This is a genomic window from Cupriavidus sp. 05T313 (assembly GCF_056396665.1).
Window position 1 is genome coordinate 54,912 of record NZ_JBFTLX010000011.1, and the last position, 44,090, is coordinate 99,001.

The 44,090-nt window shown below is 67.6% G+C and carries 32 protein-coding genes (1 of these 32 only partly in view); 19 read left to right on the top strand and 13 right to left on the bottom strand.

The genetic code is table 11. The features are described from left to right. A protein-coding gene (locus AC1DKD_RS04535) for a DEAD/DEAH box helicase (protein WP_276286664.1) crosses the window boundary here: on the top strand, positions 1–486 show its end. The gene continues 1,458 nt to the left of window position 1, outside the view; only the last 486 of its 1,944 coding nucleotides appear in the window; its start codon lies off the left edge, out of view; the stop codon is at positions 484–486. Between the two features lie 122 nt (positions 487–608). Here the strand turns inward: AC1DKD_RS04535 and AC1DKD_RS04540 are convergent, their stop codons facing one another. Further along, the gene (locus AC1DKD_RS04540) at positions 609–1,868 is read right to left on the bottom strand and encodes an SUMF1/EgtB/PvdO family nonheme iron enzyme (protein WP_441626886.1); all 1,260 of its coding nucleotides are present in this window, start codon (positions 1,866–1,868) and stop codon (positions 609–611) included. A gap of 141 nt (positions 1,869–2,009) precedes the next feature. Next, a complete protein-coding gene (gene egtD, locus AC1DKD_RS04545; RefSeq protein WP_477143024.1) occupies positions 2,010–2,993 on the bottom strand; it encodes an L-histidine N(alpha)-methyltransferase in 984 nt (327 codons plus the stop codon). 510 nt (positions 2,994–3,503) lie between these two features. Between egtD and AC1DKD_RS04550 the strand changes: the two genes are divergently transcribed. The 3 genes from AC1DKD_RS04550 to AC1DKD_RS04560 all read left to right on the top strand — a co-directional run bounded on the left by AC1DKD_RS04550 (position 3,504) and on the right by AC1DKD_RS04560 (position 5,668). Then, positions 3,504–4,202: a TerC family protein gene (locus AC1DKD_RS04550; protein WP_045239580.1), complete on the top strand. Its 699-nt coding sequence runs from the start codon at positions 3,504–3,506 to the stop codon at positions 4,200–4,202. Between the two features lie 174 nt (positions 4,203–4,376). Further along, positions 4,377–5,171, top strand: a complete 795-nt coding sequence (locus tag AC1DKD_RS04555) for a thymidylate synthase (RefSeq protein WP_441626890.1) — start codon at positions 4,377–4,379, stop codon at positions 5,169–5,171. Beyond that, positions 5,168–5,668, top strand: a complete 501-nt coding sequence (locus AC1DKD_RS04560) for a dihydrofolate reductase (protein ID WP_441626892.1) — start codon at positions 5,168–5,170, stop codon at positions 5,666–5,668. The genes AC1DKD_RS04555 and AC1DKD_RS04560 overlap by 4 nt, the downstream gene beginning before the upstream one ends. Before the next feature lie 55 nt (positions 5,669–5,723). Here AC1DKD_RS04560 and pmbA read toward each other — a convergent pair whose 3' ends face one another. Further along, complete coding sequence (gene pmbA / locus AC1DKD_RS04565) at positions 5,724–7,091, bottom strand: metalloprotease PmbA (RefSeq protein WP_441626942.1); 1,368 nt, start codon at positions 7,089–7,091, stop codon at positions 5,724–5,726. A 57-nt stretch (positions 7,092–7,148) separates the two neighbouring features. On the opposite strand from pmbA, the gene yjgA reads away from it, so the two are divergent. Continuing rightward, the gene (yjgA, locus tag AC1DKD_RS04570; RefSeq protein WP_414629473.1) at positions 7,149–7,766 is read left to right on the top strand and encodes a ribosome biogenesis factor YjgA; all 618 of its coding nucleotides are present in this window, start codon (positions 7,149–7,151) and stop codon (positions 7,764–7,766) included. Positions 7,767–7,794: 28 nt separating this feature from the next. Further along, positions 7,795–8,448, top strand: a complete 654-nt coding sequence (mog, locus tag AC1DKD_RS04575) for a molybdopterin adenylyltransferase (protein WP_441626894.1) — start codon at positions 7,795–7,797, stop codon at positions 8,446–8,448. A gap of 18 nt (positions 8,449–8,466) precedes the next feature. Here mog and AC1DKD_RS04580 read toward each other — a convergent pair whose 3' ends face one another. Both AC1DKD_RS04580 and orn read right to left on the bottom strand, forming a co-directional pair. Beyond that, positions 8,467–9,348: an AEC family transporter gene (locus AC1DKD_RS04580; protein WP_477102271.1), complete on the bottom strand. Its 882-nt coding sequence runs from the start codon at positions 9,346–9,348 to the stop codon at positions 8,467–8,469. 66 nt (positions 9,349–9,414) lie between these two features. Next, complete coding sequence (gene orn / locus AC1DKD_RS04585; protein WP_441626898.1) at positions 9,415–10,068, bottom strand: oligoribonuclease; 654 nt, start codon at positions 10,066–10,068, stop codon at positions 9,415–9,417. A gap of 196 nt (positions 10,069–10,264) precedes the next feature. Here orn and AC1DKD_RS04590 point away from each other — a divergent pair, with 196 nt between their 5' ends. Genes AC1DKD_RS04590 through AC1DKD_RS04600 form a run of 3 tightly spaced genes read left to right on the top strand, consistent with a single transcriptional unit; the run spans position 10,265 to position 12,875 of the window. After that, positions 10,265–11,512 carry a M48 family metallopeptidase gene (locus AC1DKD_RS04590; RefSeq protein ID WP_441626900.1) on the top strand — a complete coding sequence of 416 codons (1,248 nt, stop codon included), beginning with the start codon at positions 10,265–10,267 and terminating at the stop codon, positions 11,510–11,512. Further along, the gene (gene rsgA, locus AC1DKD_RS04595; RefSeq protein WP_441626902.1) at positions 11,509–12,528 is read left to right on the top strand and encodes a ribosome small subunit-dependent GTPase A; all 1,020 of its coding nucleotides are present in this window, start codon (positions 11,509–11,511) and stop codon (positions 12,526–12,528) included. The genes AC1DKD_RS04590 and rsgA overlap by 4 nt, the downstream gene beginning before the upstream one ends. Before the next feature lie 38 nt (positions 12,529–12,566). After that, a complete protein-coding gene (locus AC1DKD_RS04600) occupies positions 12,567–12,875 on the top strand; it encodes a putative signal transducing protein (RefSeq protein WP_441626904.1) in 309 nt (102 codons plus the stop codon). 94 nt (positions 12,876–12,969) lie between these two features. Here AC1DKD_RS04600 and AC1DKD_RS04605 read toward each other — a convergent pair whose 3' ends face one another. Together AC1DKD_RS04605 and AC1DKD_RS04610 are read right to left on the bottom strand one after the other, a co-directional pair. Then, complete coding sequence (locus AC1DKD_RS04605) at positions 12,970–13,962, bottom strand: CobD/CbiB family protein (RefSeq protein ID WP_441626906.1); 993 nt, start codon at positions 13,960–13,962, stop codon at positions 12,970–12,972. A 159-nt stretch (positions 13,963–14,121) separates the two neighbouring features. After that, positions 14,122–14,820, bottom strand: coding sequence for a pirin family protein (locus AC1DKD_RS04610; protein ID WP_477111514.1), 699 nt, complete (start codon positions 14,818–14,820; stop codon positions 14,122–14,124). A 151-nt stretch (positions 14,821–14,971) separates the two neighbouring features. On the opposite strand from AC1DKD_RS04610, the gene AC1DKD_RS04615 reads away from it, so the two are divergent. Together AC1DKD_RS04615 and gluQRS are read left to right on the top strand one after the other, a co-directional pair. Next, positions 14,972–15,895 carry a LysR family transcriptional regulator gene (locus AC1DKD_RS04615; protein ID WP_035869784.1) on the top strand — a complete coding sequence of 308 codons (924 nt, stop codon included), beginning with the start codon at positions 14,972–14,974 and terminating at the stop codon, positions 15,893–15,895. A 12-nt stretch (positions 15,896–15,907) separates the two neighbouring features. Further along, a complete protein-coding gene (gluQRS, locus tag AC1DKD_RS04620; protein ID WP_441626910.1) occupies positions 15,908–16,840 on the top strand; it encodes a tRNA glutamyl-Q(34) synthetase GluQRS in 933 nt (310 codons plus the stop codon). Between the two features lie 166 nt (positions 16,841–17,006). On the opposite strand, the gene AC1DKD_RS04625 is transcribed toward gluQRS, so the two are convergent. Then, positions 17,007–18,500: a DEAD/DEAH box helicase gene (locus AC1DKD_RS04625; RefSeq protein WP_441626912.1), complete on the bottom strand. Its 1,494-nt coding sequence runs from the start codon at positions 18,498–18,500 to the stop codon at positions 17,007–17,009. 545 nt (positions 18,501–19,045) lie between these two features. Here AC1DKD_RS04625 and AC1DKD_RS04630 point away from each other — a divergent pair. The 4 genes from AC1DKD_RS04630 to AC1DKD_RS04645 all read left to right on the top strand — a co-directional run bounded on the left by AC1DKD_RS04630 (position 19,046) and on the right by AC1DKD_RS04645 (position 22,856). Continuing rightward, the gene (locus tag AC1DKD_RS04630; RefSeq protein WP_441626914.1) at positions 19,046–19,540 is read left to right on the top strand and encodes a hypothetical protein; all 495 of its coding nucleotides are present in this window, start codon (positions 19,046–19,048) and stop codon (positions 19,538–19,540) included. Positions 19,541–19,604: 64 nt separating this feature from the next. Continuing rightward, positions 19,605–20,297, top strand: coding sequence for a PspA/IM30 family protein (locus tag AC1DKD_RS04635; RefSeq protein ID WP_477111515.1), 693 nt, complete (start codon positions 19,605–19,607; stop codon positions 20,295–20,297). Positions 20,298–20,349: 52 nt separating this feature from the next. Then, positions 20,350–21,009 carry an OB-fold-containig protein gene (locus AC1DKD_RS04640; protein WP_441626918.1) on the top strand — a complete coding sequence of 220 codons (660 nt, stop codon included), beginning with the start codon at positions 20,350–20,352 and terminating at the stop codon, positions 21,007–21,009. An 80-nt stretch (positions 21,010–21,089) separates the two neighbouring features. Then, a complete protein-coding gene (locus AC1DKD_RS04645; RefSeq protein ID WP_477111516.1) occupies positions 21,090–22,856 on the top strand; it encodes a flotillin family protein in 1,767 nt (588 codons plus the stop codon). A gap of 76 nt (positions 22,857–22,932) precedes the next feature. Here AC1DKD_RS04645 and AC1DKD_RS04650 read toward each other — a convergent pair whose 3' ends face one another. Next, positions 22,933–23,910, bottom strand: a complete 978-nt coding sequence (locus tag AC1DKD_RS04650) for a Bug family tripartite tricarboxylate transporter substrate binding protein (protein WP_477102277.1) — start codon at positions 23,908–23,910, stop codon at positions 22,933–22,935. Positions 23,911–24,017: 107 nt separating this feature from the next. Between AC1DKD_RS04650 and AC1DKD_RS04655 the strand changes: the two genes are divergently transcribed. Continuing rightward, on the top strand, positions 24,018–24,986 hold the full coding sequence (locus AC1DKD_RS04655; RefSeq protein WP_441626924.1) for a LysR family transcriptional regulator: 969 nt from the start codon (positions 24,018–24,020) through the stop codon (positions 24,984–24,986). Positions 24,987–25,080: 94 nt separating this feature from the next. Here the strand turns inward: AC1DKD_RS04655 and AC1DKD_RS04660 are convergent, their stop codons facing one another. Next, positions 25,081–26,079, bottom strand: a complete 999-nt coding sequence (locus AC1DKD_RS04660; RefSeq protein WP_441626926.1) for a Bug family tripartite tricarboxylate transporter substrate binding protein — start codon at positions 26,077–26,079, stop codon at positions 25,081–25,083. 165 nt (positions 26,080–26,244) lie between these two features. After that, complete coding sequence (locus AC1DKD_RS04665) at positions 26,245–27,873, bottom strand: acyl CoA:acetate/3-ketoacid CoA transferase (RefSeq protein WP_441626928.1); 1,629 nt, start codon at positions 27,871–27,873, stop codon at positions 26,245–26,247. Between the two features lie 161 nt (positions 27,874–28,034). Here AC1DKD_RS04665 and AC1DKD_RS04670 point away from each other — a divergent pair, with 161 nt between their 5' ends. From AC1DKD_RS04670 to AC1DKD_RS04680, 3 genes are all read left to right on the top strand, one after another. Continuing rightward, the gene (locus AC1DKD_RS04670; RefSeq protein WP_441626930.1) at positions 28,035–28,829 is read left to right on the top strand and encodes an IclR family transcriptional regulator domain-containing protein; all 795 of its coding nucleotides are present in this window, start codon (positions 28,035–28,037) and stop codon (positions 28,827–28,829) included. A gap of 128 nt (positions 28,830–28,957) precedes the next feature. After that, positions 28,958–29,107, top strand: coding sequence for a hypothetical protein (locus tag AC1DKD_RS04675; RefSeq protein ID WP_160172222.1), 150 nt, complete (start codon positions 28,958–28,960; stop codon positions 29,105–29,107). A 70-nt stretch (positions 29,108–29,177) separates the two neighbouring features. Further along, positions 29,178–29,723, top strand: a complete 546-nt coding sequence (locus AC1DKD_RS04680; protein WP_441626932.1) for a GNAT family N-acetyltransferase — start codon at positions 29,178–29,180, stop codon at positions 29,721–29,723. Here AC1DKD_RS04680 and AC1DKD_RS04685 read toward each other — a convergent pair. Both AC1DKD_RS04685 and AC1DKD_RS04690 read right to left on the bottom strand, forming a co-directional pair. Next, positions 29,720–30,151 (bottom strand): hypothetical protein, encoded by a 432-nt coding sequence (locus AC1DKD_RS04685; protein ID WP_441626934.1) that lies wholly within the window; start codon positions 30,149–30,151, stop codon positions 29,720–29,722. The genes AC1DKD_RS04680 and AC1DKD_RS04685 overlap by 4 nt on opposite strands. 163 nt (positions 30,152–30,314) lie before the next feature. Further along, positions 30,315–43,955: a filamentous haemagglutinin family protein gene (locus AC1DKD_RS04690; RefSeq protein ID WP_477111517.1), complete on the bottom strand. Its 13,641-nt coding sequence runs from the start codon at positions 43,953–43,955 to the stop codon at positions 30,315–30,317. Positions 43,956–44,090: the final 135 nt, after the last annotated feature.

A 44,090-nucleotide genomic window follows, 5' to 3' on the forward strand; every position in this document is an offset into this window, starting at 1 on the left:
CGCGGCGGTGAGAACCGCAGCTTTGGCGACCGCAAGTTCGGCGGCGGCGAAAGCCGCGGCTTCGGCAGCCGTGACGGGGCCCCGCGTCCCGCAGGCGACCGCCCGTTCGGCGATCGCGACGGCAACCGTGGTTTTGGCGACCGTGGCGGCTTCGGCAACGCCAATGGCAACAGCACCGGCTATCGCGGCCAGGGCGCGACCGGCGGCCAGCGCAGCTTCGGCAACGAAGGCGGCTACCGCGGCGGCGACAACCGTGGCTTCGGCAACCGTGATGGCGCGGCTCCCCGCAGCTTCGCCGACGGCAACCGTGGCGCAGGCAACGGCGGCAACGGTGGCTACCGCGGCGGCGAAGGCCGCAGCTTTGGCAACCGCGATGGCAACCGCGACGGCGCGCCCCGCAGCTTCGGCGACGGCAACCGCGGCGGCTTCGGCGGCCAGCGCAACGGCAACGGCAACACCGGTGGCCGCTCGCGTTTCGAGCGTTAATTCGCGCGGTTGAATGGATGCGTCGCCTATGCGGCGCTCCATCGCAACAAATGAAAAAAGCACCTTCGGGTGCTTTTTTCATTTGGCGTGAGACGTCAGACGAAGGGGCCAGCCGGCCCTCTCTATATGGAACAGCTGCGAAAGCCCACGAACGCGAAATCGTCCTCCGGCAGCAGCGCCATGCGCGCGCGCGCATGGCGCTGGCGCGCCACGCCGGCGAAAGAGGCACCGCGCACCACCTGGTGCGTGGCGAAGCAGTCAACGAACTCCACATCGGCCGGGCCAGCGACAAAACCGGCATAGGGCTCATAGGGCGTCGCCGTCCACTCGCGAACCATGCCCCAGCGCAAGCCGCCGCGCGCCTGCACCGCCGCCAGCTCCCATTCCGCTTCCGTAGGCAGGCGCCGGTCCGCCCAGGCGCACCAGGCCTGCGCCTCGAACAGGCTGACGTGGCGTACCGCCTCGTCAGGATTCAAGGTGCGCAGGCTGCCGAAGCGCAACGCCATCCACGCCCGGGACTCCGGATGCCTGGCCCAGTAACGCGGCGCGGAACGGTCCTGCATCATCAGCCACTGGTGCCCCGCCACCGTCCACCATGCCGCGCGCTCATAACCACCGTCCTCGACGAAATCGAGAAACTGCGCATTGCTGACCGGCGCGGCATCCATCTCGAAGGCTGGCACATAGGTCGGCTGCGGCGGCAGTTCGTCGGGCAGCGCGAAGCCATCCGGCTCATTCCAGCCCTGGATGAACCGCCCACCGGGAAACTGCAAGGTGCCGGCGTGCGGTACCGACACGGAAGGCAGCGCCACGGCCGGCTCCACCGGCGCCATGCCCACGGCCTGCAGCAGCGCAGCCAGGGCCTCGCCCTGGCTGTCTTCGTGAAACAGCGCGCGACGCCATGCGTAGAGCGCCGCATCGCTATCGTCCGGTTGCGCCGCCAGCCGGCGCAAGGTGGCTTCGAGCACCTCGGCGGCATAGCGTTTGACCACCGCTACGTCGGGCAGCGTGGCCTCCCAGCGGGCATCGGGATCGATGCGTTCGGGATCGAACCATTCGTCCGCGCCGGCCAGCAACGAAGGAACCCCGGCGGCCCGCAACGGCAGGCCATCGCGCTCCAGCGTGCGCACATCGCGCAGGCACCACCATTCGGCATGCCAGGCGACATGGCCCAGCGTCCAGAGCGGCGGGTTCGCAAAATCCTGCCGCGGCACCTCCCAGCCGCGCCGCGTCTGGCCGAACGCGGCAAGCCAGGCCAGGGTGCGGTTGCGCGCTTCCACCAGCGCCTGCGCCAGGCCCTCGCGGGGCAGCCTCCGGGCGTCCGTCCAGACGGTCTTGCCACCATTGAAATGAAGGTCGGGAAGCATGGAAAAGCCGCTCATCAAGAACCCTGACGGTGAATGGGATGGCCCACGGTTGGTTTGCCCGGCGGGCGGCGCGCCTCATGCGCCGCGCCCCCAAGGAGGGATGCGGGCATTATGACACCAGCACCATCCCCGCCCGCGCAGCGCCTGCCGCCCTGCTCAGGCGCGCGCATGGAACACTGCGAACCAGCCGCGCGGATCGGTCCACCAGACCGGATCGTCGAAGCCCGCAGCCGCAAGGAGTGTGGCGAAATCGGCCGGCCGGTACTTATAGGAATCCTCGGTGTGAATCCGCTCGCCGGCGCGAAAGGCGCGGCTGCCTTCCGGCCAGCGCACGGTGACGTCCCGCCCGGCCCGCAGGTGCATCTGGATGCGCGAGTTCTCGAGGTCGAAGCTGGCCGCGTGCCGCCAGTCGTCGAGCTGGAAATCGCTGCCGACGATGCGGTTCAGGTTACGCAGCACATTGCGGTTGAAGGCGGCGGTAACGCCTAGCGGGTCGTCATAGGCGGCCACCAGCGCCTGCTCGTCCTTGAGCAGGTCGACGCCGATCAGCACGCCATCCCCCCTCCCCGCGGCCGCCCGCAGACGCTGCAGCAAGGCCCGCGCCTGCTCCGGCGCGAAGTTGCCGATGCTGGATCCCGGATAGAAGAACAGCCGGCGCCCGCGCCTGACTTCCGGCGGCAGGTCGAGCGGCACGCACAAGTCGGCGCCAAGGCCGAGCATGGGAATCTGCGGATGCTGCTGCTGCAGGCAGAACAAGGTGCCGCGCAGGAACTCCACCGAAATGTCGAGTGCGACGTATTGCGCCGGCTGCAGGCTGCCGAAGAGCCGCGCCGCTTTCTGGCAATTGCCCGCGCCAAGGTCGATCAGCACGCAGCCGCTGCCGGCACGCGCGGCCATAGCGGGCGCGAACGCGGAGAAGACCGCGGCCTCCGTACGCGTGGGGTAATACTCGGGCAGATCGGTGATGGCCTCGAACAGGCGGGAGCCAAGTACATCATAGAAGAACTTGGGGCTGATGCTGGCGGCGGGGGCCAGCAGGCCGCGCGTGATCTCGCCGCGCAGGGCACCGCTGTCCTCATGGTACTGCTGGATGAAATCCAGCCGCGGTACCGGATTCGGCAGCGCGTGTCCGTTGGCGATGACCTCAGAATAGCTGGCGCGCGCGGAGTGTGCTTACCGCAATGCACAAACCCTTCCGGGCGCCGTAATCTTCACTAAGAATGACACGGAAAGCGCCATCGGTTCCGTATATCGTCCTGCCGGCGCCCAGGGAAGAGTCTCTGCCCGTCGATGGCATCGCGATATCCGACGTAAAGTGCGCCTTATCAAACATTCACAACAGCACAAAGCATGTGGCTTCGTTTATAATCCGCCTCAGCGCTTCCGCTTCGGCCTGATCCGAACGGATTCGTCCCTCAAAGGGGAGTAGCTCCGGGGCCCTGCCCTTAGCACAATCGTCATTCCGAGGCTGATCACAAATAGCCTCCGGTTGTGCTGACCGCGCCAACAACCATATGGCGGTCGAGCAAGACCTTTGCAACCTGGTTTCATGGTTTGCAAAGGCGCCCCCACAGCTCCCAACCAACATGTCTCCAGGCTAACCCGGTGTTTGCGCACGGCTTTTGGCTATCGTTGTTTCGAGGAGATTTTATGGAATGGTTTACCGATCTGTTCACGATGCAGTTCCTGACGGCACTGCTGTCCATCGTCGTCATTGACCTGGTGCTTGCCGGCGACAATGCCATCGTGATCGCGCTTGCCGCGCGCAACCTGCCGCCCCACCTGCAGAAGAAGGCCATCGTCTGGGGTACGGTCGGCGCAGTCGTGGTCCGTTCGGCCATGACGATCGGTGTGGTCTGGCTGCTCAAGATTCCTGGCCTGCTGCTGGTCGGCGGCGTGGCCCTGGTGTGGATCGCCTACAAGCTGCTGTCCGACGACGGCAATGGCGACGAACATGGCGCGGGCGCGACCACCCTGGTGGGCGCGATGAAGACCATCATCATCGCCGACGCGGTGATGGGCGTGGACAACGTGCTGGCAGTGGCAGGCGCGGCGCACGGCAGCTTCCTGCTGGTGGTGCTCGGCCTGCTGATCAGCATCCCCATCGTGGTGTGGGGCTCGAGCCTGGTGCTCAAGCTGATGTCGCGCTTCCCGTCGGTCATCTTCGTGGGCGCCGGCGTGCTGGCCTTCACGGCAGTCAAGATGATCGTCAGCGAGCCGCTGGTGAAGGAGTTCTTCAACACCAACGCCCTGGCTTACTACGGCTTGTTCGTGCTGGTCATCGGCGGCGTGCTGGGCGGTGGCTACCTGGTGCAGAAGCGCCGGGCTCCGACCACGGCGGCGCAGTAATGCACGATGGCGCCGGCACCTGAGGACGCCGGACCATGAAAGGAGGGCCGCCGCGAGGCGGCCCTTTTTGCTTTGCGATAAAATGCTAGGCCTTTAGCAATTTGCCGACCTCCGGGCAGATTGCCCCATTACGCGCACAACGCTGTCGCGTCACTTTCCCCAACACCCGCGCCGATGAAACAGTACCTCGACTTCATGCGCCATGTGCAAGAGCATGGCACCGAAAAGGCCGACCGCACCGGCACCGGCACGCGCTCGGTGTTCGGCTACCAGATGCGCTTCGACCTGCGCGAAGGCTTCCCGGTGGTGACCACCAAGAAGCTGCACATGAAGTCGATCATTCACGAACTGCTGTGGTTCCTGCAAGGCTCGACCAACATCAGGTACCTGAAGGACAACGGCGTCAGCATCTGGGACGAATGGGCAGATGAAAACGGTGAACTGGGACCTGTCTACGGCTCGCAGTGGCGCGCCTGGCCGACGCCGGACGGCCGGCACATCGACCAGATCAGCGAACTGGTGGCGCAGATCCGCAGCAACCCGGACTCCCGCCGGCTGATCGTGTCGGCCTGGAACGTGGGCGAGATTCCGCAGATGAAGCTGCCGCCCTGCCACGCCTTCTTCCAGTTCTATGTGGCCGAAGGCCGCCTGTCCTGCCAGTTGTACCAGCGCAGCGCCGATATCTTCCTGGGCGTGCCGTTCAATATCGCCAGCTACGCGCTGCTGACGCACATGATCGCCCAACAGACCGGACTGGAAGTGGGCGACTTTATCTGGACCGGCGGTGATTGCCATATCTACAGCAATCACGCCGGACAGGTGGCAACGCAACTGGCGCGCGAGCCGATGGCGCTGCCGCAACTGAAGATACTGCGCAAGCCGGACAGCCTCTTCGACTACAAGTACGAAGACTTCGAACTGGTGGGTTACGAGTCGCATCCGGCCATCAAGGCACCGGTGGCCGTATGACGCTGTTGACCCTGATCGTGGCGAAGGCCCGCAACGGCGTGATCGGCCGCGACAACACCCTGCCCTGGCGCTTGCCCGAGGACCTGGCGCACTTCAAGCGCACCACGATGGGCGCGCCCATCGTGATGGGCCGCAAGACCTGGGAATCGATCGGCCGGCCGCTGCCGGGCCGGCGCAATATCGTGGTGAGCCGCAACCGCGGCCTGCGCATCGAAGGCTGCGACGTGGCGAACTCGCTCGAGGAAGCGCAGCGGCTATGCGTCGGCGTCGAGCAGATCTTCCTGATCGGCGGTGCGCAACTGTATGCCGAGGCGCTGCCCAGCGCGGACCGGCTGGTGGTGACGGAGATCGATGCGGATGTCGAAGGCGATGCGGTGTTTCCCCCCATCGACCCGCAGCAGTGGATCACCACCGCGCGCGAATCGCATCACTCGGAAGCGAATGGCTTCGACTACGCCTTCGTTACCTACGAGCGCCCGCCGTCCGGCGAGGAATAAGACATTGCCGGCGTGAAACGCGCGGCGGCCCGGGAACCAGGCCGCCGCCGTGGCTTTAGTTGCCCGCGATCGTCATCTGCTCGATCAGGATCGAGCCGGTTTCCTTGGTGCCGCGTACCAGCGAATCGGCGCCAATCGCCACGATCTGGCGGAACATCTCCACCATATTGCCGGCAATGGTGATCTCTTCCACCGGAAACTGGATCACGCCGTTCTCGACCCAGTAGCCCGAGGCGCCGCGCGAGTAATCGCCCGTCACGTAGTTCACGCCCTGCCCCATCAGTTCCGTCACCAGCAGGCCGGTGCCGAGCTTGCGCAACATGCCGGCGAAGTCGTCGTCCGGCGCGGTCAGCGAGCTGGACAACGTCAGGTTATGCGAGCCGCCGGCATTGCCGGTGGTTTTCATGCCCAGCTTGCGGGCCGAGTAGGTGGAGAGGAAATAGCCTTCCACCACGCCGGCGCGAACCACGTCGCGCGCGTGGGTCTTCACGCCTTCTTCGTCGAAGGGGGCGCTGCCCATGGCGCCCGGCAGGTGGGGCTGTTCGTGGATGTGGATGTGCGGCGCGAACACCGCCTTGCCCAGCGTGTCGTACAGGAACGTCGACTTGCGGTACAGCGCGCCGCCGGACACGGCCTGCACGAAGGCGCCGAGCAAGCCCGCCGCCAGCGGTGCCTCAAACAGCACCGGGCAACGGCGCGTGGACAGCTTGCGCGAGTTCAGGCGGGCCAGCGAGCGTTCGGCGGCATAGCGGCCGATGTCCTCGGGCGCGGCCAGTGCGTCGGGCGCGCGCTTGGACGAGTACCAGTCGTCGCGCTGCATGCCGCTGCCGGTGCCGGCGATCGGCGCGCAGGAAATAAAGTGGCGGGAGTACGGATAACCGCCCGTGAAGCCGCGCGAGGTGGCCAGCACGAACTGCGAATGCTGGGCCGACACGCTGGCGCCGTCGCTGTTGCGAATGCGCGGCGAGACCGCGAAGGCGGCGGCTTCGGCGCGGCGCGCGATCTCGATGGCCTGTTCGGCGTCGATATTCCACGGGTGGAACAGGTCGAGATCCTGCGGGTTGCGTTCAAGCAACTCCTCTTCGGCCAGACCCGCGCAATCGTCTTCGGCGGTAAAGCGGGCAATGTTGTAGGCCGCCTCCGCCGTGGCCCGCAGCGCCGCGGGCGAGAAATCCGAGGTGCTGGCGTTGCCGCGCCGCTTGCCGATCATGACCGTGACGCCCACCACCTTGTCGCGGTTCTGCTCGATGGTTTCCACCTGGCCCTTGCGCACCGAGACCGACAGGCCGCTGCCCTCGGAAATCTCGGTTGCCGCGTCGGTGGCGCCCAGTTCGCGTGCCACCCGCAGCACATCGGCGGCCATCTCGCTAAGCTGGGCCTGGGTATAAGTGAAATGGGCGGTCTGGTCGGCGGATTGATCCATTGTGGGCGCGGTCATCAAAAGTCCAAACAAGAATCATAGCAAGATAAAATGCCACCCATGACGCGAAACTCCCGCACCTCCCCCCGGAACGCCTCCGGCTTCCCCGGCCAGTTCGCCCCCGAACCGGCCGACGACGACGACCTGCCCAAGAGCAAGTCCCAGAAAAAACGCGATATGCTCGCCCTGCAGGACCTGGGCGTGGAACTCGAAGCGCTGCCCAAGGACCGGCTGGCGCGCGTGCCCATGCCCGAAGCGCTGGCCGACGCCATCCGCGACGCGCGGCGCATCACCAACCACGAAGGAAAACGCCGCCAGATGCAGTTCGTGGGCAAGGTCATGCGCAAGCTGGACGACGACGAGGTCGAAGCCATCCAGCGCGTACTGGAAGGCTTCAAGGGCGCCAGCAAGGCCGAGACGGCCAAGCTGCACCTGGTGGAGCGCTGGCGCGAACTGTTGCTGGCGGACGACGCCGCCCTGACCAAGTTCCTGGCCGAACACCCGGCCATCGATGTGCAGGCGCTGCGCAACATCATCCGCAATGCGCGCAAAGAGCACGAGATGAACAAGCCGCCGCGCTATTTCCGCGAACTGTTCCAGGCCATCAAGAATGCGCTGGAGAGCAAGAAGGCGGCGGCATCCGACGAGCCGCAAGCCGAGCCGGACGCCGAAGAATAACCAGGACGCCAAACCCATTGGGGACAAGATGACGCAAACCACGACGCACGCGATGGTTCATCCCATTGCCCGCAACCATCCGGACGAATTGCTGGTCGGCTTTGTCTCGATCTCCGACCGCGCCTCGGCCGGCACCTACCAGGACGAAGGGATCCCGGCCCTGCGCGAGTGGTTCGGGCACGCCCTGACCTCGCCCTGGCAGGGCGTGGAACGCCTTATCCCCGACGAACAGGCAGTCATCTCCCGCACGCTGATCGAACTGGTCGACGTGGCCGGCTGCGACCTGGTGCTGACCACCGGCGGCACCGGCCCGGCGCGGCGCGACGTCACGCCCGAGGCCACGCTTGCGGTGGGCACCAAGGAAATGCCCGGCTTCGGCGAGCAGATGCGCCAAGTCAGCCTGCACTTCGTGCCCACGGCCATCCTGTCGCGGCAGGTGGCGGTGATCCGCGAAACCGCCAGCCGCGCCGCCCTGATCATCAACCTGCCGGGCCAGCCGCGCGCCATCCGCGAAACCCTGGAAGGCCTGCGCGGCGAAGACGGCAAAGCCATCGTGCAAGGCATCTTTGCCGCCGTGCCCTACTGCGTCGACCTGATCGGCGGCCCTTACATCGAGACCGACGATGCCGTGGCCAAGGCGTGGCGTCCCAAGCACGCAATTCGCACCCGGCCGGCGGCCTGAATCACCGGCGGGGCTGCCTCAGCGCAGCCCCAGATACAGCCCCAGCGGCACGAACACCACTGCGGCGACATTGCCCAGCAGCACGATCGAAGCCACCTGATCCGGCTCCTGCCGGAAATGATCGGCCACGAGAAAGTTGAGCACGGCCGGCGGCAGCGACGCGAACACAAACAGCAGCCCGCGCTGGAGCTGGGTCAGCGGCACCAGTTGCGCCAGCAGCAAGGCGCAGGCGATGCCGGTCAGCGGACAGGCCACGGCGCCGATCGCGCCCATGCCCCAGTTGCGCAGGCTCACGTCCTTCATGCGCACGCCCAGCGCGAACAGCATCAAGGGCACGGTCGCATCGCCCAGCAGCTTGATCGACTGGAACACCGGCTCAGGCAGCGCGAACCACGGCCGCGCCAGCGACAAGGCCACCCCCAGCACCGTCGCCAGCACCATCGGATTGCGCGCGATCTGCGTGACCGACGCATGCCGGTTGACGATCTTCATGCCGATGGTGAAGTGCATCAGGTTGGACGCGGCGAACAACGCCACCGCCGGCGCCAGGCCGACCGGGCCGAAGGCGAACACCGATAGCGGCAAGCCCATATTGCCGCAGTTGTTGAACATCATCGGCGGCACGAAGGTACGCGGATCCACCCGCAGCAGCCGCGCGGCCAGCCAGGCCAGCAGCCCGGAACCCAGCACCACGGCCACCGCGCAACCCAGCAGCACAAGCTGGTCGGCCAGCACGAATTCCTTGCTGACAAAGGCCGACACCACCAGCAGCGGCGCGATCACGTCGAGCGTGGCCCGGTTGATGCCCGACATGTCCGGATGCGCGCGGCGCCCGTAAAGCCAGCCCACCAGGATGATCAGGATGACCGGCGTGATAATCGAGACGATGCGCGCGAGCATGGGAGGGCGGCAGTTGGACCGAGGCGCCCCTCGGGGCGCCTCGGAAGTGACGTTGGATGGTGCGGATCAGGCGGCCGGAGCGGCCGGAGCCTCGGGCGCGGCGGGCGCTTCGCCCGCTGCCGCTGCCGCCGGCGCGGAATGGCGGATAAAGTGGGTGCGGTAGTAACGCAGCTCTTCCACCGACTCCAGGATATCGGCCAGCGCGGTGTGCAGTTGGCGCTTGACGAAACCCTTGTGGATGGCCGGCTCCCAGCGCTTGCACAGTTCCTTCAGCGTGGACACGTCGAGGTTGCGGTAGTGGAAGAACGCCTCCAGCTTGGGCATGTAGCGCGCCATGAAGCGGCGGTCCTGGCAGATCGAGTTGCCGCACATGGGCGACTTGCCGGCCGGCACCCAGCGCTTGAGGAAGGCCAGCAGCTCGGCCTCGGCCTGGGCTTCGGTCAGGGTCGAGGCCTTGACCTTGTCGATCAGGCCCGAGCGGCCATGGGTGCCCTTGTTCCAGTTGTCCATGCCGTCGAGCACGGCATCTTCCTGGTGGATCACCAGCACCGGGCCTTCGGCCAGGATATTGAGCTCGGAGTCGGTCACGACGATGGCAATCTCGATGATGCGGTCCGTGTCCGGCATCAGGCCGGTCATCTCCATGTCCAGCCAGATCAGGTTGTTTTCGCTCTTGACGGATTTGGCGCCGCTGGGCACGTGGGTATTTTGGCTGGTCATCTGGACTGCAATCGAAGGAGAGGCAAAGAAGAAGGCGCGCCCGAGTTCCCGATGACAAACACGGTCGGAGGGCGCGAACAACTTATAATTCTCGCATATCCGCTGCCGCTCCCGGTTCCAAAGCGGTCCGGCACCCGCTCCGGCGATCCGGCCGCCCCCGCGTACGCGACGGCTTTACACGACAAGGCTCTGCCCGATGTTCACGTTTCTGTTCCTAGCCGCCCTGATGCTGATGGTGCTGACCAAGCTCTGGCTGGCAGCCCGCCAGGTGCGCCATGTGGCGCAACACCGTCATGCGGTACCCAGCCGCTTTGCCGACAGCATCACGCTGTCCTCGCACCAGAAGGCGGCCGACTACACCATCGCCCGCACCCGGCTGTCGATGCTGGAAGTGCTGGCCGGCGCCGGCCTGCTGATCGTCCTGACCATGCTGGGCGGGCTGCAGTGGATCAACCAGTTCTGGCTCGGCACCTTCGGCCCGGGCTATGCCTACAGCGTGGCGCTGGTCGGCAGCGTGGCCGTGATCGGCGGGCTGGTCGACCTGCCCTTCTCGCTCTATGGCCAGTTCGGCATCGAGCAGCGCTTTGGCTTCAACCGCATGAGCTGGAAGCTCTACCTGGCCGACCTGGCCAAGATGGCCGTCGTCGGCTGCGCGCTGGGCCTGCCGCTGTTGCTTGCCGTCCTGTGGCTCATGGAACATATGGGGCAATACTGGTGGGTATGGACGTGGCTGACGTGGATCGCCTTCACGATCTTCGTGCAGATGATTGCGCCCTCGGTGATCATGCCCATGTTCAACCGCTTCGAGCCGCTCGCCAACGCCACGCTGGAAGCGCGCATCAAGCGCCTGCTGGAAAAATGCGGCTTCCGCAGCCGTGGCCTGTTTGTGATGGACGGCAGCAAGCGCAGCGCGCACGGTAACGCGTACTTCACCGGTTTCGGCGCCGCCAAGCGCATCGTCTTCTTCGACACCCTGATGGAGCGCCTGGCCGACGACGAGATCGAAGCCGTGCTCGCGCACGAGCTCGGCCACTTCAAGCGCCGCCATATCCTCAAGGGCATGCTGGTGAGCTTCGCGCTGAGCCTGGCCTTCCTGGCCGCGCTGGGCTGGCTGGCCAGCCGTACCTGGTTCTACACGGGCCTGGGCGTGCTGCCCAATCTCGGCACCACCAACCATGCGCTTGCCCTGGTGCTGTTCTTCCTGACGCTGCCTGTTTTCACCTTCCTGCTGGGGCCGCTGGCCAGCCAGACCTCGCGCCGCCACGAGTTCGAGGCCGATGCCTTCGCCGCCGGCCAGACCGATGCCGGCCACCTGGTCTCGGCACTGGTCAAGCTCTACAAGGACAACGCCTCCACCTTGACGCCCGACCCGATCTACAGCGCGTTCTACTACTCGCACCCACCAGCGGCACAGCGGATCGACCGCCTGCTGGCGCAGGCATGAGCCGCGCCGCCCGGGGAGGCCCGCAGCGCGCCGCAAGCGCTGCCAAAGCCAACGCCAATGGCGCCGCCGCCGAAGAGGCGCTGATCGTCGCCGCGCACGGCCGCCACTATGTGATCGAGCTGGACGACGGCAGCCGCCTGCACGGCTTCCCGCGCGGCAAGCGCAGCGAGTGCGCGGTGGGCGACCGCGTCACCATCGAGCGCGCCGCCTCCGACCAGTGCGTGATCACCGGCTTCAAGCCGCGCAAGAACCTGCTGCACCGCTCCGACCAGTTCAAGTCCAAGCTGCTGGCGGCCAATATCGACCAGGTGGTCATCGTGCTGGCGACCGAGCCGGGCTTCTCGGAAGACCTGCTCGGGCGTGCGCTGGTGTCGGCCGAGGCGCTCGGCATCCGGCCGCTGATCATCCTCAACAAGATCGACCTGACCGAGCGGCTGGAAGAAGCCCGCGGCCGGCTGGCGCTATACCAGGAGCTGGGCTACGAGACGCTGTTCCTGTCCGTGCACGGCTCGCCGGAAGATACGCTGGCGCAACTGCGCCCGCAACTGGCGCACCGCGCCAGCATCCTGATCGGCCAGTCGGGCATGGGCAAGTCCTCGCTGCTGAACCTGCTGATCCCCGGCGTGGAAGCGCAGACGCGGGAAATCTCGGCCAAGCTGGATTCGGGCAAGCACACCACCACCTTTACCCGCCTCTACCACCTGCCGGCCAGCGTGGATGGCGACGCAACCATGGATGGCGAAAGCAATGATCCCCAGGCCCGCCAGCGTGGCTGCCTGATCGATTCGCCGGGCTTCCAGGAATTCGGCCTGCATCACCTGAGCGAAGGCATGCTGGAGCGTGCCTTCCCGGAATTCCGTCCGCGCCTGACCGAGTGCCGCTTCTACAACTGCCATCACATCAACGAGCCCGGCTGCGGCGTGCTGGAATCGATGAAGGCGGGCGAGATCTCCGGACGGCGCCACCAGCTCTACACGCAACTGCTGCACGAATCCCGCCAGCAAAAGCCGTGGTAAGGTGATCGGGCGTGCCTGCAACGGCATGCCCGATCCCCATGAAACTACTGCTCTCGACCCCTTCCCTAGTCCATGCGGCACACTGCCAGAACTTGCTGGAAGCCGCTGGCATCCGTGCCGAAATGCGCAATACCTGGCTGGCCGGCGCGATGGGCGATATCCCGTTTCGCGAGAGCGCACCGCAGGTCTGGCTGATCGATGACGAAATGGAAACCCAGGCCTGGGCGGTATTGCGCGCGGCGGCCAATCCGGAGCCGGGGCCACGGTGGCAATGCCTGTCATGCGGGGAATGGCACGAAGCGCAGTTCAATTCGTGCTGGCAATGCGGGGCGCCGCGGCAGCCTTAGCGCGCATAAGAGTACATAGGCGCACAAAAGAGCGCACCCAACAAAACGCCCGCGGCAAGCGCGGGCGTTGGCGATAGCGGGATGGCAATCCGGCTCAGCCGACCCAGAGCGCCAGCGACAGCATCGCCAGCAGCAGCATCCACAGCACCACGGCACGCCACACCAGCCCAATCGCCGATTGCAGCGTACGCACGTTCGGCTCCATGCCGAATTCAGGCGCGGCCGGCTCAGGCTCGCTGTCGTCTTCCATGCCGGGCGCATAGTCGATGGCCGGGCCGGCCAGGCTGGTGCGCAGCACCACGGTGGAATCCTCCTCGGCCAGCGGCGCGCCCAGGCGCACGCCAAGCGCGCCGCCGCCACTGGCGAGCAGGATGCCGTTGACGGCATCGTTCCACTTGCGCGCGTGGTTGCGCCAGGCATAGACCGCATCCTCGAAATTACCGACGATGGCAAAACCGACCGCGGTCAGCCGCGAGGGGATCCAGTCCAGCAGGTAGAAGGCCCGCGCGGCAAACCGCCCCAGCGCGGGGCTGCGCTCGGTGGAAGGCAGGTTCCAGTGGCGCGCGAGGTATTCGGCGATGCGGTACAAGATGACACCACCCGGGCCGATCGGCACCAGGAACCAGAAGAACACGCCGAACACATGCCGGTGGACCGCCACGATGGCGGCTTCCAGCGTATGCCGCACGATCTCGGTGACAGGCATTTCAAGGGTTTCGAGACCGGTCCACTGGTGCAGCAGCGCGCGGGCGCGCGGCAGATCGTCGCGATTGAGCGCTTCGTGGATATCGGTGAAGAAGTGGCTGAATTGCCGGAAACCGAGGGTCAGGTAGAGCAGCAGGACGTTCCAGGCGAGCGTGAGCGCCACGCTGATGGAGGCCAGCAGGTAGTGCACCACCATGGCGGTCAGCGTCAGCGGCAGCACCACCGTGAACCAGGCCAGCGCCGTATCGCGCGGGCGCCCGGTGTCGAAGGCGTGCTCCGCCCGCTCGGCCAGCACGCGCACGATGTCGTAGATCGGATTGTTGCGGCCCAGGGCGCGGAACTGCTCGGCGATCAGCGCGAGGAGGACAGATACAAAAGTCATCTCTGGAGTGGATGTCGAAGGCCAGGGCACGCCAGGCGGCACGTGTGCCGGCCCGGTCGCTTATCTATAGCGAGACGATAGCACACGGCAAACCCGCCCAGAGAAAGCGCCGCAGCCCGCCGGCATGGCGGGCGGGCTGCGTGCTCTTCAAGCGGCGCTTCAGGGCAGGTCAAACACCAGCACTTCGGCACCATCGCCATGGGTCAGGGCCACCGCGTCTGCCCCTTCCAGCTGCGCGGCATCGCCCGCCTCCAGTGCCTTGCCGTTGACGGTGACGCGCCCGCGCGCCACATGCACGTAGGCACGCCGCTTTGGCGCCAGGGCCAGCGTGGCGGATTCATCGCCGTCGAACAGGCCGGCATACAGGCGCATGTCCTGATGGATCACCACCGAGCCCTCGGCGCCGTCCCGGCTGCCGACCAGGCGCAGACGGCCGCGCTTTTCCGCGGGCTCGAAGCGCCTTTCCTCGTAGCCGGGCTCGAGATCGGCCTTCTCCGGCAGGATCCAGATCTGGAGGAAGTGCGTGGTGTCGTGCGCGGCGTGGTTGTACTCCGAGTGGCGCACGCCGGTCCCCGCGCTCATGCGCTGCACATCGCCGGGGCGGATCACGCTGCCGTTGCCCATGCTGTCCTTGTGGGCCAGTTCGCCTTCCAGCACATAACTGATGATTTCCATGTCGCGGTGGCCGTGGGTGCCGAAACCCATGCCCGGTGCGACGCGGTCCTCATTGATGACGCGCAGCGGCCCGAACTGGACGTGCTTGGGATCGTAGTAGTCCGCGAAGGAAAAGGTGTGATAAGACTTGAGCCAGCCATGATCCGCGAAACCGCGTTCGCCCGCCTTTCTGATTTCAATCATTTTGACGGCCCTCCTTCAGGCCTTGTCGGCGCAGCAGCTGGGTTAAAACCTAGCTCTGGCCTTGCACTACGTTTCAATACTAGGCAGTTTAGGGTGGCAGGCGTATATTTGGCGGGACGATCTTAGAAGTATTCATTCAGAATTTCTGAACATGGCACTCTCTCTCGAATCCCTGGAAGTTCTCGATGCCATCGAGCGCAAAGGCAGCTTTGCCGCCGCCGCGCACGAGATGGGCAAAGTGCCTTCGGCGCTTACCTATGTGGTACGCAAGCTGGAGGAGGACCTGGACGTCCTGCTGTTCGACCGCCGCCGCCACCGCGCCGAACTCACCCCCGCCGGACGCGCCCTGCTGGACGAGGGCCGCCACCTGCTGCACGCCGCGGACGACCTGGCCCGCCGCGTCAAGCGGCTGGCCACCGGCTGGGAAGCCACGCTGACCATCGTGGTGGACGACCTGATCAACTTCCGTGCCCTGCTGCCGGTCATCCACGACTTCTACACCGAGAACACCGCCACCCGGCTGCGCTTTGCCAAGGAGGTGCTGGGCGGTGCCTGGGATGCGCTGGTCAGCAGCCGCGCCGACCTGGTGATCGGCGGCGCCTACGATGCGCCGAGCACCCAGGGTTTCCAGGTACGCCCGCTGGGCACCATGCCCTTTGTCTTCGCTGTGGCCGCGCATCATCCGCTGGCGAACGAACCGGGTCCGCTGACCACCCTGCAGATCGCCAAGCATCGCATCGTGGCGGTGGGCGATACCTCGCGCAACCTGCCGGCCCGCACCCATGGCGTGCTCGCCGGACAGGACGTGCTGGTGGTGCCCACCATGCGCGACAAGCTCGAGGCGCAGATCCGCGGGCTGGGCTGCGGCTGGCTGCCGGCGCCGATGGCGCAGCCCTTCATCGAGAGCGGCGTGCTGCTGGCGCGCGAAACCCTCGAAGTGCGCAACCCAGGCAATTTCAAGGTGGCCTGGCGCACCAGCACGCGCGGCAAGGCGCTGCAATGGTGGGCCAACAAGCTGGAAGATCCGCGCCTGGCGCAAGCCCTGCTCCAACAACAGCCGGGCCAGCCCGACTAACGCGCCGCCGCCATGTCCGCCCACCCGAGCCCGGTGCCCGGCTACCGGGGCCGTTTTGCCCCCTCCCCCACCGGCCCGCTGCATATGGGGTCGCTCGTCACCGCGCTGGCCAGCTGGCTTGACGCCCGCGCCCATCGCGGGAGCTGGCTGGTGCGCGTCGAAGACATCGACTATCCCCGCTGCGTGCGCGGCGCCGACCTGCAGATCCTGCAGGCGCTGGCCCGCCTCAGCCTGCATCCGGACGAGCCGCCGCAGTGGCAGAGCCGGCACGAGGCGCGCTATGCCGAGGCGCTACGCAAGCTGGACGCCGATCATCGGATTTATCCCTGCGGCTGTTCGCGCAAGGAAATCGCGGACTCGCTATTGCATGCGCGCGAACGGCGCCAGACCCTGGCCTATCCCGGCACCTGCCGCGATGGCCTGCATGGCAAGCTGCCGCGCGCCTGGCGGGTGCGGGTGCCGGACGGCGATGCCGCGCTGATCTGCTTCGACGATCGCTGGCAAGGCCGACAATGCCAGAACCTGGCGACCGAGCTTGGCGACTTCGTGCTGCGCCGCGCCGACGGCTTGTGGGCCTACCAGCTGGCCGTGGTGGTCGACGATGGCCATCAGGGCATCACGCATATCGTGCGCGGCGCCGACCTGCTCGATTCCACGCCGCGGCAGATCCACCTGCAGCATCTGCTGGGGCTGCCGACACCGTCGTACCTGCACGTGCCGGTGGTGACCAACGCGCTCGGCGAGAAACTCAGCAAGCAAAGCGGCGCGCAGGCCATCGACGAGCTCGATCCGCTGGCGGCGCTGCGCACGGCCGGCGCGCACCTGGGGCTGGCGAGCCACGCGCAATCGGTGGACAGCTGGCTGAGCGATGCCACGGCGGGCTGGGCCGCGCTGCCGCGGAACCTGGCGGCGGGTACCGTGCAGGAATACAAGACTGGCGTTTGACCCTGCCCCTGCGTAAAGGTAAAGGCCAGCTGTATGCCTTCCAGCGCCTTGAATCCGGCGGAGCTTCGCGCAACCGCACACCGTGCAAGCCTGACGTCCAGCCAACAAAAAAGCGCCCTCGGGCGCTTTTTTGTTGGCTGCGGCAAAACGCTTCGCGCCGGCCGGCTCAGGACTTGCGCGGCACGCCGCCAAGCAGCGCCGCCAGTTGCCGCTTGGGCGCCGGACGGCCACGGCCAAAGGCGGCGGCGTTGCTATCCGTCACGTCGGGCTGGGCGGCAATCGCGCTGCTGCTCGGCTCGTAAGGACGCGAGAAGAAAGAGTCGTCGGACGGACGGAACGCGTTGCGCGAGCTGGCCGGATCGTTCCGGCGCGGACGCGGTTCCTCGCTCTCGCCATTGCCGCGCGGGCGGCGCACGTCGCTGCTGCGTGCGCGGCGGCGGTCGCCTTCCTCGGCACGGGCGCTGGCACCGGTGGGATCGAAACCCTCCAGCGGCGTGCGCGGGATGCTGCGCTTGAGCAGCTTCTCGATATCGACCAACAGGCGCTCGTCGCCCGGCACGTAAATCGACAGCGCGTCGCCGCTCGCGCCGGCACGGCCGGTACGGCCGATACGGTGAACGTAGTCTTCAGCGCTGTACGGCAGGTCGAAGTTGATCACGCACGGCATGTCGGGAATATCGAGGCCGCGCGCCGCCACGTCGGTGGCGACCAGGGCATCGATACTGCCTTGCTTGAAGCCATCGAGCGTCTGCATGCGCTCGGTCTGGGTCTTGTCGCCATGGATGGCGGCGGCGTTGATGCCCTCGCGCTCCAGGTGGCGCGCCAGGCGCGAGCAGCCGATCTTGCTGTTGACGAAGACGATGCACTGGCGCGACAGGCCTTCGGCGGCGCGCTTCTTCAGCAGATGCACCACGGCGGCCTGCTTGTGGCCGTCTTCGACCTGGAACACGGTCTGGCGCACGTTCTCGTTGGCCGAGTTGCTGCGCGCCACTTCGATGGTGACCGGCTCGCGCAGGTAGCTGGCGGCCAGCCGCTTGATTTCGTTCGAGAAGGTGGCCGAGAACAGCAGCGTCTGGCGCTGTGCCGGCAGCAGGTTGATGATGCGCTGCAGGTCGGGCAGGAAGCCCATGTCGAGCATGCGGTCGGCCTCGTCCAGCACCAGCATCTGCACTTGCGACAGGTTCACCGATTTCTGCTGCACGTGATCGAGCAGCCGGCCCGGGGTGGCCACCAGGATTTCCACGCCGCGGCGCAAGGCATCGGTTTGCGGGTTCATGTCGACCCCGCCGAACACCACCGTGCTGCGCAGATCGGTGAAGCGCGCGTAGCGGGCCACGTTGTCGTAGACCTGGTCGGCCAGTTCGCGCGTGGGGGTCAGCATCAGGGCACGCACCGGGTGGCGCGCCGGCGAGGCGCTGGCATTGGCCATCGGCAGCAGCCGCTGGATGATCGGCAGCGCGAAGCCGGCGGTCTTGCCGGTGCCGGTTTGCGCCGCGCCCATCACGTCCTTGCCGAGCAAGACCACGGGGATCGCCTGCTCCTGGATGGGCGTGGGCTTGGTGTAGCCCTGCTCGGACAATGCGCGCTGGATGCGGGCGTCCAGGCCGAAGCTGTCGAAGGTGATCTCGGGGGTGGTCTGGTCGGTGGTCGTAGTCGTCATGGTTTCCGTGTCTTGCAGGAGGCGAACCCGGCGCCAACGGACACGCGTCTTGAACCGAGCGGGGGAGATCTGCGCATGGATTTAAGGCCCGGCCGCATGGTGCGCGCCCTGCTGGCGCGACCGCCGCGAACCGTCGTCTGTCCTTGCCTCTGCAGGGCGATTCCGCCGCGAGATCAATAGCTCATGTAAATCAAAGACTTAGATTGTAGCATTTGCAGCCCTGATAAGGGTAGTGCGAGTGTGGCGGCTACGCCAGTTTCGGCCGGGCGGATTTCAATTTCGTGTCACGCGGGCACGGCACCATGGCTATGCGGGGGGGGGGGGCAAACCCGGCCTTTGCAAGGCTGGTTTGCCCAAGAGTCGCACCGGGCCTGGCTTTGCGGCGTGGCGGCGAGCGATTCGCCGCCGCTCGCGCTTGAGGTCCTGCCTGCCGCCGCCGCTCGCCACGCTGGACCGGTGAAATGTCATTTTTTGTTTACAAACGTATACAAAGAGTGGCGAGTGACCTATGCTTGGTTCCAGTGATCCGAACCAGGCAGAACCAGATGCAAACCGTCTCCGTCCGCATTCCCGAAGAAGACCTCGCCTGGCTGGCCGGCATCGAGTTGCCGGGCGCCAGCAGTCCCAGCGACAAGATCCGTGCCCTGCTGGCCGACGCGCGCCGGCGCGCGGACGGCTCGTCCGACTACATCGGCTGCGTCGCGCTCCTGCGCGAACAGCTGCGTCCCCTGCTCGACGCCACCCAAACCCTGGAGCATGAGCACCAGCAGCACTCGGAAATCGTCCCGATGCTGGCCATGCAATTGCCCGAACTGATGGCCAGCCTGATCGCGGGCGTGCCGTCCGGCGACCGGGCACCGGCGCAGGCAAGGGAGCTGGAGGCTCGCCTCACTGCCCGCGCCATGCGCATGCTGCTCGGCCTGTTGCGCCTCGCGGTGACCCAGCGCACCCCGGCCTATGATCCCGCCGTACTGGACGCTTACGTACCGGAAGTGTTAGAACTGGCAAAACTGATACATAGCGCACGGCAGCCTGACTGAACGCGTTTCTTGTTGCGCCGCCTTTGCTGCGCGGCGTCTTAACGTTGCACCGAGGAATCACATCATGACGACAGAAGGCCTGGGTAACCGCGTGAAACGACTGCTGACCGCCAATGTGCACGCGTTGGTCAGCTCGCTGGAAAGCCGTACGCCGCAAGCTGTGCTGGAGCAGTACCTGCGCGAGTTCGACGAGGTGATCGCGCAGGCGCGGGTCGGGCTCGGCCAGCACGAGGCGGCCAAGCACCAGGCCGCCAAGGCCATCGCGCGGCTCAACAACGAGATCGAGCGGCTCGACGAGCAGGTGACGATTGCGCTCAACCACGGCGACGACGACGCGGCGCGCGCGGGGACCGAGCGCCAGATCGACCTGGAGGACCAGCTCGGCACGCTCAACGCCAGTTTGCAGGAAGCGGTGGAAAAGTCCGTGGCGACCGAGACCGACCTGCTGGGCCTGCGCGCCAAGCGCGCCGAGATGGAACAGGCGCTGGCCGGGATGGTGGCCGCGCGCGCCGTGGCCGAACGCGCTGGCGGCAGCGGCAGCGCGCCTGCCGGGGCCGGCGCGGGTGTCCGCGCCGAGCAGCTCGAACAAGGTTTCAACCGCGCCATGACCGCCGCCACGGGCGTCGCCGGCCTCGGCGTCGGCAGTTCAGGCGCCGACGCCACCCTGCTGAAGCGGCTGGAAACGCTGCACAAGGAACAGCGCATCAACGAACGGCTTGAGCGCCTGAAGGCCGGGCGCGACGGTACCCGCTCCTGAGCACCGGACAACAAACGCCGATCCCGACCGATTCAGCACAAAAAGAACCCAAATGAATCAGCTGTTATTGCCGGGCAATGCCCCGTTCGTGGTGGCGATTGGCCTGATGGTATTGATCGGCGTGCTGGAGGCGCTGGCCCTGCTGCTGGGCCTCGGCCTGTCGCAGCAGGCCGACAGCTTCCTCGTCACGCATTTCGCCATCGACCACAGCGACGCCAGCGCGGCCGATGCGGGCGCGATCGGCCAGTTCCTCGGCTGGCTGCATGTGGGACGCGTGCCGCTGCTGATGCTGGTGGTCCTGTTCCTGATGGGCTTCGCCATCGTCGGCCTGGTCCTGCAATGGGTGCTGGCCGCGGCGGCCGGCCATCTGCTGCCGGTGCCGGTGGCGGTCGTGCTGGCCACGCTGGGCGCCCTGCCCTTCGTCCGCATGACCGGTGGCCTGGTGGGGCAGTACTTCCCGCAGGACGAGTCGTCCGCCGTTTCCGAGCTCGACTTCGTCGGGCGTGTGGCGCAGGTCACCGTCGGCGAGGCTTCCAGCGGCAATCCGGCGGAAGCGCGCCTGGTGGACGAGTATGGCCAGCCGCATTACATCCGGGTCGAACCGGATGTGCCGGGCCAGCGCTTTCCACGCGGTGAAACCGTACTGATCGTCGCGCGCGCATCGGGCACCTTGTATCGCGCCATCGTCAACCCGCGGCCCGACCTGCTGTAGCGGCACCGCGGGTGCGGCCAGCCAGCCGTCTTTGTCTTTCCACGGTCTCTTCCAAGTTTTCAAGGAGCGTCTGAATCAATATGGATTCCATCATCTTCTGGGGTGTCGTCGGCCTGGCCGGCGTAATCGGCCTGTGCATCATCGGCCTGATCTTCTCGCGCCTGTACACGCGCGCCTCCGCCGAACGCGCCTTCGTGCGTACCGGCCTGGGCGGGCAAAAGGTGATCATGAGCGGCGGCGCCATCGTGCTGCCGGTGTTCCATGAAATCATCCCGATCAATATGAACACCCTCAAGCTGGAGGTCAGCCGCGCCTCGCGCGACAGCCTGATCACCAAGGACCGCATGCGGGTCGACGTGGTGGTGGCCTTCTTTGTGCGCGTCAAACCCACCGTGGAGGGCGTCTCCACCGCCGCCCAGACGCTGGGCCAGCGTACGCTGGCGCCGGAGAGCCTGCGCGCGCTGGTGGACGACAAGTTCGTTGATGCGCTGCGCTCCACCGCGGCGCAGATGAGCATGCAGGACCTGCAGGACGCGCGCGAGCAGTTCGTGCAGGGGGTGCAGAACACCGTCGCCGAAGACCTGACCAAGAACGGACTGGAGCTGGAGAGCGTGTCGCTGACCAACTTCAACCAGACCTCGAAGGAGTTCTTCGACCCCAACAACGCTTTCGACGCGGAGGGCCTGACCAAGCTCACGCAGGAAACCGAGCGCCGCCGCAAGGAGCGCAACGAAGTCGAGCAGGACACCGAAGTCTCGGTGCGCGAGAAGAACCGCGATGCGCTGGCCAAAAAGCTGGAGATCGAGCAGCAGGAATCGTTCATGAAGCTCGAACAGGAACAGCAGGTGAAAACCCGCACCGCCGAGCAGAACGCGCGCATCGCCTCCTACGAAGCGGAGCGCCGCCAGGAAGCCGAGCAAAGCCGCATCACCGCCGAGCGCCAGGTGCAGGAGTCCGAGATCCAGCGCGAGCAGGCCGTGCGCACGCGCAAGGTTGAGGCCGAGCGCGATGTGCGGGTCAAGGAGATCGAACAGCAGCGCGTTACCCAGATGGCGGCCATCGAGCAGGCCAAGGTAACGGAGATCGCCGAGCAGGAAAAGGCCATCGTGATCGCCGCCAAATCGGAAGCGCAATCGCAGGCGCAGGGCCGCGCCAACGAGGCGCTGGCTGAAGCGGTCAAGGCCGAGCAGATGGTGGAGACCACGCGGCGTACCGCCGAAGCCGACCGGGCCAAGCAGGTGGCCCTGATCGAAGCCGCGCAGGAGGCCGAAACCCAGGCCGTGCACGTCACCACGCAGGCGCGCGCCGAGCGCGAGGCGGCGCAGATGCAGGCCACCGCCATCGTCGAACTGGCCGAGGCGGCGCGCAAGAAGGGGCTGGCCGAAGCCGAGGCACAGCGCGCGCTCAACGACGCCATCAACGCGCTGTCGTCGGACCAGACCAGCCTGAAGTTCAAGCTGGCGCTGCTGCAGGCGCTGCCGGGCGTGATCCAGCAGACCGTGGAGCCGATGAAGGCGATCGACGGCATCAAGATCATCCAAGTCGACGGCCTCAACCGCGGCGGCGCCGTGGCGGGCACCGGCGACGCAGGCAATGGGAATGGAAATGGCAACGGCAATCTCGCCGAGCAGGCGATGTCCGCCGCGCTGTCCTACCGTGCGCATGCGCCGCTGATCGATTCGCTGCTGAAGGAGGTGGGCCTGACCGGCGGCTCGCTGCAGGGACTGGTCCCCGGCCTCGCGGCAGCCGCGGCGCACCAGGAGGATGCACAGGTATTGCCGCTGACGCACGCCAGCCACGCCGCCGGCGGGCCAAGGATCGAACCGGGCAACGCCGCCAGCAACTGACGGCTGGCCGGCTACGCCGCTGAAAACGGGCCGCATGCATTGACCGCATGCGGCCCGCTTTTTTTTGCCTTCTTGCTCAGTCCAGCTTCGCGCCCGACTCCGCCACCAGCGTCTTCCACACCGGCCACTCGCGCGCAAAGATGGCCTGCGACTGGGCAGGCGTGCTGCCCACCGGACGCAATCCAAGCGCGGAGAAGCGCGCCTGCATGTCCGGCGTCTGGATCAGCGCCCGCACCTCTTCATCCAGTCGCGCCACCACCGGCGCGGGCGTGCCGACCGGCGCCAGCAAGCCGATCCAGCCCAGCACCTTGAAGGCGTTGTCGTCCATGCCGGCTTCCGCGAAGGTCGGCAGGTCCGGCAGCACCTGGCTGCGCTGCGTACCGGTCACCGCGATCGCCTTGAGCTTGCCGCTCTGGATGTAAGGCTTGGCCGACAGCACGCTGGCCACGGCCCACTGCACCTGGCCACCCAGCAAGTCCTGCAGCATGGGCGCTTCGCCCTTGTACGGCACGTGCACCATCTCCCCGTGCGTGACCTTGCTGAAGTAGGCGCCAGCCAGGTGCGGATAGGAGCCCACGCCCCAGGACGCGTAGCTGACCTTGCCCTTGTGGGCGCGGCCGTAATCAGCCAGTTCCTTGACCGACCTGACCGGCAGCGACGGTGTGGTGACCAGCACCAGCGGCGCATCGGCGATCACATTGACCAGGGTCAGGTCCTTGCGCGGGTCGTAGGGCAGCCTGTTGTAGAGGAACTGGTTGGTCAGCACCGATTGCGTGATCGTGACCAGGAGCGTGTAGCCGTCCGGCGCCGCCTTGGCCACCGCATCGGTGCCGATGATGCCGGAGGCACCGGCCTTGTTATCCACAATGATGGGCTGGCCGAGCTTCTTGCTCAGTTTTTCGCCTAACGCACGCGCCACGATGTCGCTGCCGCCGCCGGCCGCGTACGGCACCACCACGCGCAGCGGCTTGACCGGATAGGCGTCCGCCATCGCATGGGAGGTCATGAGGGACGTGCCGCCAAGGGCCAGCGCGAGAAAAGCGCGTCGAATCATCTGTGTCTCCTGAAATCTTCTTTTAATGGTGAGGGACATGCTTACCGACTTGAGAAAATACGTCCAATGCAATATTTTTCAGTTTTCCATGCATTAAAAGCAAAATCATGGGCCTGCGCCGCCTGCATCATTTCGTCACGCTGATCGAACAAGGCAGCTTTGCGCGTGCCGCCACCGTGCTGCACCTGTCGCAACCGGCGCTGTCGCGCAGCATCCAGGGCCTGGAAGCGGAGTTCGGCAGCCAGTTGCTGGACCGCAGCTACGGCAAGGCGCGGCCCACGGCTTCCGGCAGCATCGTGCTGGAGCGCGCGCGCCGCATGCTGCGCGAGGGCCGGGAACTGCGGCGGGATCTCGATCTGCTGCGCGATGTGGAGATGGGTGAAGTTAGCGTGGGATTCGGGCCGTTTGCCGCGGCCTTCCTGATGGAGCCGGTGCTGACGGCGCTGCTGGCACGCTATCCAAAGCTGCGCATCGATATCGAGATCGCGGACACGCCCTCGATGGCGCAGAAGCTCAAAGCCGAGCAACTGGACTTCTTCGTCGGTGAAAGCCAGAGCCTGAAAGAGCAGCCCCAGTTGCGCATCGAGCGGCTGCGCGCGCTCGAAACCAGCTTCTTTGTGCGCAGGGACCATGCGCTGGCAGCGTGCGGCGCGATCGCGCTGACCGAGCTGCTGGCGTTTCCCGTGGCGGGGCCACGCATCCCGGCGCGGGTGGCGGAGTTCTTCCGCGGCCGCATCCACGCCGAAGCCGGCGAAGACGCGCGCGAACTGCTCACCGTGACCTGCGACGACATGCACACGCTGCGCACGCTGATCCTCAACACCGATGCGGTCGGCCTGGTACCGCGGGCCATGATGAGCGCCGAGGAGGCAAGCGGCACGCTGGTGCCGCTGCAGGTGACGCCCGCCATCGATCTCAAGGCCGCCTATGGCCTGGTCTCGCTGGCCGGGCGTTCGCTCTCGCCAGCGGCGCAGGCGCTGGTTGCGCTCGTGCACCAGATACTGCCCGGCCATCCGGCCCTGGATGACGAGCCGCGCGCGGACAAACCCGTGCCGTCCCGGCCTTCGGCGCAGTGAAAAGAAAAAGGCCGGACAACCCCCGCGTGCCCGGCCTTTCCTTCCCTACCGACCCGATCCGGCCGGCGGCTGCAGGAGACTAACCTCAGTCGCCTCAGTCACCCCTGATGCCGTTGTCCTGGATCACCTTGCCCCACTTCTTGTAGTCGTTACGGATGCGCGCCGCCAGTTGCTCGGGCGGCTGGTAGGCCGCGACCGTGCCCGCGCCCAGCAGCTTTTCCTGCACCACCGGATCAGCCAGCGCGGCCTTCAGTTCGGCCGACAGCCTGGCAATCACATCCTTGGGCGTGCCGGCCGGGGCCAGCAGGCCGCCCCAGGCGGTTGCCTCGAAGCCGGGGAAGCCCTGCTCCGCCACCGTCTTCACATCGGGCGTGAAGCTAACGCGCCTGGCCGAGCCCACGGCGATGGGCCGCAGCTTGCCGGCCTTGATGTGCGGCAGCGCCGCGATCATGTCGGAGAACATCATCGGCACCTGGCCCGCCAGCAGATCGGAGATCGCCGGCGCGCTGCCTTTGTACGGCACGTGCTGCACGTCGAAATGCCCGGTGCTCTTGAGCAGTTCGGTGGACAGGTGGCCAAAGCTGCCATTGCCGGCGCTGGTGTAGTTGAGCGCGCCGGGCTTGGCCTTGGCGCGGGCGATGTATTGCTGCAGGTCGGTCACTTCGGGCATGGCCTGCGGGTTGACCACCATGACGATGGGCAGGTCGTAGGCGGAACCGATCGGCGTGAAATCCTTGAAGATGTCGTAGCCCTTGCGGCTGATCAGGTGCGGAGCCAGCAGCGTGGGCGTGGCCAGCACCATCAGCGTGTAGCCATCCGGCGCGCTCTTGGCGACGGCTTCCGCGCCGATCGTGCCGGAAGCGCCCGGGCGGTTGTCCACCAGCACCGTCTGCTTGAGCGATTCGCCCATCTTCTGGCCGATGATGCGCGCGGCGGTATCGGTCGGGCCGCCCGGCGGGAACGGCACCACCAGGCGGATCGGTTTGGACGGATAGGCTTGCGCGAAGGCCTGCGGCGCGCACAGCGGCAGCGAAACGCCCAGGATGGCCGCGCCCAGGCGGCGCGAGAAAATACGACGGCTTGTCTTCTGCATGATGTGTATGAAACGTAATCCAGCAATGACGCGTGCCGGCTTCACAGCCTGCGCGCGCGTCGGCGATCCGGCAAAACCAACGGGAAAGACAGGACAAAGCTTCGATGGCCTCCTCCATGACCGGTCATGGCCGGCCGTTAGTTATCGGGCAGCTACCCAGCGGCCTCAGAGCCTCAGCGGACCGGCGCGGAACAGCCGCGCATCCATGGTGCGCAGGTCGGGCGCCACGGCGACCGCGGTGGCGCACTGGTCCAGCACATCGCGCTGCAGGTCGATGCCCGGCGCGATCTCGATCAGGGTCAGGTGCTCCGCGCCGATGGCGTCGGGGCGCATCTCAAAGACAGCGCGCTCGGTGATGTAGAGCACGGGGATGCCGAGCGAGGCCACATAAGGGCCGTTGAAGCTCAGGTGCGAGACCTGCGGCACGATCTTCTTCACGCGGCCTTCGCGCACGATGCGCAAGGCGCCGTCTTCGGCGCGGACTTCCAGGCCGCCGGCGGTGAGCGTGCCGACGAAGACCACTGCCTTGGCGCTCTGCGTGATGTTGATAAAGCCGCCGACCCCGGCGATCAGAGCTTCGCTGCCTTCGCCGAACTTGCTGACGTTGACGTTGCCATGCCCGTCCAGCTCGGCCAGCCCGAGGATGGCCAGGTCGATGCCGCCGCCCTCGTAGAAATCAAACTGCGCAGGCTGGTCGACCACCGCCTCCGGATAGGCAGAGGCGCCGAAACTGAGGCCGTCCGCCGGCGTGCCGCCGATCGGGCCGGCTTCCACCGTGAGCGTGAAGCCGTCGACGCCGGCCTCCACCGCCAGCATGCCGACCGCTGCCGGCATGCCGACGCCGAGGTTGACCACGCGCGGCTGCCGGCGCGCCAGTTCCAGCACCGCGCGCCGCTGCACGATGGTGCGGGCGTCGAGCACGGTTGGCGCCGCCGGCGCGGGCGCGCTGGCGGCGCTTGCCGCCTCGCCTTGCCACGGTGTGACGTAAGCCGGATTGAACGACTCCGCGAACGTCATCTGGTGATGCGCCGGCTCCTCACTCACCACCACGTAATCGACCAGGATGCCGGGCACATGAATGGCCTGCAGGTTGTCGTGGTGATCCACCAGCGATTCCACCTGCGCGATCACGATGCCGCCGGAGTTGTGGGCGGCCTGCGCCAGCGCCAGCAGTTCGTGGTGGAAGGCCTCGCGGTGCGTGCTCAGGTTGCCGCGGGTGTCGGCGGCGGTGCAGCGGATCAGCGCGCAGTGGATCGGGAAGCTCGGATAGAACAGGTATTCGTCGCCGCGGAAATCGATCGCCTCGACCCAGTTCGCGCGTCCTTCGGCAATCGCCTGCTGTGCGCTGCGGTTGACGGCGCCGCCATGGTAGCGGCTGTCCCGCGCCGTACGCGGATCGACGAAGGTGTGCAGGCCGATCTTGGTCATCACGCCGGGCTTGCCGCCGGCGATGGCGCGGTACAGGTGCGTCAGCACGCCCTGCGGCAGGTTGTAGCCTTCGCACTCCTCGGCCATCGCAAGCGCCGCCAGCCGCGTGGCGGAGCGCCAGTGGCCACCGACGATGCGGCCGGTCATGCCGGCATTGCCGAAGTGGTTCACCCCGCGCGCGCCGCGATCGCCCTGCCCCGCCGAATACACCAGCGTCAGGTCGCGCGGCAAGCCGGCTTCCAGGAAACGCCGCTCCAGCGCGTCCGTCACCGCTTCGGCATGGCCGGCGCCCACGAAGCCGGCACTGGCCACGGTCCACTGGGATTGCACGAGCGCAGCAGCCTGCTGCGCGCTGATCACCTTCATGGCTGTCTCCATCGTGTTCTTCTTGCCGGTCGTCTCTCGTTGTGAGTCGGACCGCGTTTTGCGAACATTTGTTCGCAAAACGCATATCATACGGAGTCATGCCGGCTTCGCGCAAGTGCGCTTAGCGCACTAAAATCCCGCTATTTCGCTCTCGCCATTCCATGATCAGCCCCGACAACCCCCACGCAAGCCCGCAAAAAAAGGAAGAGCTGCTCGATTCGCTGACCAACGGCCTGGCGCTGCTCCGGCTGTTCGCCTCCTGCACGGGCAGCCTCACCATGCAGGAAGTGGCGGAGCAACTCGACGTCACCCGGGCAGCCGCGCGGCGCCTGTTGCTGACGCTGCAGCACAACGGATACGTGGCGCAGGACGGCCGCGACTTTTCCATCACGCCGCGCGTGATGGACCTGGGCTTTGCCTACTTTGCCTCGATGGACCTGCCGCGGCTGGCCGGGCCCTACCTGAAGGCGCTCGCGGTGGAAGCCGGGGAGACGTGTTCGCTGGGCGTGCTCGACGGCGAATCGGTGACGCTGGTGGCCCGCGAGGAGCCGCAGCAGATGCTGCGCGTCGACATGGGAGTTGGCCGCCGCATGCCGGCATACGCGCACTCGCTCGGCCGCGTGCTGCTGGCGGGGCTGGACGACGCGGCGCTCGATGTCTATCTCGCGACGGCGCAATTGCGCAAGCTCACGCCGTTCACGGTCAGTTCGCGCACGGCGCTGGCGCGCACGCTCAGGCAGGTACGCAGCGATGGCTACTGCACGCTGGTCAGCGAACTGGTGGACGGCTACGCGGGCATCTCGGTGCCGCTGCGCGCGGCCTCCGGCAAAGTGGTGGCCGGGCTGGGCTTCAGCATGGTGCTGGGCAGCCGCGACGCGGCGCACCTGCTACGCCACCACCTGCCGCCCCTCAGGCGCGCCGCGGAGGAAATCGAAGCACTGCTGCGCACGCGCTGAATAGCGCCGGCGGGCCGCCGGACTGGCGCGTAAGCCACATTGACCACGCTTTGCCCGAGCCTGAGGCGAGACAGGCGCGCACGGCCTAGAATGGAAAGCGGGCCAGTTCATTGCCACAGGAGCGCGCCATGATTGCCTCGATCGTGCTGACTTTAGCCGTCCTGCTGCTCTATGTGTTTGCCGTAAGGGCAGTTTTCTTCCGCAAGTCGGTGGTCTACCCCACGCACACCCACCCCCTCCAGTACTGGTGGCACCGGCTCACGCACCGCCGGGGCTGACCGCCGCGAAGCCATTGCCTGCCGCCGGCCCGCCGGGCCGGCACGGACCGTGTTTGACCGTACCACCCGCATGACTATCAGATCGATCGACTGGGCGCGCGACGGCGCCGGCATCCTGAATCTCGACACCAGCTACCGGACCGATCGCATCTACGCGGTAAGAAGCGGCCCGCTCGGCATCTGGCTGGTGGAACAAATCCTGGGGCAGCCCGTACTCAACCACTATGACGCGTCGGGCTTCGAGCAGGATTGCGCGCGGGCGGATCACGCGCTCGTCTTCGAAAGCGCCAACGGCGCCATCTGCGGCTTTGCCACCGTCAGGCTCGAGCGATGGAACCGGTCGGCCATGCTGAGCGCGATCTTCGTCGCCCCGTCATTCCGCGGTACCGGCATCGGCCGCGTGCTGCTCGGGGAAATCAACCGCCTGCTGCAAGCTACGCCAGCCCGCTGCCTGCGCGCGGAAACGCAGAATACGAACTATCCCGCCATCGGCTTTTACCGCGCGCTGGGATTCTCGCTGTGCGGGCTGGACTGGGATCTGTACGACCCTGACACCGCAGGCACGGAGACGGCGCTGATCTTCACCCGGCCCGTGGTGCGGAAGAACGCTGGCTAGGCACCGTGCCGCGGCGCATGGCGAAAGCCGATCCAGGCATGCAAGACACCAGCATGCGCGAACGAAGCGATGCCGAATGCGAGGGCAATACCTATGCTCCACAGCGCGGCCTCGATCCCGGGCGCGGAGGCATCGGCCGTGGCCACCACCGGCGCCACCATTTCCGGCAGCGCGCCCGTGCTCCAGCCCAGGATCAGGAGCATGGCGCAGCCGGCCGACATGCCCGAAGACAAGTACCGCACGGCCAGCATCCCGCGCCGCGCGAAGGCGGCCCGCCGATGCAGCTGGTTGATCCGCAGGATCGCCACGGCATTGGCGAGCGCCACGATGACCATCAGCGACGGCCAGAAGACCGGATGATCGCTGCGGGCGTCGCGCATCAGCAGGACGCCGATGGTGAGGAACGTCGGCGCGGCCAGGGTCGCCATGCAGCAGGACAAGGCTTGCCACGCCCACCACGGCCTGCGCCAGAGCAGGCCGGGCGATAGCTCGCGGCCGGCGGCAGCGCTACGCGCGAGTCGCTCCATCCCTGTATCCCCGCCCATATCGAGGCCCACCCGCGCACCGCATCCGGATGGGCCCCGCCCCGCGTCAACGCCGGAGATTGCGGCGCTCCGTGGCGGTCAGCTGGCTGAGCTGCGCTTCGCTCAGCTCCATCTGGCCCAGCACCTGCACCACCCCGTTGGGGTCGTAGCTGGCCGGCGCTGCCCTGGCCCCTTCCCTGGCCTTGGGCGTGGCATCGTCCCCATCCGTCCCAAAGCCGAGCACGCGCACGGTGAAGATCGACGGCAATCCCTGGCGCGCCGCGGTGCGCTCGCGCTGCATCGCGTCCTGCGCGGCGCTCACCGCCTGCGATGCTACCGCGCTGGCGTTGCTCAGCGCGCCGACGTTCACCGCGGCCAGCACGGGAATGCCGGTCGCCTTGCCCTGCACCTGGATGTTCTCCGCATTGACCACCCGCAGCGCGGCCAGGTTGACGTTGCCGGACACGCGGATGCCCGCTTCGCCGGCATCGATGGTGCCCAGCGGCGCGATCAGGTCGATGTCGCCCTGCGGCACCTCGGGGATGGGATTGAGCGTGGCAATGCCCGCGCCGGTGTTCGGCGTGGTCGGCGACAGGCTGACCAGGCCGATGCCGTCGTACACACGCCGCTGCGGCGTGTAGACCACGGTGGACTTGGAACCGCGCCCGGCGTTGATATCGCCCTGCGCCGACCACGCCAGGATGTTGCCGCCGAAGGTGGTGAAAATGCGGCTCTGCCCCAGCAGGATGCTGCCATTGGCGTAGATCTGGATCTCGCCCGCCCCCTGCGTCAGCACGCCCGAGCCTTCGCCGGGGACGAAACCGCCATCCACGCCGACCAGCGTGCGGCCACCCGGCGTCATGATGTTGATGTCGCCGCCGAAATCGGTGTGGATGCCGGCGTCCAGCAGGTCGTACACGCCGATGGTGGCGGGCCTGCCGGCTGCGTTGTGCTCGTCGCGCCGCAGGTAGGTGACGCCCTTCAGCGGCCGCTTGGTCGCGGGGGCATAGGTCGGGTCGGCGTAGTAGTTGGCGCTGCTGAACATGGTCAGGTCGCCCTGGTAGGCGAGCGCGTTGCCTTGCGCGTCATGCGTCGGGAACAGCGTGGCGATGGCTTCGCGGCCGCGCAGGTAGCTGCCTTCGCGCGGGCCGCCCGCCTGGTTGTATTCGCGGCCGGATGCCTTGAGCTCGGCGTAGTACACATTGCGCAGGTAGGCGCGCTGCTGTTCCGGCGGCAGCGCGGCGAAGAACTGACGCGCGTCCATGCTCGCCGCGTCGAAATGCAGCCCCAGGCCGTTGTGGCCGCCGAAACGGTCGCGCAGCCAGTTAACCAGGTGTAGCTGACCGGCCAGCCCGTACTCGCGCTGCAGGTCGCGCCTGGCGGCGGGCTCGCCGCTGGCTGCCGCTTGCTGGCGCGCGCGGTCGAGTTCCGCCTGCTTGGCTTGCAGCCAGGCTGGCGCGCCTGCCTCGTCGCCGGCGTAGCCGAACTGCGCGCGCAGCCAGTCAATCAGCTTCAGTTCACCGCTGTAGATAGTCACCGCCTTGCCCGGCTGACCAGCGAACGCCCGGCCCGGATCGGCCAGGTTGGCCGGGTCCAGGTAGCGCGCGGCGAAGGCGTTGAAGTCCGGCCCGTTGCGCCCCACGCCCGCGGCCACCGCGATGCCGGCACCGCTGCTGCGGTCGCCCGGCGTCACGTTGCCTGCGACCGGCCCGATGCTCTTGAGCTCGGCCCGGTCCGCCATGTACAGGTCGCGCCCGGCGCTGACTTCCAGCAAGCCGGGCCCGGCCACGTAGAAGCTGCTGTAGCGGATGTCGCGGCCGGCGGAGACCACCGATACATCGTCCGCGTTGTCATGCACGATCAGGTTGCCGCGCGCGCTGCCGCCTAAGACCGCAGTGGGTTTTTCAGCGAACGTGCCGTCTCCGCGGCGGGCCGGCATGTACCATCCGCGTGCCCCCTCCGGCGCCAGTTCGTACTCGCCCAGCGAGGTCCCGGCATTGACGAGATCGCGTCCCGCGTGGATCGCCACCGGCCCCCCGCCTTCATACCAGGTGCTGTACGGGCCTGGTGCGCCAAGGTTGTTTCCGCGATAGACGATCGTCCCGGTGCGCAGGCCGATGATATCGCCCTCCACCGCGTAGAAGCGGGCCGGCTGGCGGCCTTCGGCCACATAGCCCGAGGCTGTCGGCGACGTGAGGCTGAACAGCGGGTAGATCTGCCCGCTGCCCGCGGCCGTCATGTTCGCCAGGAACGCGCTGGACGGCAACCCGTCCGGGCTGATGTTGCTGATCTTCAGCGTCCCGTAGTGGATCTTCTCGGTGCTGCCCACGAAGGCCGGGTTGAACGGATTGGGCAAGGCCCTGGGATCGGCGCCCGACTGCGTGACCGCATAGCCGGCGGCATAGATGGAATCGGCCGCCAGCAGCTCCAGCTGGCCCGCGCCGGTGCGGGCATACTGCGGACCCACCGGCGACGGCGCGAGTATCACCGCGGTGGCGGACTGTACCGGCTTGTTCGTGCCGTCAATTGCGCCGGTGCTTGCGTTGCCGTAGTAGAGACTGCCGCTGGCCGCCACCGCGCGCAGCATCGACGGCATGACGAAGCGCCCGTCGGTGGCCGAGTGGTTGCTGTCGCGCCGGTCATCCGCCGCGGCGGTGGACGGCGTCATATTGCCGCCCGCGCTGAACAGGTCGATGCCGGTGGCCGGTGTCCACAGCGAGAACCAGCTCCAGCCCTCGCCGTTGTAGCGGATGCCGTTGGCGGTAAATGGCGTGCCATTGGTATTCAATGTCATCCGGCCAGCGTCGCCGACCCCGCCCAGCACCAGGTCGCCTCGCGTATCGATACGTACGCCGGCGTCGCCCGGCACCAGCACCGGCCCGCCGCCGGCGATGGACGACGTGGCCTTGTAGACGTCGTAGGCACGCGACTCTTCCGGGTCGGCGCGGTCGAAGCGCAACTCGATGCCGCCCACCGAGCCGGCCTCCACGCGCAACGCGCCGCGCAGGTTGACGAAGGTGCTGTTGAGGTCGCTGCGCACGCCCTGGTAGCGGGTCAGCGGGGTAATTTCGCCGGAAGGGGACGCGAAGGCGCGCACTTCCGCCACGGGATTCAGGCCGCCGCCGATGCGGATGTCCAGGTCGCCGCCGCCGGTCAGCGTGAGCTGCCTGCCATCGGCCGAGACCCGGCCCGTGCTGGCAACGGCCAGGTTCAGGCCCTGGCTGCGCGACAGATAGATGCCGGTCGCATCCATGCGCGGCGACAGCATGCCGGCGTCGCCGCCGGTCTCCAGCACCAGGTTGCCGCCACCGAGCGTGCCGATGCCGGTGAACCCGACCAGGAACGGCGCGCTCCCGAACAGTTCATAAGCCGAGCGCGGGCCGGCGACATAGCTGCCAAAGTTGACCCACCAGGCGGTAGGCACGCCTTCGCTGCCCGCCACGGCACTGCCCGTACCCTGGCGCCACAGCCAGTTGCCTACGGCGCTGTTGTCGTAGTGGGCGCGGATCGTGCCGATCGCATCGTCGCGTTGCTGGCTGGTACCGCTGCCGATCAGGTCACCCTTGACGTCGCCCTGGGCCCGTACCAGCACATTGCCACCGCGCTCCGGGTACCAGGCGCGGTACATGCTCTGGCCGCCGCCATCGACGAACGGCACGAACGCCGCACCGTCCGCGCCCAGCAACGTACCGTCCTGCGCGCTGGGGAGTGGCACGTCCTTGGCGCGCGGCAGGTTGTAGGCTGCGCCCACATTTGCGGACTGGGTCCCGGCGGTATAAACACCGAAGGGCGAGGTCATGGTGAAATCGCCGCCGGAGATCAGGTCCAGGTCGCCCGTGCCGGTGCGCAGCACGCTGAACATCTGCTGGCGGGCCGGCAGCATCTCATCCTTGTACACGGCAGGGGTGCCGTCCTTGACCTTGACGACCAGTTCGCCCAAGCCAATGTTGTTCAGGTCGCCGATCGCGTCGCCAACGCCAAAGCCCTCGACGGGCTCGCCCGGCACGCCCCACCCATAATTCACGACGTCGGGACCCCACACCCACTCGGATGGCAGGCCCGTTCCAGGCACCAGCGCTTTGCCCGGCATCAGCCCGTAGTGCGTGTCGGCCAGCAGCATGCCCGCGTGCTTGCTGCGGGTCTGCAAGGCGCGCGTGTCCGCGGCCTGCGTGTCCGCGCCGCTCACCAGCCGTATCGACCACGACTGCGAGCCCTCGGCCAGCATCGGCGCCAGCGCCCAGTTGCGGCCCTGGTTGCCGCTCGCGTCGCCGGTTCGCAGCGCCACCATGGTGGCGCCGCCGGGCAGCTTCACCACGGTTTCGCTCGGCACCACCGCGCCCTTGCGCAGCATGAGCGCGCTCGCAAGGACCACGCCGTTGAAGGCAGGATCCGCCGAGTCCTTGATGGTGCCATTGGGGAACGGCAGCGGCACGCCGGCAGGCCAGGTCATGGCGGCCACGCTGGCCGCGACCGGCAGGCGGTTGCCGGCATCGAGCTGCATGCCGCCGGCCAGCGGCACGTCCCTGGCCAGCACCGTGCCGGCGGCATGGATGACATTGCCCTGCGCGTCGCGCACGGCGCCGCCCAGCACGCTGCCCGCCGGCAGCACCAGGTCCGCCGCCAGCGTGGCGCGTGCCGCCAGCACCGTGCCGGCCCGCAGGCTCATGGCCTTCATCGGCAAGTCGTAGTTGAGCGTGCGGCCCGACTGGAAGAAGGTGTCTTCCGCCAATGTCACCAGATCGCCGTGCGGCACCACCACATCGCCGCCCCAGGGCACGCGCCCCTTCACCAGCACCCAGCCCTGGTCGTCCGGCGTGACTGGCAGGACCGAGGCATCGAAGCCATCGGTCAGGCTGCCGTAGATATTGAGCTTGCCGCCCGCGCGCAGCACCAGCGCGCCGGATTCTCCCGAGCCGTAGACGCCGGTCTGCTGCGTGTGCGGATTGACGCTGGCGTAGCGGTAGCGCGACAGATCGATGTCGCCATCGATATGCAGGTCGCCATCGGGCGTGGCGCTGACGATCTCCACGCCGGGACGCAGGTGGAAGGCGTCCGCATAGCCACGCAGGCCGGCGAGCTTGCGGTTCATCAGGTCGCCGTTGGCCAGCGCCTTGCCCATGAACTTCAGGCTGTCGTCGTGCTTGCGGTCCAGGTAGGCCTGGTCGATCACCTGGTAAGGACGGCCATCCGCCGCCAGGTCGGTGCCGGCGTCCGCGTCCCGGTACGTCCAGAAGCCGTTGACGGAGATCGACCGGGCGCCGTCGACGCGCACCGCGCCGCTGGCGTCGATGTCGATATCGTTGCCGGTCGCGCCACCCAGGCGCCGGGCATTGAGGTCTACCGTGCCGAGCGTCTGCGCGTTGGCGCCGGCGCGCAGGTCCATGCGCGCGCCGCTTTCCAGGGTGAGCCGGCCGGTGCCGGCATTGATTTCGATGGTCGCGCGGTTGGGCGCTTCGATGATCTGGCCATAGCTGTCCACGCGCAGCACCGTGCCGTGGGCGTCGAGCACCGCGCCGCCTGCAATGGTGACGCCTTGGCGCCCCGCCAGGCGGATGCTGCCGACCTGTTCGCCACTGGCATCGATGGTGCCGGCCACGGTGAGCTTGCCGCCGTCCACCGATACGCTGACTTCGCGGGCCTTGATTTCACTGCCCACCGTCAGGTCGCCCTGTTTGAGCTGGAAGCTGCGGCTACCGAAGAGCTTGCCGTCGTTAAGGCGCTGGTTCAGTCCGGTGAAGCCGGCGATATGCTGGCCGCGGATATCCGCGCCGCCGGCCGCGAACGGCACCAGCGTGCCGCCGGCATCGTAGTGGCCACTGCTGCCACCCAGGATGCTGCCACCCAGGTCGACGGTGCCCGCACCCGCGCCCAGCGCAAGCGCGGTCAGTTTGCCGGCGCGGTTCTCCACGGCGGAGAGGTCGATGCGGGAACCGGCCGACTGGCGCACGTCGCCGTTGCGGCTTTCCAGCACGACATCGCCGCCCCAGCTGTATTTGCTGACGTCGTAGAAGTCGATCTTGCGGCCGGCCAGGTCGAGCCTTGCGCCATCGCCCAGCACCACGTCGCGCTCGGCGGACACGGTGAGCTTGCCGCTGGGCAGCAAGACCGTGCTGTCCAGCGTCACGCTGCCGCCATCGAGCGCGATCTCCGCACCCAGCGCGTCGGCAAGGGTCTTGCCGGTCAGCGCCACCGGGGCCGCACCGGCGGGCGCTGCCACGCGGATATCGCCGCCGGCGGTGATCTTGTTCACCGATCCGGCGTGGCCGGTCAGCAGCGGCGTGTTGAGACGGAGATTGCCGCCACTATAGGCGTAGCCCTTGCGCGCGTCGTCCCATGCGCCTTGCGACTGGTAGACCGCGAGCGAGCCCCTGTGGTTGGCGGTGATGCGCTCGCTGGCGTTCAGGTCGACGTTGCCAAAGCCCAGGATCAGCCGGTCCAGGCTGTGGATGGTGTCGGGGCGGCTGCCAGGTCCGTAGCCGAATTCGATCTGCCGGGCATCGGCCTGCAGCCGGCCGCTGCCGGTGCCGGCGCCATTGGCCGCCACAAGTCCCGGCGCATTGGTCGAGCCGTTCCACACCAGGACATCGGTATGAATACGCGCCAGCGCATCGGCATTGCCATAGCCAAAGATCGCCGGCGTGCCCAGCACCAGCCGTTCCAGCGACGACTTGCCGGTGGCCGGGTCGATGGTGGACAGTTCCACCGAATCGTAGAAGCGCACTGCATCGCGCACGTTCAACACCAGGTTTTCCAGCGCCGGTGCGCCCTGGCTGGTGTCGCCCTTCAGCAGGCGGTCCAGGATGCCCTGGTTCAGCGTCAGGCCCGCGGGCAGCGCGTTGCGCGCGGCGACGGCCGCGAGCGAGGCTTCGCTGCCGGCGTTGACGCCCCCGACCGACAGCACCAGATTGCGCGTGCCGTAGCGGGCCGCGTCTCGCAGGTTGAAGCTCTGGTCCGTGGAAGCGGCGATCGTGCCTTCGGAGTAGAGCTGCGTCACGCCGCTGCAAGCCGCACCTGGCGCGCAGGCGCCAATGTCGATGAACCCGGCGCCGCGGGTGGGATCGGTGCTGTAGCCCGGCGCCAGCATGTCCAGCCACCCGTTGGACACCGCCAGCACGCTCAGCGCATCGGGCTGGTAGATGAAGCCGTGGGTGGAATCCCAGGCGGCCTTGCCCTGCCCCAGCGTGTTGATGCCGGCCCCCTGCTCCACCACGATGCCGCCGGCCTTGGTGTTGGTCACGAGGAAGACTTCGGCGGCCTTCAGCACAGCGCCAGTGCGCAGGACAATGTTCCCGGCGCCGGTGTCGAACGTGGCGATGTTGGCGCGCTGCGGCGTGCCCGTGATGGGATCGAGGTAGCGGACCGAGGGCAGGCCGCCGATGCCGATACGCGACGCGCCGATGGCATTGATGTCCGCGGCGTGCAGCGAGATGCCCCTGAAGCCCGGCGTCGGCGCCGTGCCGGCGGCCAGGATTTCGTAGTCGACGCCGTTGTTGCCGAGCATCAGCGCGCTGCCGCCGAAGCCGCCTTCGCCCGGCGTGTACAGCGTGCTGCCCGCGAAACGCAAGGCAGGCGCATCGCCAAGCGAGCCTTCTCTCACAGGCAAGGCGAAGTCGAAGCGCAGCGTCTTGGCATCGCGCTCCAGCAGGGCGCGCGGCACGCCGTTGCGCACCGCCTCGGCCTGCGCGAATGCAGCGTAGCTGGTCTCGTTGTACTGCGAGTAGGCGCGCAGCACATCGGCCGGCGTCAGGAAGACCTGCGTGGGCATGGCATTGCGGATGCCGGTGCCGGCAATGCCCATCTGCGCGGCCGTGGTGTACGAGCCATTGCGCATGGCAATGGTGCTGCCCGCCGGCATCGCGCCCGCGGCCATGCCGTTCAGTTCGACGCGGAATGCGCCCGGCAGCAAGGCAAAAGTGGAAGGCAGCAGCGTATAGGTGCCGGCGGGCAGGCCGGGAACGCCGGCGCCGATGGTGATCTGCCGGCCGATGGAGGGGTTGCTGGCCCCCTTCTCGGCGACGACCGGCGCGTAGCCCGCCTGCGCGCCGGGCACGATGGCGTAGACCGGGTTGGTCGCCAGGTCTGGCAAGGTGAAGCCGCCCTGCGCGCCCACCTGCACCAGCGGATTCATGCGCGCATCGACGGAGCCGCCGCGCCCGGCCAGGAAGGCCGCGCCGGTCAGCGTGCCGCCGCCCGTCATGTCCAGCACCGCCCCTTGCCGCACATCGATGGCATGGCCAGCCAGGGTGATGGCCGGGGTGTTGCCCACGCCCTTGAACTCCACGTCCTTGCCGTCATGGATATAGCTGAGCCCGTCGAGCGAACCGCCATAGGGCATGACCAGCCCGCTGGCGCTCACCGAGGTGACGCTGCCCGGCAGCAGGTTGACCAGCCCGGTGACCGTACCCGTGCCCGTGGAACCCACATTGATCTCGCCCAGCGGCGCGCGCAGCACGCCGCCCTGGTTCACCGTGGCCGCGCTCAGGCTGAGCCGGCCGAAGACGGAGTACGGCGCCTCCGGCAGCGTATCGCCCACGCGCTGGATATCGAGATGGCGCGCGGGGTCGAACTCGCGCAGCAGAGTGCCCCACTCGTTCACATAGTTGCGCTGCCCGACCACCACCGTGCCGCTGTCGCCCATGCCCGGATAGATCTGCGCGGCCGCCAGCGTCAGGTTGCCCGGCACGGTCAGGGATGCCGCGCGGTACATGCGGATATCGCCGCGGCTGCGCAGCGTCATGTCGTCGAAGCCGTTGCGCTCCACCTCCAGCGGCGTGTCCGCATTGCGATTGATGGTGCCACGCACGCCGGCACTGAGCGTGCCGGCCAGGTCCAGCAAGTCCGCCTCGACCCGCAGCGCGGACCCTTGCGCCACCGGCGCCACCTTCCCCGCGAGCCTTGCGGGGTTCGGCATGATGCTGTTGTCGAGCTGGCCGCGGGAAACGCCGGCCAGGCGCACATAGGGCGCGGCCATGCTGACCGCGGAGGCGGCGCCAGCATGCTCCGCGAGGCCGATGGCGCTGGCCGTCAGGCGCAGGCTCTGCGCCAGTGCCAGGTTCACATTGCCGTCGAAGCTGATGAGCCCGTTGGCCAGCAGCGCCACATTGCCGAAGCCGCCGGCATCGATGCGGTCCACGCCGATGCGCGCGGTACCGTAAGCGAGGGCCGCGTCGCGGTCTCCGGCTTGCAAGCCGTCCGCCAGGGCACTGCCGCCCTGCGCTTGCGCCAGCACCAGTTCGCGCGGCAGGCGCACCGCGTCTTCGACCCCGGGGCCCTTCTCGGTCAGGTTGGCCACCGGGCCGTAATTGGGCGTCTCCAGGCTCAGCGCCAGCGTGCCGCCGGCAGCGCCGTGGCCGCCGGACGCCGCGCGCAGGCTGCCGTCCAGGAACAGCCCGCGGTAGGAACTCAGCGCAATGACGCCACCGTCGCTCGCCACCGTGGTGGCGCCAAGGCCGGGCAGGTCCAGCACGGCCGAGGTGCCGGAGGCATCCAGGCGCGCGCCGGGGCGCACCACGACGAAGGCATCGGCGGCGTCCACCTGGGTGGCGTCGAGGTCATGGCGCGCGCCAACCTCGATCTTGCCGCCCTGGCCGACATGGCCGTAGACGCGCCCGCGTGCATCGACGGCGGTAACGGCGCGGCCCGCGGCATCGAGCACGGCGCCGTTGCCGATCCAGATCGACATCGTATCGGCGATGCCGTTGGGACGGCCCGCGTCGCTGCCGGTGCCCAGCGCGCCGGGCAGCACGGCGATGTTGCCGCCCCAGGCGTTGAGTCGGCCATCGATCGTGATCTGGCCATTGCCCTGCAATGTCAGCGCATGGCCCGGATCGACGCTGACGGTCGCGCCCTCTCCGATGACGAGCGGCGCCCGCGTGAAGACGGAACCCGCGGAAAGCGCGAGGTCCGCGCCGCCGCGTTGCGTCAGCCTGGCCTTGGCCGCGTCCTCCTGCCACAGCGGGGGGAGCCAGCGTTCCAGAGCCCCCGCGGGATCGGCACCGGTTGCCAGGGCGTGGCCCGCGGCAACATCAAAGCGCAGCACCGGCATCAGTACATCCAGCGCGGCGCCCCTGGCCACCTGCACGCCCTGGTGGCTGCCCACGGCATAGCGTGAGAAGCCACTCTGGAACAAGCCGCTGTCGAGCACCAGCAACGGTTTGACCGCCACGGCATCCGGCAGCTTCGTGCCTGCCAGCAGCCTGGTGCCTTCGGCCAGCACCACTTGCCTTGGCAGCGGCGTACCGGCCGCCAGCGTGATGTTGAACTCCGGCACGGGCATGCCGTCCGGAAACGCGTCCGCGGGCACCACGTAGCCTGGCGCCATGCTGCCGGACACGCGGTTCAGTACCGTACCCGCGGGGATCACGTTACCGTTGGCGTAGAAGTTGCCCCTGGTGTCCTGAATGAAGAAAGTACCGTTGGTTCCGCGCGGCACGGTCCATGCTGCCTTCAGGGTGTACGGGCGCGACGCGCTGAAGCCCGGGTTGCCGGCCATCGCCTCCCCTGGCGCGACGATATCGGACGCGAACGTGAAATCGCTGGCGAGCACCGTCCCGGCAGCCAGGGTGACGGCCTGCGCCAGGGTCAGGTTGACCGACACCGATTCACCCGCCGGCAGCAAGCCGCTGTCGGCCAGCAAGCCGCCGCCGATGGCAACGCCGATGCCGGTATCGATGGTGAGCGTGCCGCCGCCCCTGACGCCGTGGCCGCGCAGCTCGCCATCCATCCGCAAGGCGCCGGAGCCCTTGCCAGCGGTGTCGTTCTGGTTGGACATCAAGGTGATGCTGCCGCCGCGCCCGCCCTGGAGCTTGCCGCCCCGCAGCAGCGCCGCGCCCGAGGACACGTCGGCCAGGCTGCCCGCGCCGAGCGCGACATCGCCGCTACTGCTGATCGTGACCGTGCCGCCGTTCACGTACGGCAGCCCGTGGATATCGGTGGGATCCTGCTTGAGATTGGTCCACAGGCCGCGCGCGTCCAGCTTGACGCCCGGTCCGACTGTGACACCCGGCACATAGCCCTTTTCCGTCGGCACGGCTACCGGGACAGCCAGCCAGCCGCCGCCGGCGTCGCTCGTGAACCGGTTGATCATGTTGCCCAGCGCGATGCCACCGCCGCGCGCCGTGAGGCCCGCCTTGACGTCAACCTGCGTGGCGTGCAGCGCGATGCTGCCGCCCGTTGCCACCTGCACGTCGCCGCTCACTGCGATGCCATCCATGCCATAGACTCTCAGTGCGCCCAGGCCAAGCCCGTTGAGCCAGCCGGCATCCAACCGGATCGTGCCTTGCAGGTCTTCCGGCAGCGCGTCCGTCAGGGCCAGCCCGGACGCAATGCGTTGCACGGCGCCGATATCCACCTGCTTCGCCACGGCTTGCGGACTGTCGCGCAGCGTACCGCCCTTGCTGTCGTAGACCGGCATGACCTGGCCGATGATCAACTGGCCGGCACGCGGCGCGGCGGCCTGGGATTGCCTGTACCCGTCCAGGCCGCTGTCGGGCGCATTGCGCTGGCGGTCGCCCTGGAATACGGTGGCGTCGATATTGCCCTCCAGCACGGCCGACCGCGTACCGACGACCACCCGCCCGGCATCGCGCCCGACCGTGTAGCCGTTCTCCAGCCGCTCGGCCGGCGCGATCAGCGGACTGAGGAAGTATTCCGTGGTGTTCTTGCCCCAGCGCGCGTGCGTGTCCTCGAAGCCGCGATACAGCCCGGTGTAGAGATTGTCCGCGGGCGCCGTGGCCAGGTTGTACAGGCGCCCGTCCACTCCCTTGAGCCAGGTCTGCCTGATGGTGCCGCTCTGCACGTTCAGCGAACCGCCGGAGACGTTGATGCCGGACCCCGCCTGCGTGACCAGCTCGCCGCCGCTGAAGCCCACCGTACCGCCCTGCGCGGCCCATTCGCCGATGCTGTGGCCGCCGGTGCTCAGGTAGCCGCTGACTTCCAGCAGGCCGCCGCCCGTGTACATGCGCTCGGTGGCATAGCCGTTGGTGCCCGCGGCGACGCGCACCAGGGTGCGGCGGTCGATCCAGATATTGGCGTTATTGAGCAGCTTGCTGTCGCGGTTGAGCGGCGAGTCCCGCTGCTCGTTGCCCTGCACGTTGACCATGACGTTGTTGGATTCCATCGCCACGCTGACGCCCACGGCGCCGGCCACGTCGATCGCGGCGCGGTCCGCCACGCGCGTGCGGCGCACGGCTCCCACCATCACCTGGCCGCCGGTGGCGAGCGTCATGGAATCGGACTGGAAGTCGACGTCGCCGCTGGAATCGATCTTCACGAGCGACTGGTCGCGCCGGTTGTAGGCGCTGTCGCTAAGCCGGGTGGAATCCTTGACCAGCGCGTCGCGCTGCGCATCCAGGGCCGTGGCGTTGCTGTCGTCGAGCAGGATGGCGCTGACGCTGTTGGGCGCCAGTGTCACGCGGCTCCCGGTGTCGCCCGTGGCCTTCAGGTGCAGCGTGCCGCGCGTGTTGACCGAGGTGCTCGCGAGAGCGACGCCCTTCTGCTCCACGTTGCCGCCGGTCAGGGTGATGTCGCCGGTCGCGGCCTGGATCCAGCCGCTGTTGCTGACGAGCCCGGCCAGGTTGCCGGCATTGCGCCGCACATCGACTTCGTTGCCGCGCGTGCTCGAATCCTGGTTGGCGTCCGTGCCCACGCCCTTGCGGATGATAAAGCTGTCGCCGGCCGCCAGCGTGGTCTGGCCGCCGGGCGTCACGATGGTGCCGCGGTTATGCGTCTCGCGCCCGGCCAGCAGGACGTAGCCGCCGCCTTCCGTCACCGATTGCGGCTTGCGCGTTTCGATCCGCGCGCCGGCTTCCACAACCACGTCGCCTGTGGCATTGCCATGCGAGGAAGTCGCAGTGCCCACGACCAGGTCGTTGGCGAGCGTCGGCACATAGGACGCGCCCAATGCGTCGCTGTAGAGCCCCTTGCGGAACTGCGAATCGGTCATGCCCACCGCTGCGGCCATCAGGTTGCGCGTATTGACCTGGCTGCTGCCCGAGAACACGATGCCGTTGCGGTTGACGATCATTACCGTGCCGTCAGCCTTGATCTGCCCCTGGATCTGGCTGGGACGCGCGTGCGGATCGTTGACGCGGTTGAGCACCGCCCAGCTCGGCTGCTGCTCGAAGCGCAAGGTGGTGCTCTTGCCGACGTTGAACGTCTCCCAGTTCAGGATAGCCTTGTCGGCGGTCTGCTGGACGGCAACCTGCGTCCTGCCGTCGACGACCTTCTGCCCGGTTTCCTTGTCCAGCGGCCGCGCATTGATCCAGCCCGCGGTGAGGCTGTTGGTGTCCACCTTCAGGCCGCCTTCTGCCAGGCCGTCGGGGACCGATGGGTCATTCATCGCAGCCTGGCGTGCCGCCGCCTGCGTCGCCTGCATGGCGGCGATGCCGCGCGCCGCCGCATTCAGGTTATCGATGGAGTGCCGCAGTTGTTCGTTGGCGCGTTGCTGCTGTGCGAGGGGGTTGGTCAGCGATGCTGCCGGCTGGCCGTTGGGCAGGCGGCCGGTTGCAGCGGCCGTGTCCTGCATCATGTTCTTCTGCGCCATCCAGGCGCGGCTGAACGCCTGTTGCGCATGCGCGCTGTGTATTGTCCCGCCCGCCGCCACGAGCAGTGCGATGGCGTGGGCCACGGGCCTGATCGTGAGTACCGTCCTGCTGAATCGCTCCGTCTGTCGCGAAGGCATCTTCTTGTAGTGAACGCGCTTATCCATTCTGGCTTTCATCCCCGTCAAGCAAATTCGGCGAGTCCCGCTCGCGTGTATTGCCTGGCGAACCGGTCCTGCGATTGTGTCCACCGACGGTTTGCTGTCGATGCTCCTGGGATCTAGACCGTTGGGGGCGGGGGA

What these genes read in the sequence shown, in the direction of transcription:
- AC1DKD_RS04540 (WP_441626886.1), bottom strand. Translation starts at nt 1,868, where the DNA reads ATGAGCGGCTTTTCCATGCTTCCCGACCTTCATTTCAATGGTGGCAAG.
- AC1DKD_RS04550 (WP_045239580.1), top strand. Translation starts at nt 3,504, where the DNA reads ATGGAATGGTTTACCGATCTGTTCACGATGCAGTTCCTGACGGCACTG.
- AC1DKD_RS04555 (WP_441626890.1), top strand. Translation starts at nt 4,377, where the DNA reads ATGAAACAGTACCTCGACTTCATGCGCCATGTGCAAGAGCATGGCACC.
- AC1DKD_RS04560 (WP_441626892.1), top strand. Translation starts at nt 5,168, where the DNA reads ATGACGCTGTTGACCCTGATCGTGGCGAAGGCCCGCAACGGCGTGATC.
- pmbA (WP_441626942.1), bottom strand. Translation starts at nt 7,091, where the DNA reads ATGGATCAATCCGCCGACCAGACCGCCCATTTCACTTATACCCAGGCC.
- yjgA (WP_414629473.1), top strand. Translation starts at nt 7,149, where the DNA reads ATGACGCGAAACTCCCGCACCTCCCCCCGGAACGCCTCCGGCTTCCCC.
- mog (WP_441626894.1), top strand. Translation starts at nt 7,795, where the DNA reads ATGACGCAAACCACGACGCACGCGATGGTTCATCCCATTGCCCGCAAC.
- AC1DKD_RS04580 (WP_477102271.1), bottom strand. Translation starts at nt 9,348, where the DNA reads ATGCTCGCGCGCATCGTCTCGATTATCACGCCGGTCATCCTGATCATC.
- orn (WP_441626898.1), bottom strand. Translation starts at nt 10,068, where the DNA reads ATGACCAGCCAAAATACCCACGTGCCCAGCGGCGCCAAATCCGTCAAG.
- AC1DKD_RS04590 (WP_441626900.1), top strand. Translation starts at nt 10,265, where the DNA reads ATGTTCACGTTTCTGTTCCTAGCCGCCCTGATGCTGATGGTGCTGACC.
- rsgA (WP_441626902.1), top strand. Translation starts at nt 11,509, where the DNA reads ATGAGCCGCGCCGCCCGGGGAGGCCCGCAGCGCGCCGCAAGCGCTGCC.
- AC1DKD_RS04600 (WP_441626904.1), top strand. Translation starts at nt 12,567, where the DNA reads ATGAAACTACTGCTCTCGACCCCTTCCCTAGTCCATGCGGCACACTGC.
- AC1DKD_RS04605 (WP_441626906.1), bottom strand. Translation starts at nt 13,962, where the DNA reads ATGACTTTTGTATCTGTCCTCCTCGCGCTGATCGCCGAGCAGTTCCGC.
- AC1DKD_RS04610 (WP_477111514.1), bottom strand. Translation starts at nt 14,820, where the DNA reads ATGATTGAAATCAGAAAGGCGGGCGAACGCGGTTTCGCGGATCATGGC.
- AC1DKD_RS04615 (WP_035869784.1), top strand. Translation starts at nt 14,972, where the DNA reads ATGGCACTCTCTCTCGAATCCCTGGAAGTTCTCGATGCCATCGAGCGC.
- gluQRS (WP_441626910.1), top strand. Translation starts at nt 15,908, where the DNA reads ATGTCCGCCCACCCGAGCCCGGTGCCCGGCTACCGGGGCCGTTTTGCC.
- AC1DKD_RS04625 (WP_441626912.1), bottom strand. Translation starts at nt 18,500, where the DNA reads ATGACGACTACGACCACCGACCAGACCACCCCCGAGATCACCTTCGAC.
- AC1DKD_RS04630 (WP_441626914.1), top strand. Translation starts at nt 19,046, where the DNA reads ATGCAAACCGTCTCCGTCCGCATTCCCGAAGAAGACCTCGCCTGGCTG.
- AC1DKD_RS04635 (WP_477111515.1), top strand. Translation starts at nt 19,605, where the DNA reads ATGACGACAGAAGGCCTGGGTAACCGCGTGAAACGACTGCTGACCGCC.
- AC1DKD_RS04640 (WP_441626918.1), top strand. Translation starts at nt 20,350, where the DNA reads ATGAATCAGCTGTTATTGCCGGGCAATGCCCCGTTCGTGGTGGCGATT.
- AC1DKD_RS04645 (WP_477111516.1), top strand. Translation starts at nt 21,090, where the DNA reads ATGGATTCCATCATCTTCTGGGGTGTCGTCGGCCTGGCCGGCGTAATC.
- AC1DKD_RS04650 (WP_477102277.1), bottom strand. Translation starts at nt 23,910, where the DNA reads ATGATTCGACGCGCTTTTCTCGCGCTGGCCCTTGGCGGCACGTCCCTC.
- AC1DKD_RS04655 (WP_441626924.1), top strand. Translation starts at nt 24,018, where the DNA reads ATGGGCCTGCGCCGCCTGCATCATTTCGTCACGCTGATCGAACAAGGC.
- AC1DKD_RS04660 (WP_441626926.1), bottom strand. Translation starts at nt 26,079, where the DNA reads ATGCAGAAGACAAGCCGTCGTATTTTCTCGCGCCGCCTGGGCGCGGCC.
- AC1DKD_RS04665 (WP_441626928.1), bottom strand. Translation starts at nt 27,873, where the DNA reads ATGAAGGTGATCAGCGCGCAGCAGGCTGCTGCGCTCGTGCAATCCCAG.
- AC1DKD_RS04670 (WP_441626930.1), top strand. Translation starts at nt 28,035, where the DNA reads ATGATCAGCCCCGACAACCCCCACGCAAGCCCGCAAAAAAAGGAAGAG.
- AC1DKD_RS04675 (WP_160172222.1), top strand. Translation starts at nt 28,958, where the DNA reads ATGATTGCCTCGATCGTGCTGACTTTAGCCGTCCTGCTGCTCTATGTG.
- AC1DKD_RS04680 (WP_441626932.1), top strand. Translation starts at nt 29,178, where the DNA reads ATGACTATCAGATCGATCGACTGGGCGCGCGACGGCGCCGGCATCCTG.
- AC1DKD_RS04685 (WP_441626934.1), bottom strand. Translation starts at nt 30,151, where the DNA reads ATGGCGACCCTGGCCGCGCCGACGTTCCTCACCATCGGCGTCCTGCTG.
- AC1DKD_RS04690 (WP_477111517.1), bottom strand. Translation starts at nt 43,955, where the DNA reads ATGGATAAGCGCGTTCACTACAAGAAGATGCCTTCGCGACAGACGGAG.